The sequence below is a fragment of the Anaerostipes sp. PC18 genome, assembly GCF_039789045.1.
GTDB lineage: Bacteria > Bacillota > Clostridia > Lachnospirales > Lachnospiraceae > Anaerostipes > Anaerostipes hominis.
Genome location: NZ_CP121164.1, coordinates 3,257,925 through 3,315,595, shown reverse-complemented (window position 1 = coordinate 3,315,595; position 57,671 = coordinate 3,257,925). Strand labels below are relative to the sequence as shown.

Annotated in this window: 52 protein-coding genes and 1 other annotated feature (2 of these 53 cut by a window edge); of the genes, 36 read left to right on the top strand and 16 right to left on the bottom strand. The window is 42.6% G+C overall.

Translation table 11 applies throughout. The features are described 5' to 3' along the window. On the top strand, window positions 1-16 hold the 3' end of the coding sequence (gene rfbC, locus P8F77_RS17765; protein WP_148459406.1) for a dTDP-4-dehydrorhamnose 3,5-epimerase. It extends 539 nt beyond the left edge of the window; the window shows 16 of its 555 coding nt (coding positions 540-555); the start codon falls outside the window, past its left edge; it ends in the stop codon at window positions 14-16. Between the two features lie 186 nt (window positions 17-202). Here rfbC and P8F77_RS17760 read toward each other — a convergent pair whose 3' ends face one another. From P8F77_RS17760 to P8F77_RS17750, 3 genes are all read right to left on the bottom strand, one after another. Continuing rightward, on the bottom strand, window positions 203-724 hold the full coding sequence (locus tag P8F77_RS17760; protein WP_095142945.1) for a hypothetical protein: 522 nt from the start codon (window positions 722-724) through the stop codon (window positions 203-205). A 565-nt stretch (window positions 725-1,289) separates the two neighbouring features. Further along, on the bottom strand, window positions 1,290-1,424 hold the full coding sequence (locus P8F77_RS17755; RefSeq protein WP_235824604.1) for an IS110 family transposase: 135 nt from the start codon (window positions 1,422-1,424) through the stop codon (window positions 1,290-1,292). After that, entirely contained in the window at window positions 1,408-1,905 is a 498-nt protein-coding gene (locus P8F77_RS17750) for a transposase (protein ID WP_270431856.1), read from the bottom strand. Before P8F77_RS17750 ends, P8F77_RS17755 begins: the two co-directional genes overlap by 17 nt. A 368-nt stretch (window positions 1,906-2,273) precedes the next feature. Here P8F77_RS17750 and P8F77_RS17745 point away from each other — a divergent pair, with 368 nt between their 5' ends. The 10 genes from P8F77_RS17745 to rpoC all read left to right on the top strand — a co-directional run bounded on the left by P8F77_RS17745 (window position 2,274) and on the right by rpoC (window position 19,463). Next, window positions 2,274-6,734: a hypothetical protein gene (locus tag P8F77_RS17745; protein WP_270431854.1), complete on the top strand. Its 4,461-nt coding sequence runs from the start codon at window positions 2,274-2,276 to the stop codon at window positions 6,732-6,734. Between the two features lie 199 nt (window positions 6,735-6,933). Next, window positions 6,934-7,272, top strand: a complete 339-nt coding sequence (locus P8F77_RS17740) for a hypothetical protein (protein WP_148459403.1) — start codon at window positions 6,934-6,936, stop codon at window positions 7,270-7,272. A gap of 274 nt (window positions 7,273-7,546) precedes the next feature. Beyond that, window positions 7,547-8,206: an amino acid ABC transporter permease gene (locus tag P8F77_RS17735; protein WP_024729143.1), complete on the top strand. Its 660-nt coding sequence runs from the start codon at window positions 7,547-7,549 to the stop codon at window positions 8,204-8,206. Beyond that, complete coding sequence (locus P8F77_RS17730; RefSeq protein WP_148459401.1) at window positions 8,187-8,864, top strand: amino acid ABC transporter permease; 678 nt, start codon at window positions 8,187-8,189, stop codon at window positions 8,862-8,864. Before P8F77_RS17735 ends, P8F77_RS17730 begins: the two co-directional genes overlap by 20 nt. 10 nt (window positions 8,865-8,874) lie before the next feature. Beyond that, window positions 8,875-9,639 (top strand): amino acid ABC transporter ATP-binding protein, encoded by a 765-nt coding sequence (locus P8F77_RS17725; RefSeq protein WP_024729145.1) that lies wholly within the window; start codon window positions 8,875-8,877, stop codon window positions 9,637-9,639. Beyond that, entirely contained in the window at window positions 9,626-10,495 is an 870-nt protein-coding gene (locus P8F77_RS17720) for a cysteine ABC transporter substrate-binding protein (protein ID WP_024729146.1), read from the top strand. Before P8F77_RS17725 ends, P8F77_RS17720 begins: the two co-directional genes overlap by 14 nt. Window positions 10,496-10,692: 197 nt before the next feature. Beyond that, window positions 10,693-10,825: a sequence feature (ribosomal protein L10 leader region), on the top strand. Between the two features lie 50 nt (window positions 10,826-10,875). Continuing rightward, window positions 10,876-11,397: a 50S ribosomal protein L10 gene (gene rplJ / locus P8F77_RS17715; protein ID WP_024729147.1), complete on the top strand. Its 522-nt coding sequence runs from the start codon at window positions 10,876-10,878 to the stop codon at window positions 11,395-11,397. 41 nt (window positions 11,398-11,438) lie between these two features. After that, window positions 11,439-11,807, top strand: coding sequence for a 50S ribosomal protein L7/L12 (gene rplL, locus P8F77_RS17710; RefSeq protein ID WP_024729148.1), 369 nt, complete (start codon window positions 11,439-11,441; stop codon window positions 11,805-11,807). 249 nt (window positions 11,808-12,056) lie between these two features. After that, window positions 12,057-15,857, top strand: a complete 3,801-nt coding sequence (locus P8F77_RS17705) for a DNA-directed RNA polymerase subunit beta (RefSeq protein ID WP_024729149.1) — start codon at window positions 12,057-12,059, stop codon at window positions 15,855-15,857. Between the two features lie 30 nt (window positions 15,858-15,887). After that, entirely contained in the window at window positions 15,888-19,463 is a 3,576-nt protein-coding gene (gene rpoC, locus P8F77_RS17700) for a DNA-directed RNA polymerase subunit beta' (RefSeq protein WP_148459399.1), read from the top strand. A gap of 162 nt (window positions 19,464-19,625) precedes the next feature. Here the strand turns inward: rpoC and P8F77_RS17695 are convergent, their stop codons facing one another. Further along, entirely contained in the window at window positions 19,626-20,330 is a 705-nt protein-coding gene (locus tag P8F77_RS17695) for a PAS domain-containing protein (RefSeq protein WP_024729151.1), read from the bottom strand. A gap of 232 nt (window positions 20,331-20,562) precedes the next feature. On the opposite strand from P8F77_RS17695, the gene P8F77_RS17690 reads away from it, so the two are divergent. The 23 genes from P8F77_RS17690 (at window position 20,563) to P8F77_RS17580 (ending at window position 45,517) form a co-directional block, all read left to right on the top strand. After that, complete coding sequence (locus P8F77_RS17690) at window positions 20,563-20,937, top strand: RidA family protein (RefSeq protein ID WP_024729152.1); 375 nt, start codon at window positions 20,563-20,565, stop codon at window positions 20,935-20,937. Window positions 20,938-21,010: 73 nt separating this feature from the next. Then, entirely contained in the window at window positions 21,011-22,654 is a 1,644-nt protein-coding gene (locus P8F77_RS17685; RefSeq protein ID WP_024729153.1) for a tryptophanase, read from the top strand. A 185-nt stretch (window positions 22,655-22,839) separates the two neighbouring features. Further along, window positions 22,840-24,189: a sodium-dependent transporter gene (locus P8F77_RS17680; RefSeq protein WP_148459398.1), complete on the top strand. Its 1,350-nt coding sequence runs from the start codon at window positions 22,840-22,842 to the stop codon at window positions 24,187-24,189. Window positions 24,190-24,395: 206 nt separating this feature from the next. Continuing rightward, the gene (gene rpsL, locus P8F77_RS17675) at window positions 24,396-24,809 is read left to right on the top strand and encodes a 30S ribosomal protein S12 (RefSeq protein WP_006568221.1); all 414 of its coding nucleotides are present in this window, start codon (window positions 24,396-24,398) and stop codon (window positions 24,807-24,809) included. 254 nt (window positions 24,810-25,063) lie between these two features. Then, entirely contained in the window at window positions 25,064-25,534 is a 471-nt protein-coding gene (rpsG, locus tag P8F77_RS17670; protein ID WP_024729154.1) for a 30S ribosomal protein S7, read from the top strand. 101 nt (window positions 25,535-25,635) lie between these two features. Further along, the gene (gene fusA, locus P8F77_RS17665) at window positions 25,636-27,705 is read left to right on the top strand and encodes an elongation factor G (protein ID WP_034550633.1); all 2,070 of its coding nucleotides are present in this window, start codon (window positions 25,636-25,638) and stop codon (window positions 27,703-27,705) included. Window positions 27,706-27,857: 152 nt separating this feature from the next. Beyond that, window positions 27,858-29,051, top strand: coding sequence for an elongation factor Tu (gene tuf / locus P8F77_RS17660; RefSeq protein WP_006568224.1), 1,194 nt, complete (start codon window positions 27,858-27,860; stop codon window positions 29,049-29,051). Window positions 29,052-29,335: 284 nt separating this feature from the next. Next, window positions 29,336-31,303 (top strand): PTS sugar transporter subunit IIA, encoded by a 1,968-nt coding sequence (locus P8F77_RS17655; RefSeq protein ID WP_148459397.1) that lies wholly within the window; start codon window positions 29,336-29,338, stop codon window positions 31,301-31,303. Window positions 31,304-31,318: 15 nt separating this feature from the next. Beyond that, entirely contained in the window at window positions 31,319-31,765 is a 447-nt protein-coding gene (locus P8F77_RS17650) for a fructose PTS transporter subunit IIA (protein WP_287519338.1), read from the top strand. Window positions 31,766-32,021: 256 nt separating this feature from the next. Then, window positions 32,022-32,333, top strand: coding sequence for a PTS fructose transporter subunit IIB (locus P8F77_RS17645; RefSeq protein WP_024729158.1), 312 nt, complete (start codon window positions 32,022-32,024; stop codon window positions 32,331-32,333). Window positions 32,334-32,351: 18 nt separating this feature from the next. Continuing rightward, a complete protein-coding gene (locus P8F77_RS17640) occupies window positions 32,352-33,440 on the top strand; it encodes a PTS fructose transporter subunit IIC (protein WP_024729159.1) in 1,089 nt (362 codons plus the stop codon). Between the two features lie 28 nt (window positions 33,441-33,468). Next, a complete protein-coding gene (locus P8F77_RS17635) occupies window positions 33,469-34,323 on the top strand; it encodes a class II fructose-bisphosphate aldolase (protein ID WP_148459396.1) in 855 nt (284 codons plus the stop codon). A gap of 22 nt (window positions 34,324-34,345) precedes the next feature. Continuing rightward, window positions 34,346-35,215 carry a ketose-bisphosphate aldolase gene (locus P8F77_RS17630; RefSeq protein ID WP_024729161.1) on the top strand — a complete coding sequence of 290 codons (870 nt, stop codon included), beginning with the start codon at window positions 34,346-34,348 and terminating at the stop codon, window positions 35,213-35,215. A gap of 9 nt (window positions 35,216-35,224) precedes the next feature. After that, window positions 35,225-36,118 carry an ROK family protein gene (locus tag P8F77_RS17625; RefSeq protein WP_024729162.1) on the top strand — a complete coding sequence of 298 codons (894 nt, stop codon included), beginning with the start codon at window positions 35,225-35,227 and terminating at the stop codon, window positions 36,116-36,118. Window positions 36,119-36,465: 347 nt separating this feature from the next. Then, a complete protein-coding gene (locus tag P8F77_RS17620) occupies window positions 36,466-37,053 on the top strand; it encodes a Pr6Pr family membrane protein (RefSeq protein WP_024729163.1) in 588 nt (195 codons plus the stop codon). 450 nt (window positions 37,054-37,503) lie between these two features. Further along, window positions 37,504-37,956 (top strand): DUF1097 domain-containing protein, encoded by a 453-nt coding sequence (locus P8F77_RS17615; protein ID WP_024729164.1) that lies wholly within the window; start codon window positions 37,504-37,506, stop codon window positions 37,954-37,956. Between the two features lie 79 nt (window positions 37,957-38,035). After that, window positions 38,036-39,244: an FAD-dependent oxidoreductase gene (locus tag P8F77_RS17610; RefSeq protein WP_024729165.1), complete on the top strand. Its 1,209-nt coding sequence runs from the start codon at window positions 38,036-38,038 to the stop codon at window positions 39,242-39,244. A gap of 16 nt (window positions 39,245-39,260) precedes the next feature. Then, window positions 39,261-40,517, top strand: coding sequence for an NAD-dependent dihydropyrimidine dehydrogenase subunit PreA (gene preA, locus P8F77_RS17605; RefSeq protein ID WP_024729166.1), 1,257 nt, complete (start codon window positions 39,261-39,263; stop codon window positions 40,515-40,517). A 28-nt stretch (window positions 40,518-40,545) separates the two neighbouring features. Further along, complete coding sequence (hydA, locus tag P8F77_RS17600; RefSeq protein WP_095142957.1) at window positions 40,546-41,928, top strand: dihydropyrimidinase; 1,383 nt, start codon at window positions 40,546-40,548, stop codon at window positions 41,926-41,928. A 15-nt stretch (window positions 41,929-41,943) separates the two neighbouring features. Beyond that, window positions 41,944-42,708: a threonine/serine exporter family protein gene (locus P8F77_RS17595; RefSeq protein WP_024729167.1), complete on the top strand. Its 765-nt coding sequence runs from the start codon at window positions 41,944-41,946 to the stop codon at window positions 42,706-42,708. 101 nt (window positions 42,709-42,809) lie between these two features. After that, a complete protein-coding gene (locus P8F77_RS17590; RefSeq protein WP_148459393.1) occupies window positions 42,810-43,250 on the top strand; it encodes a threonine/serine exporter family protein in 441 nt (146 codons plus the stop codon). Between the two features lie 12 nt (window positions 43,251-43,262). Continuing rightward, complete coding sequence (locus tag P8F77_RS17585) at window positions 43,263-44,522, top strand: Zn-dependent hydrolase (RefSeq protein WP_024729169.1); 1,260 nt, start codon at window positions 43,263-43,265, stop codon at window positions 44,520-44,522. Window positions 44,523-44,638: 116 nt separating this feature from the next. Then, window positions 44,639-45,517: a MerR family transcriptional regulator gene (locus P8F77_RS17580; RefSeq protein WP_024729170.1), complete on the top strand. Its 879-nt coding sequence runs from the start codon at window positions 44,639-44,641 to the stop codon at window positions 45,515-45,517. Between the two features lie 3 nt (window positions 45,518-45,520). Here the strand turns inward: P8F77_RS17580 and P8F77_RS17575 are convergent, their stop codons facing one another. Then, window positions 45,521-46,390 (bottom strand): MerR family transcriptional regulator, encoded by an 870-nt coding sequence (locus tag P8F77_RS17575; protein ID WP_287519344.1) that lies wholly within the window; start codon window positions 46,388-46,390, stop codon window positions 45,521-45,523. Window positions 46,391-46,684: 294 nt separating this feature from the next. Here P8F77_RS17575 and P8F77_RS17570 point away from each other — a divergent pair, with 294 nt between their 5' ends. Continuing rightward, on the top strand, window positions 46,685-46,909 hold the full coding sequence (locus P8F77_RS17570; RefSeq protein ID WP_024729172.1) for a hypothetical protein: 225 nt from the start codon (window positions 46,685-46,687) through the stop codon (window positions 46,907-46,909). Window positions 46,910-47,012: 103 nt separating this feature from the next. On the opposite strand, the gene P8F77_RS17565 is transcribed toward P8F77_RS17570, so the two are convergent. The 4 genes from P8F77_RS17565 to P8F77_RS17550 form a co-directional block, all read right to left on the bottom strand. Further along, entirely contained in the window at window positions 47,013-47,219 is a 207-nt protein-coding gene (locus P8F77_RS17565; protein ID WP_081723922.1) for a bacteriocin-like WGxF protein, read from the bottom strand. Window positions 47,220-47,234: 15 nt separating this feature from the next. Next, window positions 47,235-47,852 (bottom strand): ABC transporter ATP-binding protein, encoded by a 618-nt coding sequence (locus tag P8F77_RS17560; RefSeq protein ID WP_024729173.1) that lies wholly within the window; start codon window positions 47,850-47,852, stop codon window positions 47,235-47,237. Continuing rightward, window positions 47,849-50,032 carry a hypothetical protein gene (locus P8F77_RS17555; protein WP_024729174.1) on the bottom strand — a complete coding sequence of 728 codons (2,184 nt, stop codon included), beginning with the start codon at window positions 50,030-50,032 and terminating at the stop codon, window positions 47,849-47,851. The genes P8F77_RS17560 and P8F77_RS17555 overlap by 4 nt, the downstream gene beginning before the upstream one ends. A gap of 180 nt (window positions 50,033-50,212) precedes the next feature. Then, entirely contained in the window at window positions 50,213-50,644 is a 432-nt protein-coding gene (locus P8F77_RS17550) for a hypothetical protein (protein ID WP_024729175.1), read from the bottom strand. A 541-nt stretch (window positions 50,645-51,185) separates the two neighbouring features. On the opposite strand from P8F77_RS17550, the gene P8F77_RS17545 reads away from it, so the two are divergent. Next, a complete protein-coding gene (locus P8F77_RS17545; protein WP_024729176.1) occupies window positions 51,186-51,410 on the top strand; it encodes a hypothetical protein in 225 nt (74 codons plus the stop codon). A gap of 96 nt (window positions 51,411-51,506) precedes the next feature. On the opposite strand, the gene P8F77_RS17540 is transcribed toward P8F77_RS17545, so the two are convergent. The 7 genes in view from P8F77_RS17540 to P8F77_RS17510 are tightly spaced (at most 45 nt apart) and all read right to left on the bottom strand, a layout consistent with a single transcriptional unit that may run on beyond the window. Beyond that, window positions 51,507-52,646 (bottom strand): acyl-CoA dehydrogenase family protein, encoded by a 1,140-nt coding sequence (locus P8F77_RS17540; protein WP_287519348.1) that lies wholly within the window; start codon window positions 52,644-52,646, stop codon window positions 51,507-51,509. Further along, window positions 52,643-53,680, bottom strand: coding sequence for an electron transfer flavoprotein subunit alpha/FixB family protein (locus P8F77_RS17535; protein WP_024729178.1), 1,038 nt, complete (start codon window positions 53,678-53,680; stop codon window positions 52,643-52,645). The genes P8F77_RS17540 and P8F77_RS17535 overlap by 4 nt, the downstream gene beginning before the upstream one ends. 12 nt (window positions 53,681-53,692) lie before the next feature. Further along, complete coding sequence (locus tag P8F77_RS17530; protein ID WP_024729179.1) at window positions 53,693-54,484, bottom strand: electron transfer flavoprotein subunit beta/FixA family protein; 792 nt, start codon at window positions 54,482-54,484, stop codon at window positions 53,693-53,695. A 13-nt stretch (window positions 54,485-54,497) separates the two neighbouring features. Further along, window positions 54,498-55,652, bottom strand: coding sequence for an acryloyl-CoA reductase (gene acrC / locus P8F77_RS17525; protein WP_287519351.1), 1,155 nt, complete (start codon window positions 55,650-55,652; stop codon window positions 54,498-54,500). A gap of 21 nt (window positions 55,653-55,673) precedes the next feature. Further along, window positions 55,674-56,852: a CoA transferase gene (locus P8F77_RS17520; protein ID WP_148459388.1), complete on the bottom strand. Its 1,179-nt coding sequence runs from the start codon at window positions 56,850-56,852 to the stop codon at window positions 55,674-55,676. 16 nt (window positions 56,853-56,868) lie between these two features. Next, complete coding sequence (locus P8F77_RS17515) at window positions 56,869-57,261, bottom strand: hotdog fold domain-containing protein (RefSeq protein WP_024729182.1); 393 nt, start codon at window positions 57,259-57,261, stop codon at window positions 56,869-56,871. A gap of 45 nt (window positions 57,262-57,306) precedes the next feature. Then, window positions 57,307-57,671 carry the 3' portion of a beta-alanyl-CoA:ammonia lyase gene (locus tag P8F77_RS17510; protein ID WP_148459387.1) on the bottom strand. The gene runs 82 nt beyond the window's last position, so the window shows 365 of its 447 coding nt (coding positions 83-447); its start codon lies beyond the right edge, outside the window — the gene reads right to left on this strand; the stop codon is at window positions 57,307-57,309.

Here is a 57,671-nt window from a genome sequence, read left to right as displayed (position 1 = left end):
CACTTTTAAGTTTTAAAAGATAGCTGTTATTATAGCAGTGTGATAGGAAATATAGACAAAAATATAGAAAAGCCGGCGTACGGGCTGACTGATATGCTCCCCTTATAGTAGTCAGATCAAATAAAAAAACTGTCACGATAAGGAGGAGCATATTTTATGGGACAACATTCCAAATATTCTTTTGAAATGAAACTGTCCGCTGTCACAAAATATCTGGAAGGAAACACTTCGCTAGAAAGCATTGCCCGAAGTTTGGGGACAAAAGTATTGTTTCCATTTTGGTCATGTATTTGTATTTTTCTTTGTTCACAGCATACGGATCGGTAGAGTGCCTTGTGATAACAATATCTTTTGTGATGTCAAAGACTTCACCAGCAGGTAAATTCAACCCGGATAAAATACTGCCATTGTTTTTAGTTGATTTTAACCTGACGACATAGTCGAATAGTTTTTCTTCCACATGAGCAAAAAAATTGTAGTTTTCATAGCCTCTGTCAGCCGTAATGATAACAGGAAACCATTCCGGTAGACGTTCTGTCATAGTAACAACAGCTGCAAGCAGTCTATACCCTTTAAAAAGCTTGACATCTTGTGGAATAGAAGAAAATCTTTTAAAAAGTGTCGAAAAAGCTTCTGGCTTTATCTTTTGGCGTTGCTGAATGAACGCTGAAACAGAAGGAAAGTTGGAATCAAATTGAAAGTATTTGAGAAGTTCCTGTCCCAATGGAGCACTTCCCATAGATAAAATGAGTCTAATTACTGCAGAAAAACCAAGTTTTCGATGGCGTTTAAAATCCTTTTCTGGATTAACCGGTCCCCTCCTTTTGTTATTTTGGCGAAGTTTTGTAAAATTTTGTACCTTTTTGATGTGATTTGTTTCTCACATTGATTTTTCATTTATAGAGTAGTATAATAATAAGAATCATTAGGAATGAACAATCAATAAGTGCAGCGGTGATATGTCAATAGGTAATTGATAAAAAATTTGATTGTTTTTTGTCATAAATCCATAAAAATGGACACACCTACCCAAGCCTTGTCGACCAGTTTTTTTTAAATGAGCAGGGCGGACTCATCAGCAGATAGTAAAACTATTCTGCCGAACGATATAGACGATTGTCTTTGAGCAGTGCAAAGACCAACCGCACAAATTTACGGGCAGTTAATGCGAGTGCACGTTTGTGTTGATACCTGTTCACTTCCTTATATTTGGAGTGATAGAAGTTGCTGTACTCCGTGTCACATCTCACGAGAGACAAGGCGCCTTCACACAGGTAATATTTTAAAAGTCAGTTGCCGGATTGTATCTGTTTTGTGTTTTCAGCTTCAAAGTCACCAGACTGATGCTGTCTCCATGCAAGACCGGCATACTTACCGAGCTGTGATTGGCTCGGAAAACGGTTGATATCACCAATCTCCGCCATGATTCCGGCAGAAATAACGGGACCTATACCCGGAATGGATATCAACACATTTGACAGGAGTTCTGCTTGGGCGGTAATCTCCAAGATAAACCTCTTTGTTGATTCTACCGAAACGCAGGCAGTCAGCAATGATGAAGGAGTCCACATAATGATTCTTGGGCAGGTCATTGTATGCCTCTTTGAACTTTTTGACCTGCTTAGGATTGAGGACATGGATTTTCCGGTTGTAGGGTGTCAGAATGGCATCTTCCCTTAAGAAGTACACGAGATTGTCGCCATAAACAGAGGTGGCTTCGAGGCCGATAGTTACCGTGTCAAGGGAATGGGATGTTACAGCGGAAAAGATCCTTTTTACCATTTGAGCGGATCCGTCCTGCGAGTTAGCCACAGAGAAGTTGCTATGTTTACTGCCGTCAGGAAGCATCAGATAGACGACATTGGATTTGCTGCTCACATCAATACCGACGTAAAGTGGGTTCATGATATCACCTTCTTTCTATGTTGTATTTGAGTGTTCAATCGGCTTGGTAAAACCCATGATCACGGAGCATCGACACCCTCGCGTATAAGAATCCAGTCTGAGATGGATTGACGCGAACCATACTGCCAGATGGCAATCCATAGACTCAGACAAACAGCCAGCAGGTTTGAAGCTAACATCCGTGTCAGGGGAACAGACTCACTATGAAGCAACCATTTCTGGTTCAACAGGAGGTAACAGAACTATTACCTGATTGACACTAAGGAACAATTATACCATGGGCTTTACTAAGCCTATTGAACAAATTTTATTTAGTTATCAAGGTACATTTAATGTATCTAAAAGATATTATACGAGGAGGCATAGTAATGAGGAGAGAGACGCAGAGCAGGAAAAAGCACAAATCTGCTTACAAAAAGATTGGTGTACTTTTTTGTGCTTTTCTTTTGCTTATCATGAATATGTACCCGACCTGGGCATGTGATTTTGTTGCCAGCAATTATAACAGCGCTGACATTGAGTCCGTAGAAAATTCGGGAACGGAAACAGATGAAGAGGCATCTCCGGGTGTTTCGGAATCGGAAGATGAAGCTGTAGACACAGAGACACCGCCGGATGTTTCGGAATCAGAAGATGAGGGAGAACTTCCGGATTCCTCTGATGTAGAAGAAAATACGGGAGCTGATGAAGATGTATCTGAACCCGATGAGGGGGGCTCCGACACTGATGATGCGCTGGCATCTGGGCAGGATGATGAAAAGAGCAAACGTAAAGTTATGAAAGCCAGCGCGGAAGCTCGCGTATCAGCTGCAGAAAGCGGTTATGTTGTGACAGGCGGCGTTGAAGGCACAGACTACGAAGTTACCAATGCAGGTCAGGGTGGCAAGAATGTGCTGTTAATCAAAACGGACAAAAGTCTGACCATTAAAAATGCGAATCCAGCTGCAGCCAATGCCATCGGTATTCAAATTGCGCCGAATATTGAAGCGCATGTAACCCTGGCTGGCGTAAATATTCACAGTTATGCGCCGTTTAATTTGATGACGCCGACAGTATGTTACCTTACTCTGGCAGATGGAACGACAAATACTTTGGATGCGACAGGTTACGCAACTGCAGGGCTGCATTGCGGAGGTGGCTCTACTCTGTATATTGACGATAGTGTGCCAAACTGGGATACATATGGAGATATGGTAACACCGAAGAACGGCATGATCGGCGAGGATGTTACTTTGGCAAACGGCGATCAGTTAAAAGCCGGCGACTCTTTGCGCAGATTAAACAGTACGAATATCGGAAAACTGGTGGCAAGAGGCGGAGCTGCATCTGCCGGAATTGGTACAGGACCTATGGAAAACGGCGGCACCATGGTCTTTAATGGAGGCGACATTGATGCCAGAGGAACTACCGGCAGCGGACTTACTGATGCAGGCGCCGGCATCGGTATGGGAAGCGGAATAAAAAGACCAAGCTCCGGAGGTGACAAGGGCGCAAACGGGGGAACAATGATTTTCAATTCCGCCAAAGTTTATGCAAAGGGCGCTTATCATGCGGCAGGTATTGGAGCCGGATACAGCGCCGGCGCAGAATCACATCCGAAGCAGTGGGGCTCGGACCCGACCGACATAAGGAAAAACGGAACGGGCACCTGCGGTAATATCTTCATCAACGGAGGATATTTACAATCTGTGGGCGGCGCGCACGGAAATGCGTTTGGCGGCGCCTGCGGAACAACAGCTACAGGCAATACCATTAAGGTAACCGGAGGCACATTGCTTCCATATTCAGTAAGCGGCTGGAATGATATCGGCGGCGCCGGCGGAACGGTTATCGTTTCCGGCGGATCCGTAAACGGCGGAAAATTCCAAAGCAGTGACGGGAAAGCCTATGCAGATGATGCAAAGACAACAGAAGTAAAGATGGTTACCATTGACCTTGGTGGTGAAAAGGTTGGCGACCAGCCTCTCGGTGAGCGAGATGATGATATTGAAGAATGGGATTTATCTATCGGCGGCGCAAACTATCCTTACGGCGCGCCAAGTAAAACCGATAAAGGCAAGCTGTATCTATGGTTGCCGGCATCAGCTGCAGGCAAAGAAATCAAGGTTGATTTTGCAATATTCGATGGAACAGACAAGGTTTCATTTGAACCGTTTTATGTACCGGAAGTAGGCGACGGAAATACTGAGCTGAAGCGATATGTAGATTTTACGCTGCCGGAAGATTATGCGAAGAATCTCGTTAAAAAATATGACGGAAAACCTTTCGGAACATTAGATTTGACAAGCTATAATGACGGAAAAGGTATTTATACAGGGAAAAAAGACAATAAGTACTTACTCGATAACACGAAGATGGAGTATTCCTACCTGCAGTATGATAAGGAAATTGGAGCTGCCATTCCGAATACCGGAGGAGACCAGAGCCTGTCAGATGCAGGATATTATCTGTTGACTGTGACTTCTGGCGAATTTACTAAACCAGGCAGCGATTTTGCTAAGAGTTACTGGGGACATCGTGCAACTGGCTTTGCGGAGATTCAAAAAGTAAATTCAAAAACAACGATTAGCGCGACGAGAGCCGTAGTAGGCACAGAGTCGAGCAACACGATCGAGATTGTTGCGGACATTGTCAGCGCTGATGATACTGCTGTAACTTGTGGATATCCAACCGGCGAAGCGCAGTTTTATATTGACGGAAAGCCGTTAGGAAAACCGGTTAAGTTAGATCCTGACAGCAAAGACAATCCGGCTGAGATGACGGTTTCCCAAGAGAAAAAAGAAGACGAACGCAATCACACGGTGATAACCTATCATTATGTACCAAGCGCGGACGACTCCTGGATTCTGGATCCTATCGCAGGCAATAAACATAAAATCGAAATAAAGTATACACCTGACAAGAACTATTATGAAAGCAAAGCGTCAGCATCGCCGGATATTATTATCGTTCCGATTGACAATGCAAACTTTAAGGTAGAAGATGCAACTGATAAAGCGGCGAAAGTACAGATTCAGGATAAAGATACTTTAACCAAGAATTTTGATGATTTACTTGCGCATAAAGACGGCTATTACTACTTCCCGCTGGATATTACAACAGACAGTAAAGCGCCGTTTGAGTTTAGTTTTGTCAAAGGAGACAAGAACCTTGCGGAAATTATAGAAGAAAAGCAGCTGGACGGCAGCAAGCTGTACTATGTGAAAGTAAAGGGCAGCGGTACTGTAGACATTCAAGTGAAACAGCCTGCAACCAGCGCATATAAGGAAAGCAAACTGACTTTCACCTTAAAAGTCCCTCTTTACCATGGAAGCCCTGTGCCGGAAACTACAAAGAAAGCTGTGAATCTGTATTATCCGGACAAACCGGTAAAAGCCGGGGACACCATCAAGTATACGATTTCTACAACTAATAAAAAAATCGGTACAGTCTGGACGAATGTTATCGTATGGGATAAACTTCCGGAAATGCTGGAACTGCAGAAGGGCACCATCAAGTTACATAAGCCTGACGGCACAATCCAGATGATCCCGGACAACTATTTTGATGAAACCACCAGAATCCTAAAAGTACCTGCTGCAGATCAGGTTATGGGCGGTGAAGTTTATCAGGTAACCTTCCTGGCAAAAGTAGCAGACAGCTATACAGACGCGCAGAAAAACGAACTCAAGAATATCGCAACCGCATCCGGTTATGAATACAGTGGTGATCCGGATGATCCGGATGAAGTAAAACCGGGAGATTTTGATCCGGAGGATTATGACAAGCCGACGGGAACACCGGATGGCACGACAGGGATTACACCGGGAGATGATATCGAGGGCAAGCCGGGAAATCCCGCATATCCGGACGACGATGATAAAGACTATCCGGGACAGGGAACGCCAAGCGCGCCGTCACTGCCTGAAGAAATCGTTCCGGAAAGCCCGACCGAAGCAGATCTTACGCTTGTAAAAAATGCTGAAAATACTACAAGAGAGTCAGGAAAAGCAAGACCTGGTGATGTAATCAAGTACACGATTACAATCAGGAATACAATGCTGGGCAGCGTGTGGTATAATGCGGCAATTGTCGATCCGCTTCCGGCAGGGCTGGAACTGGATTCTACACAGCCGATTACTGTCATGAGAGATGGAAAAACAGTAAAAGAACTGCATAATGATACCGGAAAAAGAAATGATGGTTATGACGATAAAGAAAAGACGGTCGGTGTTTATGTAGGTGATCTTTACGGCGCTGAAAGTGCAACGGTAGAGTTTTATGCAATCGTAGGCACGGGAGAAGTGAAGAATATTGCAAAAGCATCCGGATTAACACCGGACGAAAAAGAAAAAACAGATACGCCTAAGGATCCGGGAACTCCAAAGGAGCCGGCAGATCAAGATCATCCAAACGATGGTGAATTAAAGCCTGAATCCAAACCGGTATCGCCGGAGAAACCGACTATACCGATTTTCCCGGAAGATCCAGACAATCCGGATAACCCGGACGATCCTGATAGTCCAGACAACCCTGACAAACCAACGGGACCACAGGGCGGCATCAATATTGACACAGATGGTGACGGCATTCCGGACATTAACATCGACATAGACGGTGACGGCGTTCCGGATATCAACATTGATACAGATGGTCACGGAAAAGCAGATATCAACATTGATACAGACGGTGACGGTATTGCGGACACCAATATTGATACCAATGGCAACTGGATTGCAGACGCCAACATTGTACAGACCTCTGACAGAAATAATTTGTTAGGATATGTATTGTTACTGGTTGGTACAGCTGGCGCTCTGATTGCAGTTTTGAAAAGGCGGAAATGTTAAAAATTGTTTTTATGAGAAAGCGGCCCTACTTTTGGTCAATGTCATTAAGTTAAGGTGGCATTGAGTAAACTGCTCTCAAAAAAACAAAAAACGGATATATCAAAGAAAAGGGTATGTCCGTTTTTTTAATATATTTTCTTCTATTCCACAAGATGTCAAGCTTTTTAAAGGGTATAGACTGCTTGCAGCTGTTGTTACTATGACAGAACGTCTACCGAAATGGTTTCCTGTTATCATTACGGCTGACAGAGACTATGAAAACTACAATTTTTTTGTTCATGTGGAAGAAAAACTATTCGACTATGTCGTCGGTTTAAAATCAACTAAAAACAATGGCAGTATTTTATCCGGGTTGAATTTACCTGCTGGTGAAGTCTTTGACATCACAAAAGATATTGTTATCACAAGGCACTCTACCGATCCGTATGCTGTGAACAAAGAAAAATACAAAAACATGACCAAACAGGCAAGATTTGACTTTATTCCCAGCAGCAAGTACCCTGACTATGAAATGTCTATCCGTTTTTTGTTTTTTTGAGAGCAGTTTGCTAAATGCCACCTTAACTTAATGACATTGCATAGTATACTGCCTCCTTTTTTCTCTGTTTAACAGAGGTAAAGTTTTACATAACGAACTTTCTCTTGAAAAAAGGCATAGACTAAAGGAAAGAAGTGAATACAAAAGTTGACTTTTTCCATAGAAAAATGTACGATTAATTTCGGATGTCTTATATTGACAAGGTTTAAAATGGAGTTTATACTATTTCATATAATACATACCAAAAAAGTATGAAATGTAGAAGGGACATAAAATGGATTGGTTATTTATAGAACGAAACATACCTCTCTATATAGAGGCAACGAAACTGACGTTGGGAATCGGGGCTCTGGGCGTCGTGCTGTCAGTGATGATCGGATTCTTGTGTTCTATGGTCCGTTATTATAGAGTTCCTGTGCTGAACAGGGTTGTAGGAATTTATATAGAGCTTTCCAGAAATACGCCTCTGCTGATCCAGCTGTTTTTTCTGTACTATGGACTGCCCAAGATCGGAATTAAATTAAATGCTTTTGTCATCGCTGTGATCGGGCTGACGTTTCTCGGTGCCAGCTATATGTCAGAGGCGTTCCGCGGAGGACTGGAGGCGGTCAATAAGATCCAGGAAGAATCCGGTTTGAGCATCGGGCTTACAAAGCCTCAGCTGATGCGTTATATTATACTGCCGCAGGCTTTGGCCATCGCCATGCCGTCGGTGGGGGCCAATGTGATCTTTCTTCTGAAGGAGACCTCGGTGTTCAGTGCGATTGCTCTTGCGGACCTTATGTTTGTGGCGAAAGACTTAATTGGCATGTATTATAAAACAAATGAAGCACTGTTTATGCTCGTCGTTGCATATTTAATCATTTTGCTTCCGATATCGGTTATTTTCAGTGTGTTAGAAAGGAAGGCTCGGTATGCTGGCTTCGGGAATTAATATTTTATTTGAAGGACAGAATATGGCACGGCTCATGTCCGGTTTGGCTGTGACCATTAAGATTGCCCTGATCGCAGTCGTGCTTTCATTGATATTCGGGGTGATATTCGGGATCATCATGACCTCAAAGAATTTAATCGTAAAAGCGGTCTGCCGGTTTTATCTTGAGGCTATCCGTATCATTCCGATTCTGGTGTGGCTGTTTTTATTTTACTTCGGACTCACAAGGGCCATGGGAATCCATCTGGAAGGTGAGTTTATCTCCATTGTAGTGTTTACCATGTGGGGAACTGCAGAGATGGGAGATATCGTGCGGGGAGCCGTGACTTCCATGCCGAAGCATCAGACGGAGAGCGGCCTGTCCCTGGGACTTACGAAACTGCAGATCTACCGCTACATTTTAGTTCCGCAGACCGTAAGAAGAGTACTTCCCGGTGCGATAAATCTTGCCACAAGGATGGTGAAAACGACATCACTTGTCGTGATCATCGGCGTGGTGGAGGTGCTGAAAGTCGGACAGCAGATCATTGAAGGAGGTATTTTAAATACGCCTGCGGCACCGCTCTGGGTCTATGGATTTATATTTTTCTTATACTTCATCCTCTGCTATCCGATTTCCATCGTGGCTAAGAGGCTGGAAGCAAAATGGCAAAGTTAGGAGTTAGCAAATGGGAAATGAGTTATTGAAGATCAGTCATCTGAAAAAAGCATTTGGGGAGACAGAGGTATTAAAAGATATCTCTTTTGATATAAATAAGGGAGAGGTAGTCGTTATACTGGGGCCTTCCGGATGCGGAAAGAGCACACTGCTTCGGTGTATCAACGGACTGGAAGAATTTCAGGACGGAGAGATCAGCCTGGACGGGCAGAGCCTTTCGGACGGGAAGGTGCCGTGGCATCTGATCCGCCAGAAGATCGGTATGGTATTTCAAAGTTATGATCTTTTTCCCCACATGACCATTCTGGACAATATCCTTCTCGGTCCTACGAAAGCTCAGAAAAGAGACTCTAAAGAGGTAAAAGAGATGGCAGTTGCCCTGCTCAAAAGAGTCGGACTGGAAGAGAAGAAGGATGCCTACCCGAGACAGCTGTCCGGCGGACAGAAGCAGAGAGTCGCCATCGTCAGATCTCTCTGTATGAATCCGGAGATCATGCTGTTTGACGAAGTGACAGCAGCGTTAGATCCGGAGATGGTCAGGGAGGTCCTTGATGTTATGCTGGAACTGGCAAAGCAGGGAATGACGATGGCGATCGTGACCCACGAGATGCAGTTTGCGAAGGCTGTGGCTGACCGGGTGATCTTCATTGACGAGGGACGCATTGTGGAAGAAAATACTCCGAGAGAGTTTTTTGAACATCCGCAGACAGAACGGGCAAAGAAGTTTTTAAACATGTTTAATTTTGAGGAGATGAAAAAAGATGAAGAAATTTAGCAGGATCTTAGTAGTACTGGCAGTTCTCAGCATGGCTATGGGGCTGATGACGGGCTGCGGAAACAAAAAATCAGAAAAAAGCGACAATCAGTCTTCTGTAGAACAGATTAAGAAGAACGGGAAGATCAAGGTCGGTGTATTCAGTGACAAACCGCCGTTCGGATATGTAGATAAAAATGGAAAGAATCAGGGATACGATGTTGTACTTGCCCACCGTCTCGCAAAAGATTTGCTCGGAGATGAAAACAAGGTGGAATTTGTGCTGGTAGAAGCGGCGAGCCGTGTGGAATTCTTACAGAGCAACAAGGTAGACGTGATCCTCGCAAACTTTACGGTCACTGACGAGAGAAAAGAAGTCGTGGATTATGCACTTCCATATATGAAAGTTTCTCTCGGTGTGGTTTCTCCAAACGGAAAAGTTATTACCGATGTAAAACAGTTAAAAGGAAAGAAGCTGATCGTCAACAAGGGAACCACTGCGGAGACTTATTTCACACAGAAGTATCCGGATATTGAGCTTTTAAAATATGATCAGAATACGGAAGCTTTCAACGCATTAAAGGACGGCAGAGGAGCCGCGCTGGCACATGACAATACACTGGTATATGCATGGGCAAGGGAGAATAAAGGATTTACCACTGGGATCAAATCTCTCGGCGAACATGACTTTATCGCACCGGCTGTCAAAAAGGGAAATGATGATCTGAAGAGCTGGATCGATGATGAGATTACCAAACTTACGAAGGAAGGATTCTTTGAGAAGGACTATAAGAAGACCCTGCTTCCGGTTTACGGAAAGACGGTTGAGGCTGACACAGTTATCATGAACGAAAAAGAATTAAAAGAATATAAGTAAGACAAAGACCGATCAGGAAACTCCGGAGAGTGTCCTGGTCGGTTTCTTTGCTGAGTTCCTGCATGAAATATTTTGGAGTCACAAGTATAGGGAAGAACTATGACCTGACGGAGGTGTTGCCGGAATAAATTACGGAACCTCAGGAAACACAATAAATATAAAAAAACTGGTTGACGTTTTCGGCACCATATGATATATTACTAAAAGTATCACTGCCGAAGACAGCAGGTGCCGTATGGCGTAACGAAGAACGGCCTGCCGAGGATGATAATTAGTATTGGACTAATTGTGTCTTTTGTCTTGCGGACAAAAGACTTTTTTTATATTCAGATCCACGCGGCGGTACACTAAAATAAATCAAGGAGGTGCACCATTTCATCATGGCAAAAGTAGAATTAAAACAACCTATCGTTAACGAAATCAAAGAATTGCTTACAGATGCTCAGTCAGCAGTTTTAGTTTCTTACCGCGGTATCTCTGTAGAAGAAGATACAGCAATGCGTAAGGAATTAAGAGAAGCAGGTGTAGAGTACAAGGTATACAAAAATACAATGATTCGTTTTGCGGTAAAAGATACGGAATTCGAACCGTTGACTGCTGACCTTACCGGACCGACTGCGATGGCTGTTTCCAAAACAGACGCAACTGCACCGGCAAGGATCCTGGCAAAATACGCAAAGAACATTGAAGTATTCAACCTGAAATCTGCAGTTGTAGAAGGAACATTCTACGACAAAGACGGCGTACAGGTTATCGCAAGCATTCCGTCAAGAGACGAATTACTTGCGAAATTCCTCGGAAGCATTCAGTCTCCGATTACCAACTTTGCTCGTGTTATTAAACAGATCGCAGAGAAAGACGGAGAAGCTCCGGCAGAAGAAGCAACAGAAGCTGCTGAATAATCGACGGTTTACATTAAATTAATTATTAGGAGGAAATAAAAATGACAACTCAGGAAATCATTGAAGTTATTAAAGGTTTATCAGTATTAGAATTAAATGAATTAGTAAAAGCATGCGAAGAAGAATTCGGTGTATCTGCAGCAGCAGGTGTTGTAGTAGCAGCAGGCGGAGCAGCAGACGGTGCAGCAGCTGAAGAAAAAGATGAGTTCGACGTAGAGCTTACAGAGATCGGCGGAGCTAAGGTTAAAGTTATCAAAGTCGTTCGTGAAGTAACTGGCTTAGGATTAAAAGAAGCAAAAGAATTAGTTGACGGAGCTCCTAAAGTGATCAAAGAAGCTGCATCTAAAGCAGAAGCAGAAGATATCAAAGCTAAATTAGAGGGCGAAGGGGCAAAAGTAACTTTAAAATAGTTCTTTGTTCAATATCTAATGTAAGAAAACTTCATGAAAGAATCGGACTGGTTTGGCCAGCCGATTCTTTTTGCGTCTATTGAAATTTGTGCTTGACATGGCATAGACACTGTGGTATTATTAAGCGATGCTTTAATATGGGATTGTATGCCCATAGCCAAGCCTTTTTTTCGTTATATAAATTGTGAGAGATTCGCACAATCAGAAGTAGTATATAAACCATGTAGAAATCAAGAGGTGAACACGTCCATGGAAAAAAACAGAATTCAACCAATGAAATCGGGTACGAGCATAAGGATGAGTTATGCGAGACAAGATGACGTCTTGGAAGTACCGAACCTTATTGAAATTCAAAAGGACTCTTACAACTGGTTCTTGGGGGAAGGACTCAAAGAGGTATTTGAGGACATTTCTCCAATTGGGGATTACAGCGATCAGCTTAGCCTGGAATTCATCGATTTTAAGCTGTGCAGGGATGATATCAAGTATTCCATCGAAGAGTGTAAGGAGAGGGATGCCACATATGCCGCTCCGATGAAGGTGAAAGTAAGACTTCATAATAAGGAAACGGATGAAATCAAACAGCACGACATTTTCATGGGCGACTTACCTTTGATGACAGATACAGGTACATTTGTGATCAACGGAGCGGAACGTGTTATTGTCAGTCAGCTGGTGCGTTCTCCGGGTATCTACTATGGAATTGCCCACGATAAGATCGGTAAGAAATTATACTCTGCCACAGTGATTCCAAACCGTGGTGCATGGCTTGAGTACGAGACAGACTCCAATGACATTTTCAATGTGCGTGTGGACCGTACAAGGAAAGTGCCGATCACTGTATTGATCCGTGCCCTCGGAATCGGAACCAATGCAGAGATCAAAGAATTATTCGGAGAAGAGCCGAAGATTCTTGCGAGTATGGAGAAAGATCCGTCTGACAACTATGAGGACGGTTTATTAGAGTTATACAAAAAGATCCGTCCGGGTGAGCCTTTGTCTGTGGACAGTGCAGAGAGCCTGATCAACAGCATGTTCTTTGACCCGAGACGCTATGATCTGGCAAAAGTAGGACGCTACAAGTTCAATAAAAAGCTGGCATTCAGGAACCGCATCACAGGCCATATGTTGGCAGAGGATGTGATCGATACTTCCACAGGGGAGATCCTTGCGGAAGCGGGAACAGAAGTTACGCTGGAACTGGCGGATAAGATCCAGAATGCCGCTGTTCAGAGTGTGCTGATCCAGACCGAATTCGGCAATACAAAAGTATTATCTAATATGACCGTAAACCTGGCCGAATATGTAGACTTTGATCCGGAAGAACTTGGCATCCACGAGAATGTATTTTACCCTGTGCTGGAGAAGATTCTGGCAGAAGGTTTAAGCGGTGACGAATTAAAAGCGGCAGTGAAAAAGAACATTCACGACCTGATTCCGAAACACATTACAAAGGAAGATATTTTAGCTTCTATTAACTATAATATGCATCTGGAATACGGCATCGGAAACCATGATGATATTGACCACTTAGGCAACCGCCGTATCAGAGCGGTGGGAGAACTGCTGCAGAACCAGTACCGAATCGGTCTTTCCAGGCTGGAAAGAGTTGTCCGAGAGAGAATGACGACCCAGGATATCGAGACCATCACACCTCAGTCTCTGATCAATATTAAACCGGTGACCGCGGCAGTGAAGGAGTTCTTCGGAAGCTCCCAGCTTTCTCAGTTCATGGATCACAACAATCCGCTGTCTGAGCTGACACATAAGCGTCGTCTGTCTGCATTGGGTCCTGGAGGATTGTCCAGAGACCGTGCAGGATTCGAGGTGCGTGACGTACACTACTCCCATTATGGAAGAATGTGTCCGATCGAGACCCCGGAAGGTCCGAACATCGGTCTGATCAACTCTCTGGCGACCTATGCAAGGATCAACGAGTATGGATTTATTGAGGCTCCATATCGTGTATTGGATAAGACGGATCCTGAGAATCCGGTCGTTACGGACAATGTTGTATACCTTACCGCGGATGAAGAAGATAATTTTGTTGTAGCTCAGGCGAATGAGCCTCTGGATGAGGACGGACATTTCGTTCACGCCCATGTATCCGGCCGTTTCCGCGAAGATACTTCAGAATTCGATAAAGCAAATCTGGATCTGATGGATGTATCCCCTAAGATGGTATTCTCAGTGGCTACGTCAATGATCCCGTTCCTTGAAAATGACGATGCGAACCGTGCGCTGATGGGGTCCAACATGCAGCGTCAGGCTGTTCCGCTGCTCTCTACAGAGGCACCTGTGGTGGGAACCGGTATGGAGTCCAAGGCTGCCTTTGACTCCGGCGTATGTATCGTGGCCAAGAACGACGGAGTGGTAGAGAAATCCACCAGCACAAAAATCATTGTGCGCAGAGACTCCGACGGCGGCAAAGACATTTACAATGTAATCAAATTTGCAAGGAGCAACCAGGGGAACTGTATGAACCAGCGTCCGATCGTTTTCGAGGGGGACCGTGTGAAAAAGGATGATATCCTGGCAGACGGAGCGTCCACAAAGAGCGGAGAGATGGCTCTTGGCAAAAACCCTCTGATTGGATTTATGACCTGGGAAGGTTATAACTACGAGGATGCCGTCCTGTTAAGCGAGCGCCTGGTACAGGAAGATGTGTATACTTCTGTTCACATCGAAGAGTATGAGGCAGAAGCCCGTGATACGAAACTTGGACAAGAAGAGATCACAAGGGACCTGGCAGGCTTAAGCGAAGACGTATTAAAAGACCTGGATGAAAACGGTATTATCCGTATCGGAGCAGAAGTCCGTGCGGGAGACATCTTAGTCGGAAAAGTAACTCCGAAGGGAGAGACAGAACTGACGGCGGAGGAACGCCTGCTCCGTGCCATCTTCGGTGAGAAGGCAAGGGAAGTCAGAGACACCTCTTTAAGGGTTCCTCACGGAGCTTACGGTGTCGTTATGGATACCAAGATCTTTACAAGAGAAAACGGAGACGAACTGCCTCCTGGAGTAAATAAAACAGTCCGCGTCTATATCGCACAGAAGAGAAAGATTTCTGTGGGAGATAAGATGGCCGGCCGTCACGGTAACAAGGGTGTTATTTCCCGTATCCTTCCGGTGGAGGATATGCCGTACCTTCCGAACGGACGTCCGCTGGATATCGTGCTGAACCCGCTGGGTGTGCCGTCACGTATGAACATCGGGCAGGTGCTGGAGATCCATCTGTCCCTTGCGGCAAAAGTATTAGGATTTAACGTTGCAACTCCGGTATTCAACGGAGCTGACGAGGATGATATTGCTGTCACACTGGAAATGGCCAATGATTTTGCCAACACCAGCTGGGAAGATTTCGAGGCGAAATGGAAAGACCGCGTTGACGATAAAGTGATTGAATATTTAAGAGAAAATCAGGATCACAAAAAGGATTGGGAAGGCGTGCCGTTCGACAGAACCGGAAAAGTAAGGCTGAGAGACGGACGTACCGGTGAAGAGTTTGACAGCCCTGTTACGATCGGATTCATGCACTACCTGAAACTCCACCATTTGGTTGATGATAAGATCCATGCACGATCAACAGGACCGTACTCTCTGGTTACTCAGCAGCCGCTGGGAGGTAAGGCGCAGTTCGGCGGACAGCGCTTCGGAGAGATGGAAGTTTGGGCCCTGGAAGCATATGGGGCATCCTATACACTGCAGGAGATCCTGACAGTGAAATCCGATGATGTCATCGGACGTGTGAAGACATACGAAGCGATCATCAAAGGTGATAACATTCCTGAGCCGGGTATTCCGGAATCCTTCAAGGTATTGCTGAAAGAATTTCAGTCTCTGGCATTAGATGTCAAGGTACTCGATGAAAATGCGGAGGAAGTCGAGATCAAGGAAAATGTAGACCTGGCTGACACCAACCAGGATCTGAAACCGATGATCGAAGGCGACAGCGTATTTAATAATTATGAAGAAAACGAAGATTCCCTGGGAGCTTTAGGATTTAAAGAGGGGAACTTTGAAGATGGCGAAGACACTACTATTTCATAGAAGTGCAGATATAAGGAAGGAGCAACCTTAATGATAGGATCAAGCAACGAATATTCAAATCATAAAATTGCCTTTGATGCAATTAAGATCGGGTTGGCTTCCCCGGAAAAGATCCGAGAGTGGTCCAGGGGAGAAGTAAAAAAACCTGAAACCATCAATTATCGTACCTTGAAGCCTGAGAAAGACGGTCTTTTCTGTGAGAAGATATTCGGGCCGAGCAAAGACTGGGAGTGCCACTGCGGTAAATATAAAAAAATCAGATATAAAGGTGTTGTCTGTGACCGATGCGGCGTTGAGGTGACAAAAGCCAATGTGCGCCGTGAGCGTATGGGACACATCGAACTGGCAGCTCCGGTTTCCCATATCTGGTACTTCAAAGGGATTCCGAGCCGCATGGGGCTGATCTTGGATATTTCTCCGAGAAGTCTCGAAAAAGTATTGTATTTCGCCTGCTATATCGTGTTGGACGCAGGAGAGACGGACCTGGCTTATAAACAAGTATTGACAGAAAAAGAATACAGGGATGCCTATGATAAATACGGCAATTCTTTCCGCGTGGGAATGGGAGCCGAATCCATCAAAGAACTGCTGGAAGCCATAGATCTTTCAGCAGAGGCAAAATCCCTGAAAGACGAATTTAAGACTGCCACAGGACAGAAAAGGGCAAGAATCGTAAAACGCCTGGAAGTCGTAGAAGCATTCTTAAACTCAGAAAACAATCCTGAGTGGATGATCCTGGACGTTGTCCCTGTCATTCCTCCGGATATCCGTCCGATGGTACAGCTGGACGGAGGACGTTTTGCAACATCTGACTTGAATGATCTGTACAGAAGAATCATCAACCGCAACAACCGTCTGAAACGTCTGCTGGAACTCGGAGCTCCGGATATCATTGTGAGAAATGAGAAACGTATGCTTCAAGAAGCGGTAGACGCATTGATCGATAACGGCCGCCGCGGACGTCCGGTCACAGGACCTGGAAACCGTGCGCTGAAATCCCTTTCCGATATGCTGAAAGGTAAACAGGGGCGTTTCCGCCAGAACCTGCTCGGAAAACGTGTTGACTACTCAGGACGTTCTGTTATCGTCGTCGGGCCGGAACTGAAAATTTACCAGTGCGGTCTTCCGAAAGAGATGGCCATCGAGCTGTTTAAACCGTTTGTAATGAAAGAGCTGGTGGAGAGAAAACTTTCCCATAATATAAAATCTGCCAAGAAGATGGTAGAGAAGCTCCAGCCGGAGGTTTGGGATGTGCTGGAAGATGTCATCAAAGAACATCCGGTTATGCTGAACCGTGCACCGACACTGCACAGACTTGGTATCCAGGCGTTTGAGCCGATCTTAGTAGAAGGTAAGGCAATTAAGCTGCATCCGCTGGTATGTACTGCTTACAACGCCGATTTCGACGGTGACCAGATGGCTGTCCATCTGCCTCTGTCCGTGGAAGCACAGGCTGAGTGCCGTTTCCTTCTGCTGTCACCGAACAATCTGCTGAAACCTTCCGACGGAGGTCCGGTAGCCGTTCCTTCACAGGATATGGTTCTCGGTATTTACTATCTGACTCTGGAAAAAGAGGGAGATAAGGGAGAAGGCAAATATTTTAAATCAGAAAATGAGGCATTTCTTGCCTACGAGAATAAAGCTATTACCCTGCACGCAAGGATCAATGTAAGGCGTACAAAGGTTGACAAAGACGGAAATAAGATTTCCAAGGTCGTACAGTGTACACTCGGAAGAATTTTATTTAACGAGATCATCATGCAGGATCTGGGATTTGTAGACAGATCCAATCCGGAAAACGCACTGGATTTAGAGATCGACTTCCATGTAGGAAAGAAACAGTTAAAACAGATCCTCGACAAATGTATCAATATCCACGGCGCTACAAAGACGGCCGAAGTGCTTGACGATATCAAGGCACTGGGATACAAATACTCTACAAGAGGAGCCCTGACCGTTTCTATTTCAGACATGACAGTGCCGGAAGAGAAAAAGGAAATTCTTGCAGGAGCACAGGATCAGGCTGAGTTCATCAACAATCAGTTCAAACGCGGTCTCATGACAGAAGAAGAGCGCTACAAAGCGGTTGTCAAGACATGGTTTGACGCCGATGATGTCCTGACTGACAAACTGATCACAGGATTAGATAAATATAACAATATTTTCATGATGGCCGATTCCGGAGCCCGTGGTTCCAATCAGCAGATCAAACAGCTGGCCGGTATGCGTGGGCTGATGGCCGATACGTCAGGACGTACCATCGAACTGCCGATCAAGTCCAATTTCCGTGAAGGTCTGGACGTACTGGAATACTTTATCTCCGCTCATGGTGCGAGAAAGGGACTTTCCGATACGGCCTTAAGAACTGCCGATTCAGGTTATCTGACAAGACGTCTTGTAGACGTATCGCAGGATCTGATCATCAGGGAAGCAGACTGTGGACTGGATGCGGACGGACAGATTCCGGGCATGTATGTGGAGGCGTTCATGGACGGACAGGAAGTCATCGAAAGTCTTCAGGACCGAATCACAGGGCGTTATGCCGCAGAAGAGATCAAACATCCTGAGACAGGAGAAGTTCTTGTAAAGTCAAATCACATGATCACTCCGAGAAGGGCCAAGACCGTTATCGATGCAGGTCTTACAAAGGTCAAGATCAGGACGATGCTGACCTGTCAGTCACAGGTGGGATGCTGTGCAAAATGCTACGGTTCCAACATGGCTACCGGTCAGGCGGTACAGGTGGGAGAGGCAGTCGGTATCATCGCGGCCCAGTCCATCGGTGAGCCTGGTACACAGCTGACCATGCGTACGTTCCATGCCGGAGGAGTTGCAGGTGATGATATCACACAGGGTCTTCCGCGTATCGAAGAGCTCTTCGAGGCAAGAAAGCCGAAAGGTCTTGCCATCATCTCTGAGTTTGCAGGAAAAGTGCAGATCAAAGATACGAAGAAGAAGCGGGAAGTTGTCATCACCAACAAAGAAACCGGAGATATGAAGGCCTATCTGATTCCTTACGGTTCCAGGCTGAAAGTCATGGAAGGACAGGAAGTGGAAGCCGGAGACGAGCTGACCGAAGGTTCTGTCAATCCGCATGACATCTTAAAGATTAAAGGTATCCGCGCTGTTCAGGATTACATGATCCGTGAAGTGCAGAGAGTATACCGTCTGCAGGGTGTAGATATCAACGACAAGCACGTAGAAGTCATCGTCCGCCAGATGCTGAAGAAAGTCCGCATCGAAGAAGGTGGAGACAGCGACTACCTGCCTGGCGCCATGATTGACGTGCTGGAATTTGAAAAGACAAACAGGGAGCTGGAAGAGAGAAACTTAGAGACTGCGAAGGCAGAACAGATTATCCTCGGTATTACCAAGGCATCTCTTGCCACAGACTCTTTCTTATCCGCAGCGTCATTCCAGGAGACCACGAAAGTCCTCACCGATGCGGCTATCAAAGGAAAGGTCGATCCATTGGTCGGATTGAAGGAAAATGTTATCCTCGGAAAACTGATCCCGGCAGGAACCGGAATGAAACGGTACCGCAATGTAAAAATTAACACAGAGGAAGAAGAACTGACACTCGAAGACGAAATCGATTTCGAATAAGGTCTTAAAAGCTCCCGTCCCTGCACTTTGCAGGGACGGGAGCTTTCTGAATAAAGAATAACTATTTTGTAAAAATAAAAAGCCTTACGGATTTTCAGAGATGCAAACTGAAAATCCGTAAGGCTTTTTTGTATTATTTTCATTTCTTAATTGTTTTTGGATTTACTCGGTCTTGTTTTGGCTTTCCAGCCTGATTTTACTCAAATAGCGATAAATGCTGGCCGGAGAGCAGGATAGTTTTTGTGCAATAATGGGGACTACACCCTTAAGCATAAAAAGGCCTTTCTCATCCAGGAGCTGAAGAATCTTTAATTTTTCTGTCTGAGTCAATCGGTCTGCAGGAACCTGCAAGGTGTTTACAACCGATAATAGCGCATCTTCGGTAGCGGCAGAGATACTGTTATAAAAAGTTTCCTGTTCGCTATCTCCGTTATCCGAGGCTAACGGAGTTGTATTGATGGCGATATTTTGGGTGACGTACTTATTGGGATGGCATAAAGCAAAGACTTGTTCGGAAATATCCCGGAAGCGGCTATCATCAAAGTTAATGCACAGCAATCCTATCAGTTTACCTTGACCGTCTTTGATATACAAGGTAGAACAGCGCAGGATTTTGCCATTAGCAGACTGACCCCTGTAATTCAACTTCCAGTCTTGAGTTGTATAGGATTTTTCTGCAATTGTCTGCATTGCCATATTGGTCAAGGGGGCATCCATATCACGACCGCTGATGTGTTTATTGGCGATAGCTATAATGGCAGGCTGCTTGAGTGTCAAATCATGAAGTACAATTTCATAATCGGGACCCAGAGTATTCCCTAAAAATTTGACCAATGGTATATAGTGGCGAAGGATATCGTTTGTCATTTATTTCACTTCCTAGCGTTCATTAAATTGTAGTCATTATACCATTTCTGCGAAGGAGAGGCAATAAAAAATTCTCAATAATAATAAAGTTAGAACGATGATAGTTGTCCAAACGAGGGGAATTTGCACAAATTTTGTGAAAAAAATAAAGAAAAATATAATAATGTGACAAAAAATGTTGACAATAAAATATTATACTGATAATATTTTATTATAATTAAGGAGGTGACATATGAAACGGGTTATTAGTACAAACAAAGCACCTGCAGCCATTGGACCATATTCGCAGTGCATTGCAGCAGGAGGAATCGTAATTACGTCCGGTCAATTACCGATTGATCCGGATACCGGTACATTTCCTCAAGGCATTGAAGCACAGACCAGACAATCTCTGATGAATTGTAAAAATGTTCTGGAAGCAGCCGGTGTTTCTATGGATCATGTAATTAAGACAACAGTTTTTCTCAGTGATATGAATCATTTTGCAGTTTTCAACACTGTGTATGCAGATTTTTTTGCAAATAGCTGTCCGGCTCGCAGTGCTGTGGAAGTTGCCAGGCTGCCTAAGGATGCATTGGTAGAGATTGAATGTATTGCCATAGGATAAAGACCAAGTTACAGTTGATTGAATAATTTATGTTTATAAAAATGGAGGTAAGAGTACTATGAAGAAATCCACTATGAATGAGTATCCTTTGAACGTTCCTTCTCCAAGTCATTACAGTTTTGCAGTTCGGGATATCCCGAGTGTGACAGTAGAACAGCGGGAACGTGCACTGAAAGCTACCCATTACAACGAGTTTGCATTTCCGGCAGGTATGCTGACGATTGATATGCTGTCCGACTCAGGAACGACAGCAATGACAAATCAGCAGTGGGCATCTTTGTTTCTGGGGGATGAGGCTTATGGGCGTAATACAGGATATTATGTCTTGCTGGATACCTTCCGTGATATTTTTGAGCGCGGGGGTGAAAAGAACTGGAAGAGATCCATTGATTTAGTCCGCACAGATTGCAGGGACGTCGAAAAGATGATGGATGAGTTGTATCTGTGCGAATATGAAGGAGGCCTGTTTAACGGTGGTGCTGCACAGATGGAACGTCCTAATACTTTTATTATTCAGCAGGGCCGTGCAGCAGAATCTGTTCTGATGGAGATCGTAAAAAAGATTTTGGCTCAGCGCTATCCCGGAAAAGTTTTCACTATCCCGTCAAATGGTCACTTTGACACTACTGAAGGAAACATAAAGCAGATGGGTTCAATTCCTCGAAATTTATACAATAAGGAGCTGTTGTATGAGATTCCGGAAGGTGGAAAGTATGATAAGAATCCATTTAAGGGAAATATGGACATCGAGAAGTTGGAGCAGCTGATCCAAATCTGTGGACCTGAAAATGTACCATTAGTTTTTGCCTGCATTACCAACAATCCGATTTGTGGTCAGGCTGTATCTATGGAAAATCTGAAAGAAATCAACCGTGTTGCGCATAAGTATGATATTCCTTTGGTGTTTGACGTCGCTCGCTGGGCTGAGAACTGCTACTTTATTAAAATGAATGAGGAAGGCTATGCTGACAAATCAATCGCAGAGATTGCCACGGAAATGTTTTCTTTATGTGATGCGTTCACTATGTCTGCGAAGAAGGACGGTCATTCTAATATGGGTGGCATGCTGGCATTCCGCGATAGAGGATTGTTTTGGAAGAAATTTTCAGACTTCAATGAAGATGGAACAATCAAGACGGACGTGGGTGTTTTATTAAAGGTAAAGCAGATTTCCTGTTACGGCAACGATTCCTATGGCGGTATGTCAGGGCGTGACATTATGGCTCTTTCCGTAGGTCTGTATGAGAGCTGTGATTTCAACTATATGCATGATCGAGTAGGTCAGTGTAACTATTTGGCTGAGGGCTTCTATAATGCCGGAATTAAAGGCGTGGTACTGCCGGCCGGCGGGCATGCCGTGTACATCAATATGGATGAATTCTTTGATGGAAAACGTGGTCATGATACTTTTGCCGGTCAGGGATTCAGCATTGAACTGATTCGGCGTTATGGGATTCGTACTTCTGAGTTAGGCGATTATTCTATGGAGTATGATCTGAAGACACCTGAACAGCAGGCGGAGCTGGCAAACGTAGTTCGGTTCGCAATCGACCGAAGCCGGTTGACCAAGGAGCATTTAGATTATGTCATTGCTGCTGTGAAGGCATTGTACGAAGATCGTGAGAATATTCCTAATATCAGAATTGTCTGGGGACACAACTTGCCAATGCGTCACTTCCATGCGTTCCTGGAACCTTACCCTAACGAAAATAAATAATGATCTATAATTTGTAATCTTATAAATTTTGCGTCGACTTTTATGCGACCGCAGGCGGTCTTTTTGAAAGGTGGCTTGCGGTCGTATTTTAGGATTGCGGGAAAGGCCTTGATTAATACAAAACTTCAACCGCATCCAAACTGTGAATTTAAAGAAGATCGGTATTATCCGAAGGAGGGATACCAATGAAAAATGTTAATACAATTCAAAAAAACCGTGACGGATTTCAATCAAAATGGGGCTTTATTCTGGCCTGTGTCGGTTCTGCAGTTGGTATGGGTAACATCTGGCGTTTGCCCATTATGGTTTCCAAATACGGTGGTTTGACTTTTTTGATCCCCTTTTTTATTTTTATTGTGTTGATTGGAGCTTCCGGCGTTATTGGCGAATTTGCGCTGGGCCGTTCCGCTGGCGCTGGCCCTGTAGGCGCATTTGGCAAGTGTACAGAACTGCGTACTGGAAGCAAAAAGCTCGGTGAAACTATCGGTGCTATTCCAATCATCGGCTCGCTGGCGCTTGCTATCGGCTACACATGTGTCATGGGCTGGGTATTTAAATATACAATCATGGCAATTTCCGGTTCTATGTTTTCTATGGGGCAGGATATGAATGTTATTGTTGGAACTTTCAATTCTACTGCGAGTAGCTGGGGCGCTAATACCTGGATTCTAATCGCTGTTATTGCCAGTTTTGCCATCATGTCCATGGGTATTTCAGGCGGAATCGAAAAGGCTAATAAAATCATGATGCCTCTTCTGTTCATAATGTTTATGGCTCTCGGAATTTATATTGCTACACTGCCAGGAGCGTCCAACGGGTACAAGTATATTTTTTCCTTAAATCCTGCAGGCTTATTAAATCCTGAAGTGTGGATTTTTGCTTTTGGACAGGCGTTCTTTTCCATGTCTGTTGCGGGAAATGGATCTGTCATTTATGGATCATATCTTGGAAAAAGTGAATCCATTCCAGGGGCAGCCCGTAATGTAGCATTTTTTAATTCTTTGTCTGCGATGCTGGCAGCTTTCGTCATCATTCCTGCCATGGCAGTTGGAAATGCGGAATTGACTGCTGGCGGTCCCGGCTTGATGTTTATTTATTTAGTAAATGTTATGAATGGAATGGTAGGAGGACGGATTGTCGGAGTGATTTTCTTCCTGTGCGTGACTTTTGCCGGTATCAGTTCTATAATCAATCTGTATGAGGCTCCGGTGGCTTTTTTACAGGAAAGATTCGGAATTAAACGGATCTTTGCTACAGGTACGGTTCTGGTACTGGGAGCTGTCGTAGCTTTGTTTATTCAAGCAATAGTCTCTGGATGGATGGATATTGTTTCTATCTATCTTTGTCCTTTGGGGGCTCTATTGGCTGCTGTTATGTTTTTTTGGGTTGCGGGGAAAGAGTATGTTCTCAAGGCAGTAAATGAAGGGGCGAAAAAACCAATTGGTTCGTGGTTTTATCTGCTGGCAAAGTATGTCTACTGCCTTTGTGCGATCGTTGCTTTGATCGCTGGTGCATTTTATGGCGGTATCGGATAAATTATTTTAAAATACATAAAAAATAAAGATTAAAAGCTTGTATTTACGAATTTTATGGAAATACGAGCTTTTTTAATGCAACCCATGGAAATCCCCTTGACAAACGATTTTCTCCCACTTATAATTAGGAAATGCGCGTAGATATCTATGTGCAACAACAGATCATAAGTAACTACAGCAGAAAACATGCATGGAGGTGAAAATTAATGCCAACTTTTAACCAATTAGTTAGAAAAGGGAGAAAGACATCTACAAAGAAGTCTACCGCACCGGCTCTTCAGAAAAGTTTTAACTCTTTAAAGAAGAGATCAGTAAACGCAAGCTCTCCTCAGAAGAGAGGGGTTTGTACAGCTGTTAAGACTGCGACTCCTAAAAAGCCTAACTCTGCTCTTCGTAAGATTGCCAGAGTACGTCTTTCTAACGGTATCGAAGTAACAAGCTATATCCCGGGTGAGGGACATAACTTACAGGAACATAGTGTTGTTCTGATTCGTGGTGGTCGTGTTAAGGACTTACCAGGTACCCGTTACCATATCGTTCGTGGAACACTTGATACAGCAGGTGTTGCAAACAGAATGCAGGCTCGTTCCAAATACGGAGCTAAGAGACCGAAGAAATAATCAAACGAAACTAAATTGGTACAAAGCAGCGTAACATTACGCTACCTTGTATAGTTGTGCCGGAAATGAATGTTTTCCCTGTAGTACAGGAGATAGATATAAATTCTGGCACGATCAGGCATTGAGCGCTTGAAGACCGGCGGAAAGCCGGTAACTGCGCAAGGATGAATGAGTACCGATGAATTAAGGTCGGCGGCATGTCAGAAAAAGGTATAATATTTCTGCCGTTGGCAATTATTAAGGAGGGAAGAAACGTGCCACGTAAAGGACATATTGCGAAAAGAGATGTTTTGGCGGATCCTATTTACAATAACAAAGTTGTGACCAAACTGATCAACAACATCATGTTAGACGGTAAAAAAGGAGTTGCCCAGAAGATCGTATACGGTGCATTCAACCGTATTGAAGAGAAAGCTGGAAAGCCTGCCCTTGAAGTATTCGAAGAGGCAATGAACAATATCATGCCTGTGCTGGAAGTTAAAGCAAGACGTATCGGTGGAGCCACCTATCAGGTACCGATCGATGTACGTCCGGACAGAAGACAGGCCCTTGCACTCCGCTGGTTGACTTTATACTCTCGTAAAAGAGGAGAAAAGACCATGGAAGAAAGGCTTGCAAATGAAATCTTTGATGCATCCAACAACACCGGAGCATCCGTAAAGAAAAAAGAAGACATGCACAAAATGGCAGAAGCAAACAAAGCATTCGCACATTACAGATTTTAATCTGGTGTGCGGGGCCTACCGCTTTATCCGAAAAACAATAGGAGGAAAAGATCTTGGCTGGAAGAGAATATCCATTAGAGAGAACCAGAAATATTGGAATCATGGCTCATATCGATGCTGGGAAAACCACTTTGACAGAGCGTATCCTCTATTATACTGGTGTAAATTATAAGATCGGTGATACTCATGAGGGAACTGCTACCATGGACTGGATGGAGCAGGAACAGGAAAGAGGTATCACGATCACTTCTGCAGCGACCACATGTCACTGGACTCTCCAGGAAAACTGCAAACCGAAGGATGGAGCATTAGAACACCGTATCAACATCATTGATACACCGGGACACGTTGATTTCACAGTAGAAGTAGAACGTTCCCTGCGTGTACTTGACGGTGCGATCGGAGTATTTGATGCAAAGGGTGGAGTAGAGCCACAGTCTGAGAACGTATGGCGTCAGGCAGACACTTACAATGTACCTAGAATGGCATTCATCAATAAGATGGATATTTTAGGTGCTGATTTCTACGGATCTGTGGAACAGATCAAAGACCGTCTCGGTGCCAATGCAGTTGTAATTCAGCTGCCAATCGGCAAAGAAGATGATTTCCAGGGTATCATTGACCTGTTTGAAATGAAAGCCTACATTTACAATGATGATAAGGGAGAAGACATTTCAATCACAGATATCCCTGATGATATGAAAGATGATGCAGAAATGTATCACACTCAGTTAGTAGAGCAGATCTGTGAGTTAGACGACGATCTGATGATGGAATACCTGGAAGGGGAAGAGCCATCTGTGGAAGCATTAAAAGCTGCACTTAGAAAAGGAACATGCGAATGTACAGCAGTTCCGATCTGCTGCGGTACTGCTTACCGCAACAAAGGTGTTCAGAAATTACTGGACGCTGTTCTTGAGTTCATGCCGGCACCGACAGACATCGCTGCCATCAAGGGTGTGGATGAAGACGGAAATGAAATCGAAAGACATTCATCTGATGATGAACCTTTCGCAGCACTTGCATTTAAGATCATGACAGACCCATTCGTTGGAAAGCTTGCTTTCTTCCGTGTGTACTCCGGAACAATGAATTCAGGTTCCTACGTATTAAATGCTACAAAACAGAAAAAAGAGCGTGTTGGACGTATCCTTCAGATGCATGCCAACAAGCGTGAAGAGTTAGACAAAGTTTACGCAGGTGATATTGCAGCTGCCGTAGGTTTCAAGATCACAACAACAGGTGATACGATCTGTGACGAGAAGAGTCCGGTAATCCTGGAATCCATGGAATTCCCAGAGCCGGTTATCGACGTAGCGATCGAGCCTAAGACAAAAGCAGGCCAGGGCAAGATGTCAGAAGCACTTGCAAAACTTGCAGAAGAAGATCCGACCTTCAAAGCTCATACTGATGAAGAGACAGGACAGACAATCATTTCCGGAATGGGTGAGCTTCACCTGGAAATCATCGTAGACCGTCTGCTTCGTGAGTTTAAAGTAGAAGCGAATGTAGGTGCGCCTCAGGTTGCTTACAAAGAGTCCTTCACGAAAGAAGTGGATGTGGACAGCAAGTATGCAAAACAGTCTGGTGGACGCGGTCAGTACGGACACTGTAAAGTACACTTTGAGCCAATGGATGCCAACGGTGAAGAACTGTTCAAGTTTGAATCCACTGTTGTCGGCGGTAACATTCCTAAGGAATATATCCCGGCAGTCGGAGCTGGTATCGAAGAAGCTGCTCAGTGCGGTATCCTTGGAGGATTCCCGGTACTCGGTGTAAAAGCTACAGTATACGACGGATCTTACCACGATGTCGATTCCTCAGAGATGGCGTTTAAGATCGCCGGTTCCATGGCCTTCAAGGAAGCGATGCAGAAAGCCGGGGCTATCATCTTAGAGCCGATCATGAGAGTCGAAGTTACAACTCCTGAAGATTACATGGGAGACGTTATCGGTGATATCAACTCACGCCGCGGACGTATTGAGGGTATGGATGATGTCGGAGGCGGAAAGATCATCAGAGCTTTCGTTCCTCTTGCAGAAATGTTCGGATACTCAACAGACCTTCGTTCCAGAACACAGGGCCGTGGAAACTACTCTATGTTCTTCAACAGCTACGAGCCGGTACCGAAGAGCGTACAGGAAAAAATCATCGCAGACAAAGCAAAATAAGCAGGTTTTTTTGATAAAAAATATGCTTGAATTCTTCAAAGAAATGAAATATAATCAAGGGTAGGACGGCCTTTGGTAAGGTGATTCGTCGACCCGGTAGTAAATAATAATTTATCTATTTGCCCAAAGGGCTAATAAGGAGGACATTTAAAATGGCTAAAGAAAAGTTTGAGAGAACCAAACCTCATTGCAACATTGGTACCATTGGTCACGTCGATCATGGTAAAACTACTTTAACAGCTGCTATCACAAAGACATTAAGTGCCAGAGTAGATGGAAACGCAGCCGTTGATTTCGAAAATATCGATAAAGCTCCGGAAGAAAGAGAACGTGGAATCACTATCTCCACAGCTCATGTAGAATATGAAACAGATAACCGTCACTACGCACACGTTGACTGCCCAGGCCATGCCGATTATGTAAAGAACATGATCACTGGTGCTGCTCAGATGGACGGAGCTATCCTTGTAGTAGCTGCAACTGACGGTGTTATGGCTCAGACAAAAGAGCACATCCTTCTTTCCCGTCAGGTAGGCGTACCTTACATCGTAGTATTCATGAATAAATGTGACATGGTAGACGATGAAGAGTTATTAGAATTAGTAGAAATGGAAATCCGTGAGTTATTAAGCGAGTACGAATTCCCAGGTGATGACACTCCAGTTATCCAGGGATCTGCTTTAAAAGCTCTTGAAGATCCTAACAGCGAGTGGGGAGATAAGATCATGGAACTTATGGCTGCAGTTGACAGCTGGATTCCAGACCCACAGCGTGACACAGACAAACCATTCCTTATGCCAGTAGAGGATGTATTCTCTATCACAGGACGTGGTACTGTTGCAACAGGTAGAGTTGAAAGCGGTGTACTTCACGTATCTGAAGAAGTTGAAATCGTTGGTATCAAAGAAGAGACAAGAAAAGTTGTTGTAACTGGTATCGAAATGTTCCGTAAACTTCTTGACGAAGCTCAGGCTGGTGACAACATCGGTGCTCTTCTCCGTGGTGTTCAGAGAGAAGAAATCGAAAGAGGACAGGTTCTTTGTAAACCAGGTTCTATCACATGCCACACTAAGTTTACAGCTCAGGTATACGTTTTAACAAAAGACGAAGGTGGACGTCATACTCCTTTCTTCAACAAATATCGTCCTCAGTTCTACTTCAGAACAACCGACGTAACAGGTGTTGTTGAATTACCGGAAGGTGTTGAAATGTGCATGCCTGGTGACAACGTAGAAATGACAATCGAACTGATTCACCCAATCGCTATGGCTCAGGGATTATCTTTCGCTATCCGTGAAGGTGGACGTACAGTTGGATCAGGACGTGTTGCTACAATCATCGAATAATATACGCGTTAGCATTAAACCATGCTAAAATGAAAAAATGAAACCGCTGAGTGCTTTGCACTCAAGCGGTTTTTGTTATATACACGGAATTTCTTTTATTTAAAAATTACCACATTTTATCTATTGTTTTTTGGAGGATTTACTGGAAAAATAAAAAAATGTACCATATTAAAACGCCCGTAATTGATAATCTAAGTAAAAGGAACCGTGCTATAATTTAAATCATCATAAGGGAGGAGGTGCAGACAGAACTTACATAATGACTGAGAGGAGACGAAGGAAGAATGAAACGTTCGAAAGAGAAGTTTTATATGAAACAGATTTTAGGTTGTATCATGGACGGCGAAATCATGGCGACCGGGAAAATTGCAAAAGAAGTCGGACTCTCTGAAAAATCCGTAAGAAATAAACTTAATGAACTGGATGATTTTTTAACTCAAAATAATCTTGGAATTATTCAGAGAAAACCAAGAGTAGGTATTTGGCTGGAGATATCAGAAGAAAAAAAAGAAAAATTGGAAGCCTATCTGGATCGGCCGGGAGAACTTCAGTTAGAATCTTATAATCCGAAAGAACGAGTTACGGAAGCTTTAAAGGTTTTATTTAATTTACGACCGTGGCAGACAATTACTACACAGAAGTTATCAGAGAAACTATATTTAAGTGTTCCAACAATGCTGAAGGTAATGAAAGAATGTGAAGAATGGCTTAGTTACTATAACATCAAACTGGTAAACGAAAGAAGTCGCGGATATCGATTGTTAAGCAGAGAAAATGAATATCGGATTGCATTGAGGAATCTGATGATGGAACGAAGTACCTCGGCTACAATTAATCAGAATCTGGATTATTTTTTTCCGAACATTGATGTATCAACAGTGCGAAAATGTATCATACAGGCAGAAAACGAATGGGATTATCGATTTACAGATGAATCATTTTATGAAATTCTTATTTACTGTTGTATAGCATATCAGAGAAAAGAGTTCGACAATCCATTGATGATGGAAAATCATATGGAAGAACTGGAAATTCTTCAAAAATATAATGAGTATGCGTTTACTGTAGCTATCTTTGAAAAATTGGAAGAAGTATTCCATGTACGCTTTTCCCAGGAAGATATTCTTTTTCTTTCCATACAGATTCTATGTTCAAAATTTATAGGAATTTCAGAGATTGAAATTACACTGGAACAAGTAAAAAAATATGACAATCAGCTGGTGAAATTTGTGGATCGGCTGCTGACGGTCATTGGAAACATTATGAATGTAGATTTAGTATCGGACCAGAAAGTAAAAGAAAGCCTTATTGTACATTTGAGACCGACCATTTTCCGACTGCGATACGGAACCCCGCAAAGCAATGATTTAATCGATTTTATTAAAAAAGAGTATAAAAACGTATTTCGGGCAAGCTGGGCAATTAGTATTCTGTTTGAAGAGTGTTACAATGTACAGATTACCGAAGATGAAATCGGATACATCGTTTTGTATATTCAGGCGGCAATTGAGCGGAAGATACATCAGTACAAGGCAATCTTACTGACGAATTTCAATATGGGACATGCGCAGTTGATGAAAGAAAGAATTAAAAAGGTTGTTCCGGAAATTAGAAGTCTGGAAATTGTCAGTACCCATGATTTTAAATTGGATGATTATTATGATATTGATATTATCATCTCATCAAAAGAAACAAAAGTGAAAGACAAACGAATTGTAGTAATTCCTAATATTTTAAGTGAAAATGGTATTCTTGCTTTAAGAAATTATCTGGACACTATTAACTCTAATGTAAGTGAGAATCCTTTTTCTCCAGAATGTTGTCTGCTGTTTTCTCCAGAACTGATTTTCACACACATGAAGGTTCAGTCAAAGGAAGAAATCTTAAAAGTTATGTCAGATGCCATGAGAGAAAAGGGCGTTGTGACAGAAGAATTTTTTGATACGGTAATGGAGAGGGAAAATAAGACAACAACAACGATAGGCAACGGTGTCAGTCTTCCCCATGGTTCACCTGCTGCAGTTAACGAATCCAAGGTTGCAATAGCAATTCTGGATGAGCCAGTGATGTGGGACGATGAGCCAGTGGAAGTAGTATTTCTACTTGGATTCAAGCTAATTACCAAAGATGAAATTAACAGAATTCAGTTATTTTACAAAGAATATGTTTCATTAATTGATACAGATGAAAAAATTCTCATGTTAAAAAGTATGGAAACCAATATTGAAGTTTACAAATATTTAATTCAATGATGAGGAGGAACTATTATGAATGTAAAAGATGTATTAGATGAAAGAGTAATTGACTTGAATATGAAAGCTACAGATAAGAAAGAAGCTATTACAAATCTGGCAGGAAAGCTGAAAAATGCAGGATATATTGCAGATGTAGAATCCTATGTGAAAGATATTTATCTTCGCGAATCTCAAGGGCAGACAGGAATCGGACATTATGTAGCAATTCCTCATGGAAAAAGTGATTCCGTAACACAGGTTGGAATTGCCATTGGAAAAATGGAAAATGAAATCGAGTGGGAGACACTGGATGGAAAGGGTGTAAAACTGATTTTTTTGTTCGCAGTAGGAAATGACAATGAAAATGCGAAGACACACTTAAAGCTGTTGGCAGAAGTAGCAAGAAATCTTGGAAATGATGAAGCTGTTGAACAGCTGCTTTCTGCAAAAACAGTGGAAGATATAAAAGCAGTATTTTAATCTAGGGAAAATTTAAAATTCAATGCTTAAAACATTCATAAAAAGATCATCGGATTCCCGGTGATTTTTCTTTTATGAACTATTTACAGCTTAAAAATTACCGTATTAAAATGCCCGGAAAAACAAAAAAATAAAAAAAACAGAAAAAAAGTGCCACATTAAAAAGCCCTTAATCAATGAACACAGAAAGAATATCCATGCTACTATTTTAGTGTAAGGAATAACAAATAGGAACTATGAAAGGAGATGTTAAATTATGAAAATTGTTGCAGTTGCAGCATGTACATCAGGTATTGCACATACGTACATTGCGAAAGAAAAATTAATTCGTGCTGCTGAAAGTATGGGACACACCATTAAGGTGGAGACACAGGGTACAATTGGTATCGAAGATGAATTAACAGCAGATGAGGTGAAAGAAGCTGACATTGTAATTCTGGCAGTGGATATTGCAATTACTGGAACAGAGCGCTTTGAAGGAAAACCTACAATTAAAGTACCTACAAATGTGTGTGTGAAGGCACCCAAGCAATTAATTCAGAAAATTGAAAATGAATTGAAAAAGTAACAAAGGAGAAGAGAGATTATGAAAAAAATAGGAGCAGAATTAAAACAACATGCGTTGACTGCTATTTCCTACATGCTGCCATTGGTTGTAGCATCAGGATTATTAATTGCAGTTGGTAACTTAATGGGTGGAGAAAATGTAACAGAATTATCAAAAATGACAATTCCAAATGCATTGACTTCTCTTGGTGTTTTAGGAATGGGATTATTACCATCATTTATTGCAGGGTATATTTCTTATTCTATTGCTGATCGCCCTGGTATTGCACCTGGTTTCTTAATGGGACAAATTGCTTCATTCTTGGGAGCTGGATTCTTAGGTGGTATGATCGGTGGTTACCTGGTTGGATATATTGCATTATTTATTAAAAAGAATTTGAAAGTTCCAAAATGGGCAGAAGCTCTTATGCCAATGATGATTATACCAACATTATCTGCAATTATTGCCGGATTGATTATGTTCTTTGTTATTGGAAATCCAATTGTATGGGCAACAAACGCATTAACAAACTTTATTACAGGGTTAGACCAGTCTTCTAAAGGAGTATACGGCTTTGTTATCGGAGCATTAGGGTGTATTGACTTTGGTGGACCAATCAGTAAGGTGCCAAACCTGATTTGTGATGGTTTGCTTCTGGAAGGAATTACAGAACCTGAAGCAATCAAAGTGTTAGCAGCCATGGTTCCTCCTCTGGGAGTTACATTCTCATTAGTATTATCTAAATTTATGAAAAAACCTATTTATTCTTCTCAGGAAGTAGAAAATATCAAAATTGCATTTCCGATGGGATTATGTATGATTTCTGAAGGTGTTATTCCAATTGCGATGAACGATTTAATTCGTACAGTGATTTGTACAGCAACAGGTTGTGGAATTACAGGAGCGATTAGTTTTTCATTGGGTGTAGGAAGTAAAGTACCGTCTGGAGGAGTCTTTGTTATTCCAGCAATGTCAAATCCAATCGCTGCACTGATTGCTTTACTGGCAGGTACTGCAGTAACGGGCGTATTGTTAGTTTTAATTAAGAAGAAAAAAACAGAAGTTGATGAGCCGGTTGCAGATGAAAAAGAAGAGGAAATGGATTTATCAGGAATCAGCATTTCATAAGGTACCAGATTAGAAAGGAAATTGTAAAATGTACGTATCAATGAAGGGGATGCTTGAAAGAGCAAATGAAGGTAATTATGCAGTTATGGCGATTAATTGTTTCAATATTGAAACGGCCAGAGCGGTGATTCAGGCAGCACAGTCATTAAGAGCACCAATTATTGTAAACATTGTGCAGGAACATATGGTAAATCACTGTGATAGTGATTTGATTGCACCGATTGTAAAAAAACTTGCCGAGAGAGCTAGTATAGAGGTGGCGTTGAACTTTGATCATGGAGAAGAAGTTGGATTATTAAAGAAAGCACTTGCAGATGGATATTCCAGTGTTATGGTAGACGCTTCCAGATATGATCTGGAAGGAAATATTAAAATGACCAGAGAAATCGTGGAGTTCGCAAAACAGTTTGATGCCAGTGTCGAAGGGGAAATCGGATGTATGGGTGCAAGTGAAGGGGATAACTATACAGATGATGATATGAAAACAAATCCAGATGAAGCATTGCGCTTTGCACAGGAAACCGGAATTGACGCATTAGCAATTTCTTTTGGAAGTTCCCATGGAAACTATCCAGAAGGTTATGTACCGGAATTTGATTTTGAAAGATTAAAGGAAATCAAAGAAAAGACACAGATGCCTCTGGTACTTCATGGAGGCAGCGGATCTGGGGATGAGAATATCCAAAAATGCGTCGAATACGGCATTAATAAGATTAACGTAGGCTGTGATTTTATGAATGCCAACGTTGACAGTATTAAAAAGCATTTAAAAAAGGAACCAGATATTAACTATTGGGTCATGATGCACCAGGTGGAGATTGACAGCCAGGAACTGGTAAAGAAATACATCAAATTATCAAAATCAGAAGGAAAATCATTATAAGAGATTAAAGGAGATATTTACTATGTTAATGAACATGAAAGAGCTGTTAAAAGTAGCAGACGAAAAAAGATTTGCAGTACCAGCATTTAATATTGGAAGCGATCAGTTATTGAAAGCTGTGATGCAGAAAGTCAAGGAAATGAAAAGTCCTGTTATTTTGGAAATGTCACCGGATGAATTTAACTTTGTAGAAAACAGCTTAATTCAGGCTATGATTTATGAAGCATCCAAAACAGATGTACCAGTCGTTATCCATCTGGATCATGGAGACAAATTTGAAACAGTTGTAAGAGCAATTCAGGCAGGATTTACTTCTGTAATGATTGACGCATCCAAGCTTCCATATGAAGAAAACGTAGCAGTTACACAGAAAGTTTGTGAAGTTGCCCATTTAGCAAATGTATCTGTGGAAAGTGAATTAGGAACCATCGGAACAACAGGAAACTCCATTGAAGGCGGAACAACAGGAATCATTTATACAGATCCGGATCAGGCAAAAGATTTCGTAGAGAAGACTGGAATTGATACATTAGCTGTTGCAATCGGAACTGCACATGGAATTTATCCAAGCGATATGAAACCAGAATTACGTCTGGACATCTTACAGACATTAAAAGATACTTTGGATATCCCATTAGTATTACATGGCGGCTCCAGCAATAAAGATGAGGAAATTGCAAAAGCAGTAAAAATTGGAATTTCTAAAATTAATATTTCCAGTGATATTAAGGTCGCATTTTATGAAAAATGCAGAGAAGTATTGAATGCTCATCCAGAATACAGAGAACCTCTGGAAATCTATCCAGAACCAATCGAAGCTTGTAAAGCAGTCATTGGAGATAAGATTAATTTATTTGACTCTGCAGATAAAGTAAAATATTACTACCAATAGGAAAAGCGTATGAAATATGCAGTTGGAATTGATGTAGGCGGAACAAATACAAGGGTAGCCTTAATTGATGAAAATTATAAAATCATAGAACGCAGACAATTTCCGACCAATGAGGAGGAACCAGAAACAACTCTGAATGACATAAAAACAGTTATTGACGGATTTGGATATCCAGTGGAGGGAATCGGTATTTCCTGTCCGGGACCGTTGGATTTAATCAATGGGGTTGTACTGACTCCTCCGAATCTTCCGGGATGGCATTATTTTGAACTGACCAAATGTCTGGAAGTAAAAACAGGACTGTCTGTGTATTTGGAGAATGATGGAAATTTGGCGTGCTTGGCTGAGGCAGCAATCGGAGCAGGAAAAGGAAAAGGTTATGTGCAGTTTCTGACGATTTCCACAGGAATTGGGGCAGGTTTTTGTGTAAATCAAAATATTTTCCGAGGAGCAAAGGGATTTGCACAGGAAGTTGCCAATTCTATTTTGTGGAAAAACGGTCCATTCCAGGGGAATTTAAAGAAAGGTTCCATCGAATCCATTGCCAGCGGAACAGCTATTACCAAGAGGGCAAATGATGCGGGACTTAGGGCAGCTCATGCTGGAGAGGTTTACCAGATGGCACAGGAAGGTAATCAGACAGCAGCGGATATCATGGAAGATGCCTATGAATATCTGTCTAGTTTCCTTGGAATTCTATATGGTGTTCTGGACCCGGATATTTTTGTGCTGGGTGGCAGCGTAGCATTAAAAGTTCCTAGATTTGTTGAAGAAATTGAGGAACGAGTGAAAGAGAAAGTATACGATGCCTTAAAAGATAATGTCCATGTAGTACCCGCAGTGTTAGGAGAAGACTGTGGATTGATTGGAGCAGCATGCCTTGTATTTCAGTCAAAGAAATAAAACCAATATAACTGTTAGCTATATTATCATGAAAAGACCTGAGAGATTTTGATGGGACTATCCCAAAGTTTGTATAAACCTTCAAACTGATGTAAGATAACACTATTCAGTTTGGAGGTTTTATTTATGGCAAGAGGCCCAGTATTGGGGAAAAGGCGATATAAAGACGATCGATTGCACTGCTGATGACTGATAAGGAAGGGAAGTTTTAAAATCGAAAGAAGGATAGATCAAAACTATTGCCGCAGATTGCTGCCAGAGTTTATTTCCTGGCCCTTTACGGTAATCATCGGGTGCAGGAGCGAATATAGTTTAAGAGCAGAATCAGACTCCAGGGAGGAACAGGTATGAACAGGAGATTCAGGCAGCCAGTGACACTGGGACTGTCCATATTATTTATTTGCACTGCTTTATACTGTTATTGGGGAAGGCTGGGATACATGCATGAACTGACCTTTCTCAGCAACTTTTCCGTTGGTATTTTCTTGTTTGATACTGTTCTCTGCAGACTTTCAGGAAGGAAAGTTCCACAGATCCTGTATCTCGATTGTATGATGTTGTTATTCCTGGTCATGATGGTCTGCACGGCATTCACAAACGAATTTAAATTTAACGGCATGTTTCTTTTTCTGCATATGCTTAACCCTGTTTTCATGATACTTTACTATTTTCTGTTCTGCGACATGAACCGTGTACAAAAAAGCAGTCAGGTCCTAAGCGTCATGATCGTTCCGCTTCTCTATCTCATCTTTGCGGTGGCATATGGAAAAGCTACGGGGGATTATATCTATTTTTTTCTGAATATAAAAGAACACGGTTATGTCTACTGTGTTTCCTTTGTGCTAATCCTTTCTGCCGCCGTGGTGATGATGGGCTGTGCCATGTTTTGTCTGAACAGGATAATATTCAAGAATAGGAAGAAATATTGGTTTTGAGAGTTCGGGGATGCTGACATTTCAGTATCCCGCTGTTTCCCTCTCTGTTATTTAAAAATCGTACAGACAAAATGTTCGACAGTAGTTTTACTGACGGAGAGCGGGTAATCAAAGAAAAACGCAAACTTTCATTTGTACATCTGGGACATACATAATAAATTTAAAAAACCTTCCTGTTGCAGGAAGGTTTTTTTTGTTATTTTATCTATGATATTGGTTGTATTTTTAATATTTTTATGCAATTTTTTTGTTAACGGGTGGCAGTTTGTTAAAAATAAAACTAAAATTTCTTTTTTTTTAAAATACAAACAATTATTTACTGGTAGTTTATAAAAGTTTGCATTAACTAATCTTAAGGAAAACTAAAAAATTATCTCTTTACTCTCCACATCGTGTATCCGATACAATGAACTTAACAAATAACAGAAACGCAATAAGAAAGGAGCAACTATGAGTGTAATAATGGCCAATGCCATCGGTACCGGAATTTTCTGCTGTCTCTGGCAGGGAGTCGGCTCTGCCCTCGGGCTCGCCACTTGGATAGGATTCGTCGGATGCACGTCGTATTTTTCTGCCGGATGCGGGAAGACAGGGTTTATCAAATCGATGTGCAGCAACTACACAGGGCTGCTGTGGGGAATGCTGATCATCCTGTCCGGCGGCATCAACAACACGATCATATTTGGAGCAGTCGTAACGGGATTCTTTTCCTGGCTGATCGTATTCCAGTCCCACATTGATGTTCTGTCTATGGTGCCCAATACGTTTATGGGAGGCTTTTCTGCATTCGCCAGCGGCGGAGATTGGAAGATGCTCTTAATCTGTCTTCTGTTAGGCAATATTCTCGGAGTGTCCTGCGACTATTCCGGAAGATTCCTTTTTAAGAAATTCGGAAAAGAATAGTGCCGGCTGAACGTCTGAACGTCCCAGTCTCAGATGGAAAACCATGAAATTGATCATATAAAAGGAGTGTGAAACAACCATGAGTAAAATTACAAAAAAAGAGTATGGAGAAGAAATGGAAAAGGGCTTTAACTTGAGAACTGCAATGGAAGAAGCATCCAGATGTCTTCTCTGCCATGATTCACCTTGCAGCAAAGGATGCCCGGCAGGAACAGATCCCGGAAAGTTCATTCGTTCTCTCCGTTTCCGCAATATTAAAGGAGCAGCAGAGACGGTCCGCGAGAATAACCCGCTGGCAGGATGCTGCGCCCAGGTCTGTCCATACGGAAAAATGTGTGAACAGGCGTGCAGCCGGACCGGTATTGATAAGCCGATCGAGATTGGAAAGATCCAGCGTTTCCTCGTAGAAGAAGAGAAAAAACAGAATATGGAATTTTTAAAAGCGGCAGAGCCAAAGAAAGAAAAGATCGCCTGTGTAGGTGCGGGACCGGCCTCTCTTTCCTGTGCAAGACAGCTGGCTCTGGAAGGATATTCTGTGACTGTCTATGAGGCTCAGGATAAAGCAGGCGGTGTCCTTACATATGGTATTATTCCAACCAGACTTCCTCAGGAAGTAGTTGATTTTGATATTCAGACTATTGAAAAACTTGGGGTAGAATTTAAATTTAATGAATCCATAGATGCGGCAAAGCTTGAGGCACTCAAAAGTGATTACGATGCAGTATTCGTAGGAGCAGGTCTCTGGAAATCAAAGATGGTGGATATACCAGGCAAAGATCTGGAAGGTGTGGTAACTGCCATTGACTTTTTGAGGGAAGCTAAGACAAATACAGATCAGCTGTTACTTGGAGAAAATGTAATCGTCATCGGAGGCGGTGATGTGGCTATGGACTGTGTCACAACTGCAAAACAGCTGGGAGCGAAAGCGACTATCGTTTACCGCAGAACCATTGAAGAAGCTCCGGCAGATATGGATGAAGTCAGCTTCGTACAAAGTATGGGTATCCCGATCATTCAGGAATTTGCACCTGCAGAGATCGTCGGAGAAAACGGACATGTCACCGCAATGAGATTTGAAGGACGTGACGGGGAATCCGGACTGACCATGAAAACCGATCAGGTTGTGCTGGCGATCGGACAGGTGGTCGGAGATGATGTAGCAGGCATTGCAGACGGCGATAACGTCTTCACAGGCGGAGACATGGTAAACGGCGGAAAAACCGTAGTAGAAGCTGTCGCTGAAGGCAAAGAGGCCGCAGAAAAGATTGCAGACTATTTTAACAAATAGAAAGGAGGCATTGAATATGTCCGTAAAGAAAGATTTATCAATCGATTTTTTAGGAGTCAAATGCGAAAACCCATTTTTCCTCTCATCCTCTCCGGTGGGAAGCAACTATGAAATGTGTGCCAAAGCGCTGGAGGCAGGATGGGCAGGAGTTTACTATAAGACCATCGGTATTTTTATACCAAATGAGTGTTCTCCGCGTTTTGATATTACCTCAAAGGAAGGAACACCGTGGACCGGATTTAAAAACATGGAAATGATTTCAGATAAACCTCTGGAAGACAATCTGGAATACATGAGAAGGCTGAAACAGGATTACCCGACAAAAGTCATTGTTGCCAGCATTATGGGAAGCAATGAAGAAGAATGGGAGATCCTTGCAAAGAAAGTAACAGAGGCCGGAGTCGATATGATTGAGTGTAACTTTTCCTGCCCTCAGATGACTTCCTCTGCCATGGGGTCCGATGTAGGACAGAATCCGGATCTTGTGCGCAGATACTGTGAGGTTGTTTCCGGTGCTACCCATCTTCCGGTAATTGCAAAGATGACTCCGAATATCGGAAACATGGAGATTCCTGCGATTGCTGCCATGGAGGGCGGAGCTAAGGGAATCGCTGCCATCAACACAGTAAAAGCCATCACAAATATTGATGTTGAAAATATGACTGCAATGCCGGTAGTCAACGGTAAATCATCCATCTCCGGCTATTCAGGAGCGGCAGTAAAACCGATCGCGCTGCGTTTTATCACACAGATGAAACAGCATCCGGAATTAAAAGATGTCCCGATCACAGGAATCGGAGGTATTGAGACATGGAAGGACGCATTGGATTTCATTCTTGTGGGATCTTCCAATCTCCAGGTGACAACGGCCGTTATGCAGTATGGATACCGTATTGTAGAAGACATGATCAGCGGTCTGTCCCATTTCATGGAAGACCATGGAATTGATAAATTGTCTGATCTGGTAGGCGTGGCTCTGCCGAACATCGTACCTGCTGATGACATCGACCGTACTTTCATCCTCTATCCGGATTTCAATAAGGATAAGTGTGTGGGATGCGGAAGATGCTATGTATCCTGCTTTGACGGCGGACATCAGGCCATTACATGGGATGAAAAAGAGAGGAAGCCGGTTCTCAATGAAGATAAGTGCGTCGGATGCCATTTATGCCTGAATGTCTGTCCGGTTATGGACTGCATTACCCCTGGAAAGGTTGAGATGAAGCCGGGAGTTAAAGACCATGAAGTGAAAATAAAAACCATGTATGAGTAAAGCATAAGTCAGATTGGGGGACAATCATATGAAAAAATTCGACTTAGTGATCAAGAATGGTACTGTTGTGACAGCTTCTGATATGTTTTCTGCGGATTTAGGTGTGAAGGACGGAAAGATCGCAGCCATTGCAGAAAATATAGAAGCAGATGCAGATGAAGTGTTTGATGCTGCAGGAAAGCTGGTACTTCCGGGAGCACTGGACGTACACACTCACCTGGCAATGCCGTTCGGCGGTACGATTTCTTCAGACAGCTATCTTTCAGGAACCAGGGCCGCTGCCTGCGGAGGAGTCACAACGGTCTTTGATTATCCGGTTCAGCATACCGGAGAAACAATCCGCGGAGTCATTGCAGAGAAAAAAGCTGTTCTGGAGAAAGAAGCATGTGTGGACTTTGCTTCCCACTGCTGTATCACTGATCTTTCTGACGGAGCGATCATTGAGGAGATGGAAGAGGCCGTAAAAGAGGGAATCACAAGCTTTAAATGCTTCCTGGTGTATAAAAAAGAGGGATGGATGGTAAGCGACGGAACTCTTGCAAAGCTGATGCTGCGCGCGAAGGAACTGGGAGCCATGATCAATGTGCATGCTGAGAATCCGGATCTGATTGATATGTATACAGAGCAGTTCTTAAAAGAAGGCAAGACGAGTGCCTGGTATCATTACATGAGCCGGCCGGAATTTGTGGAGGCTGAGGCAGACAAAAGAGCTGTGCACTGGTCAAGGCATTTGGATGCGCCGCTGTATCTGGTGCATATGGCGGATAAGGAAGGCCTTGAAGCCTGTATTCAGGCAAAAGAAGAAGGGGCACCGGTATTCGTGGAGACTTGTCCGCAGTACCTGGAATTCACCTGTGACGTTTATAAGAGAGAGGACGGACGCAACTTTGTATGCTCCCCTCCGATCAAAGGCCAGGAAAGCCAGGATGCACTGTGGAAAGCGATAAAGAACGGTTCCATTGATACGGTGGCAACGGATCACTGCCCGTTCCAGAGCTATGAGAAAGACTGGGGCAGGGATGATTTCACCAAAATCCCGAACGGATGCTCAGGAATCGAGAACTTATATCCATATATGCTGGATGCGGCAAACTCCGGAAAAATATCTTTTTCAAGGGCAGTAGAGCTTTGCTCCACGAACCCTGCGAAGATTTTCGGATGTGACCAGAAAGGTTCAATTGCAGTCGGTAAGGACGCAGATATTGTTATTTACGACAAGGATAAAGATTTCACGATCAGTGTTGATACAATGCATTCAGATTGTGACCACACGATCTGGGAAGGTAAGAAACTTCACGGATATCCGGTTCGCACATTCCTCCGCGGAAATGTAGTGTATGCAGACGGAGAGTTTAAGGGAACTCCCGGAATGGGCAGGTTTGTGAAACGGAGCCCCAGAAAACTGAAATAAAAAAGAGAGGGTACCATGGGCAAGGCAGTGACTAGAAAAGAAGCGGAACAGATGCTTGAAAATGCATTGGAGATCGGCGCACGTATGCTGATCTCCGGTGCAGAGATCAGCCGCGTGGAAGATTCCATCCTTAGAATCTGCACGGCTTATGGATCTGAACGGACTGAGGTGTTTTCTATTACGTATACAATTGTTGCCACTATTTCCTCCAAGAATTTCGGTATCATAACCCAGTCCAGGAGAATCCATGGTTCAGCATTTAACCTTCAGGAGCTGAAATATCTGAACAACCTGTCCCGGAATGTGTGTGAGAACCTTCCGGACATGGATGAGGTCAGAAGGGATCTGAAACAAATCCATGAACTGCCCAGGTATACCAACCGGCAGGGCATGCTCATTTATGCATTGATATCATCTGCTTTTACCCTGTTTTTCGGAGGGACACTGCTGGATGCTGTGATTTCTGCGGCCATAGGAGTCATGATCAAGGCTGTGGAAATCCCTTTGAAAAACATGAAGATGAACCGGTTTCTGGTCTCATGTCTGTGTTCGCTGGCAGCAGCGGCGCTGGCAGTCATGGCGGCGCGTACAGGCATTGGCTGTTCCTCTGATAAGATCAGTATCGGCAATGTGATGATCCTGATTCCGGGGCTTATGTTCACGAACTGTATCCGGGAGATGATATCCGATAATTTTTTATCCGGCCTGACCCGTTTTGGAGAAGCGGTCCTGCTAAGCCTTTCGATTGCCCTGGGCTTTGCAGCGGTCAGCTGGCTGTGAATTTTTCAGCACTATCTCCGTCCTGCTTTAAAATGCACTCCTCCGATAGTGCTGAAAAACTTTCGCAGGATGCTGCAAGATGAAGTTGAGAGGAGTTTGAGATGAGTGAATTAAATCAGATCGCCGCAGCATTTTTTGGAGCCCTTGGCTTTGCATTTTTATTTAATCTGCATGGGAAAGAGATATTTTATACTTCATTAGGAGGATGTCTTGCGTGGTGTGTATATCTTGCGGCAGGATTTATAGTCCCACAGTACGGAAAACAATATTTTGCAGCGGCATTATTTTTAGGAATTTATGCAGAATTTTTGGCAGTCAGGACAAAGGTACCCGCGACATTATATCTTGCAGTCGGCATGATCCCTCTCATTCCGGGGGCAGCATTGTTTATGATGATGCAGAATGCATTTAAAGCCGACTGGGAACAGTTTGCACAGTACCGGCTCGAAGCGTTTATCACGGGCGCTTCTATAGCCTTTGGAACGATCGTGGCAGCTGTGTGCTGGAACATTTTTAAAAACTATTGGTTCAACAAAAAATAAGGAGGTTCATTTATGTATACATGTGATTTAGGCCGGATGGCGGATAAGATTACAACAATGAGTAAATTTGGAGATGCCGGACACGGAGGCATCACAAGATACTCTCTTTCACCGGAAGCTTTACAGGCAAGAGGAGAATTCGTAAAACGAATGGAAGCCATCGGAGCAGAGATCAAAACAGATGATATGGCAAATGTCTATGCAACTCTCAAAGGTTCTGAGCCTGATCTTCCGAACATCGTTATGGCTTCCCATTGTGATTCAGTAAAGAACGGCGGAAACTATGACGGCATTTTGGGAGTCATGGGAGCGATGGAAGTTCTCGAGACGATTGCGGATCAGGAGATCCCTCATAAACACAACATCACGGCAATGATCTGGACGAACGAGGAAGGTTCTTTATATCCGCCGGCTATGATGTCTTCCGGGGTTATCTGCAACGATTATCTCCCGGATGATATTAAGAAAAATTTCCTCCATGAAAATATGCTGGCGTCTAAATCAGTTCTCGAACCGGAAAAAACATTCGGCGAGGCGTTAGAGGCATCCGGTTATAAAGGAGCAAGAGAAAACCGCCTGAACAACAAGGATTATATGGCAATGTTTGAGCTGCATATTGAACAGGGCCCGATCTTAGAGGCAGCTAATAAAGACATTGGTGTCGTTACCTGTGTTCTCGGAATGATCAACTACAAGATCAAGGTTTACGGACAGTCAGACCATGCCGGAACCACACCGATGCAATACCGCCAGGATGCGTTATATGGGGCGGCAAAGGTTCTCCAGTATCTCCATGATGAATTGGATAAGCTGGATCCTGAATTAGTTTATACAACCGGAGAAATCTACTGTCATCCGAATGTACATACTGTTATTCCTGATTATGTAGAATTCTCTATCGATGCAAGACATGAGAAACCAGAAGTGATTGAACAGGTTGTCAATGTCATCAAGTCTATGCCGAAGGAAGTAGTAAAATGTAAAGTAGACTACGAAGTAGCATGGACAAGAGACACGGTTTACTATGACAAAGAACTGGTTGGTTATGTACAGGAAGCAGTCGATGAACTTGGCTACTCCAACCAGAAAATCAATTCCGGAGCAGGACATGATGCACAGTTTGCGGCATATATGATGCCCACCACTATGGTATTTGTTCCGTCAAAGGACGGACATTCTCACTGTGAACCGGAATATACATCCCCGGAACAGTGTACTCAGGGAGCATCTGTACTCCTGAATGCAGTTCTCAAATGTGATGCCGGCAAGTAGGTAACATCGTTTTCCTTTACGTTAAAATAAGCAAAAAGAACGCTGTGGATTTCAGCGTTCTTTTTGCCGCTATATTCTGGTATAATAGCATTGGCATTTAAAATGTACTGAGGGAGGTGTTTCTTATTTTTATCGACAAGCCTTATTACAGCATAGGGGAACTTTCGGCGATCTGCGATATTCCGCAGAAGACATTGAGATATTATGACGAGATCGGCCTGTTTACTCCGGACCGCAGAAACGAGGAAACCCATTACCGCCTTTATTCAAAGGGGCAGATCATTACCGTCGTCATCATTAAGAATTTGAAACAAATGGGGTTTTCACTGAAGGAGATCAAAGAGATCGTCTCTGAAAATGAAGCCAAGGCGTTAGAAAAGAATATGCTGAAAAAGCTGCAGTCTATGAAGCAGGAGATCGAAGACAGTATCAACCGTTATACGGAATACTGCTATTTTCTTAAAAAAATACAGAGTGGAATTGATATATTGGAAGAACTGTCTGACAGCTGTTCTGACGAGATGAAGATTTCCGTAGAATTTATCCCGGAGATCAATCTCTTATATGATCGCCGTATCATGAAAGATTATGATTATTCTGAGATTTCCCTTGAACGGTGGCTTGGAATCACGGATAAAGCAAAGACAATGAACTGTAAAATCACAGGGCCAGTATATGTCACTTTTTATGACAGTAATATACTGAATAAATTTCTGTCCCAGGACTCTGAGATCGAATTTGCCGTCCAGGTAGAGGAATCAAAGCCCGCTGAACATATACGGCCTTTTGGAGGGATGCTGGCTGCCACAGTCATTCATATCGGAAACTATGAAGAAATTTCAAGCACCTACATACATCTCATCAAGTGGATCAAAAAACATAACTATAAAACGGTTGGGCCGGCTACCGAAGAGTTCATCCTTTCACCTCTGGATGTGAATGATGAAACCAGAAGGGTTACCAAGATCATCATACCCGTAGAAAAGGATTCCTGAAAATTACTTTGTGACAGGGATGATGATTTTAGTAACATGTTCATTTTCATTTCGCAGGTCCACAGGGGAAATGATAAATTCTTCTGAAACCGGACCTGCAACCTTGTAATGATTTTGATTGATCCACTGAATGATTTTGATGTGGGATTTGATAACATCGCTGTACGGTCCAACATGAAAAGCGGTAGCTGCAAGAAAGCCGCCGAACTTTCGGACATGTTTGGAACCGCTTTCTTCTACCTGAATGCCGAACTCAATATCACAGTCTTTAGAGAGAAACTGGTCCAGCAGATCCGTGTAATAGGTAACCGTGATCGGGCCGCATACCTTAAGCCCGTGTCTTGAGACTTCATCGTTGATCTCTACCCACCGCTCAAGGGAGACCTCGTCATTGTGATAAGACTGCATGATTCTGCGGGAATGATAAAGATTCACTTCAGGTACTTTTTTGACCGTGATTGCATCCATCTCACCTGCCTGGATCTTTTTCAGATCATCATCGTAAAGATGGAGGATCTGGGCTCCTTCTTTTAATCTCTGTAAAAACTGATCCCCCTCAAAGTATTTTTGATTCAGAGTTTCAATTTCCTTTTTTATACATACCAGTTTGTCTTCAATTTTCTGTTCCAGGTTCCGGACCTGGTTTGCAGAAACAATTTCTTTAATTTCCTTAATCGAAAAACCGAGCATGCGCAGTTTCCGGATGATAGAGATGGTTACCATCTGATCTTTGCTGTAATAGCGGTATTTGCTCTCCTCTTTCCGGACCTCCGGAACTACCAGCTTGATCTCGTCATAGTAACGAAGCGTCTTAATCGAAGTATTGCAGGTGGCTGCCACTTCCCCGATAGAATAGTAATGATTCCTGTCCAAAATTTTGTCCCTCCACAAATTTCAACCTTTAAAAATATTATACCTTATTGCGCAAGGCACGTCTATTTGAACGGTTTAAAATTTAGTTTTCAAGAAAACAATTCTCAATTTGTCCACAATGCCCATGTGCCATAAAGTAGAATATAGGTATCAAGATAATATTTATTAAAAAATAACCGATTTAGCTAGTATAATCTTTATAAGATATAGATAAACAATAAATAACATGGTATTATTTGTATAACTAAGACATTTATCGCAGCACAAAATGATAATGAAATTGAAATTGTAGATATGAAGCTTGAGAAAGAAGCGGATTTGTTTGCGGTACGTTCCTTAATATCAGAAGATGATTATAATGAATTTATAAGTGAGTCCAATTTTACCAGGCAAAGTATACTGGACTTTGCTGGTCAAATGGGGATTCATCCTGGTATTGTAGTGGGGCGATTACAGCATGACAGATTTGTGGATTTTAGATCACTGAATGATTTAAGAGTAAGATATCAGATTCAATAGACTGATGGTACAAAGAGTAAAGTATACGTTGTCTCCCACATTGTCTTGCTCCCAATGCCGGCAGACAGCAAGGCCTTGGGAGCATTTCAAAATTTGAATTCTTTTAATGCTTACGATATGACTCTGTCGTTTTCATAAAGGCAATGTAGTTAACAATCAGATTCAAGAAAAAGAAGATAAGAATAAAGCTTCCCCAATATATGAAAAGGCTGTCATAGCTCAAATTAAAACTTCGGTAAATAACCTTATGGATACCCACTGTTAATAATATTAAAATGCAATTAATAAAGGACAATGTAACTTTTTTCATTTTCAAATTCCTTTCTCACAAGTGAAGAATTCTGTCAGCGCTTTTTGCCATTTCCATATCATGTGTAACACACACGATAGTCTTGCCCATTTCTTTCATCTGCAAAAACAGTTCAATGATTTTTTTCTTATTATCCTCATCCAGATTCCCCGTAGGTTCGTCAGCTAATATAATCTCACAGGGTTTTAACATTACCCGTGCAAGTGCGATTCGCTGCTGTTCTCCACCGCTCAATTCAAACACTTTTTGATTTTTGCACTCTGTATTCAGACCAACCTTTTGCAAAATTTTATCTGCCGTTTTTTTTGAAAAATCTTTGCTGTAGGGCTTTGACAGGAGCAGATTTTCCATCACAGTCTCATTTTCTATGAGGGCATAATTTTGGAATACATATCCGAGAATGTATCTGCGGAAATATTGAAGATCCTTACCCGATATTCTGCTTTTTTCTTTGATCTGAACCGTTCCTGTATCAGGAGTATCCAATAGTCCGATTAAATTTAAGATTGTAGTTTTTCCTGATCCGCTTGGTCCCATAATGGAGACAAATTCATGCTCCTTTATGTCCATGGAAAAATCTTTGAGTACTTGATGATTTCCAAATGCCTTATCAATATGTTGAAGCGATATCATAGCTGCTCTCCTTTCAAAGTCATTAAGACTCCTTTTTTATTTAAATATTTATATTCTATTCTCAGTACGATTCCCTGCAAAAATATTGAGGCGGCAGGATACAGGAGAATGACATAGCTCCGATTAATAAGAAATATGATTAGTCCCGCCAGAATATCAATCATGAGGAATGAGACAGCAAGTTCTTTCACACTTTGCCAGAAGGAATATCCAAACAGAAATTCCAGGCTCATCCGGTACAACTTTGAATTAAAATAGCACCATATCGCACTGGTTAGAAAAATAAGACCACAAATTCCAGCCGTGATCAGCGTGATTACCTGCTGAAACAATGCATTGTGGATTCTCACAAGTGCTGAACTTGCCTCCCCATAGACATTCTTAACACTATCTACCCCTGTTGATTTCAGATGTTTGACAATAGGAGCAATTTTTTGATATGCATCTCCTTTTGAATGATCTTCCATAAACAAATAAGTATTATACATTGATGCAATATTAGAGGAATCTATCACATTTGTATATACGATGGCAATAGGGTCGGTCACCTGATTCTTTTCGTTTCCTGTGCCGGCACAATAAGTAAAATATGTTTGGTTCGGCTTTGTATAGATAATGTGAACAGATAACTGTTTTTTGGGAGTCTTATTAAGAGTCTTTTTCATTGCCTTTCGATAAATATTGTCTACATCTACTTTTTGAAAATAAAAATAATCTTTATATTCTTTTAAAATATCTTTCTCGTATTTCTTATAGTTTAAAGGTACCAACACGTTTAACGTATTTTTATTGTAAATCATTTGATCTTGAATGGAAATTCCATTTGTGGTCCTGATCGGATTTCGTTTTAAGTAATTTAAATCAACAGTAATGCGTTTTCCATAGGGAGAGCAGACAGCCTCCTTTTCAGACATTCCATCTTCGTAAGCGTAAACTTTTTTTCCACCGCTTTTGGCTGATACTGCAAAATTATCTGATTCGATCATAAAAACTCCGGCCTGATTTTTGGCTGTCTCATAAAATCTCGACAGTTTATCATTTGTCTTTCTCTCAGGAACCAGATCATGCCAAACCGCAGGATTATACTCTGAGTACTCAATCTTAAATATGCTTTTTGACTGATTCCAGAATTCCAGCCCCTGTTTCTTTTCCTCTAGTCTTTGGTAATTTAGTGATGTCAGATTTACCATATAAAAGATGCCCAGCATAGCAGCCGCAAGCAGAGACAATGAAATCCATTTGGCATTTCCAAAAATTCTTTTTCCTTTCACTTGCGACGCAGACAATTCCAAGCATGTTACAACATAAAAAGCAGCCAGATTGATAAGGCTTATGGCAGCAAATATGAAAATGTTAATGGTTAATGCAGCCAAAAAATATTTTATAAAATTGGAGGGACCTTCGGTTCTGTAACATGCCCCGATCCATAAAAATATTTGGGTGGCCCAGATTCCAGCCAGCAGTTTCATAAACTGTATCTGCAATTGACAGAACATCTGTTTTTTAGAATATCCCCAAAGCCTCATGAGGGCAAACTTTTTTGTATTGGAAATCATAAACACAAGAATGCCGGCAATATAAAGCACAAACGCTAAAACTACGATAGATAACATAGAAAAATTCAACAGTTTCAGACTGTCTGCATAGGAAGGATGTATGTCGATTTTTCCATAAACCGAAAACTCTTTCAAAAAAGTTTTTCTTGATTTCTCAGTCATGTTATGAAAATAAAAGGTATCCCCCAAGCCCACGTTTTTAACATCTTGAAACCGATAGACATGAATGTTCCACTTTGTAAAAGGAAACCAGAATGTTCCGGATACTTTGTTTTTATTCCCCTTTTTGTTAGACAAGAATTGTCCCGTCATGGGAAAACTCCCGGTTTTCAACTTTTTTTGTGTGTGAAACATTTCATCAGTGGCATAAACATTCAAATCTGTTTCACTCATGAATTCATACTGCATAACGCCTGTATGAGTATGTTGGGAAAAATCAATCATAGCCTGACGCATATCTTTTGTGTCCGCAGCAGTCCGGTCCGATGTATGATAGTATTCAAAAACTGCTGTCTTTTTATGAAAAAGCTCCTCGGCAAAGCGATAATTATTAAATAGATGAAATCCAAAAATATTTGTGATAGTGATGGTCAGTGCAAGCAGTAAATACATAATCTTTTTCATAATTTAGATTCCTTACAAGAGATATTAATAGAGCCACATACTAAGGCATTCTCCACATGATTTCCGTTCGGCTCTTAGAATGCCTCTCTCCAATCATGCAGAAAATGCCTTTTTAATATTTCAGACAGATAATTATGAGCAGATAATTGCTAAATATATTTTATCCTAGTCTCTAATTAATTATCTTGTACTCCATTTTGCTTTGTTGCCTGTTAAGGTTGAGTAAATCCATTTATGCGCTCTTTTTCCTTTTACAGTCCAAGAACTGGAATAGTATTTACTTGAATTGGAATTTTTTAAGGATACTCGATGTTGATAATAATTATTGTCAAAATAGCCATGTAATTTTTCTGGCTCCCACTCTACCCAGAAATATCCTTTTCTGGCGTTTGGTTTTTTTGGTCTTGATCTGAGCATACTTTGTTTATCGGAAGCATCTTTTTTCACACCATAGATTATCTGAGATGTACTTGGCTTTGAACCTTGCATATATTCGTCCAAATTAATTTCCTGTTCTGTATCGTTATTAAATGTATTAGCAAAAACACCAATTCCCGTGACACAGAAGCAAGTACATAAAATAAGTGCAGTAATAAATAATTTTTTTTTCATAGTTGGCTCTCCTTGATTAAAGTTAAAATTATTCATATTATATAATATTATTGCCTGTAAAAAAATTCTAGAATTGTAGAGTATAATACACATTTTTTTAAATCGTGTCAATATTGAATATATAAAAATATGGTAAATATTTTAGAAGCGTAAATAGAATATTTAAATTCCATCCCTGTAACATCCCCTATGGAAGTTATCCTTGCAATTTTTAGTATATTCTTATCTTGTGATGCTGGTATTGATTGGAGATTCTCATTATGAACAAATATAAACACTTAACCCTGCAAGAACGTTCTACTATTAAACTTTTGTTGGATGCGTTCTCTTCCTTTAAAGTGGAACGTTCCTTTTTTATTTCAACATTAAATTACTTTTTGAATAATAAATATTGCGATAGGAGAAAAATACAATTAAAATGAGAATACATAGAGTAATTAGAGATGAACGAGCATTATGATAAAAAAGTTCTACCTAAAAGGTTATTTTATTTTTACTGGTTTGTTGTGGTACTATAAAATAAAAAAGAAGGTATTTGAAAATGATTCAATTATATAGAAATAACAAAATAAATTTAGATTTTCCTATGCCGACCGTGCTGAAAAAACTAATCAAGGAAGCAGATGCATATTATGAAAAAGATGACTGGTTCTGGTATGATATTCGGGTATCAGAGATAGAGTCTACAACCAAACAATATTTGTTATGCGGGCTCATCACACAAGGGATGTTTCAAAAGATATGGAAGCGATATGGAATCAGCTAGACAAATTTCTTAAACCATTGTCTAGGCAAATACATAAGACAGTAAAATCTAAATGACCCGGCAGACAGCCGGGCCTTTGACTCTTATTTCTCTGATTCAGCGGAACAAACTGCCGCTGATCACAAGCTTCTGAATTTCATTGGTGCCTTCATAGATCTGTGTGATCTTGGCATCTCTCATCATGCGCTCTACATGGTATTCTTTCATGTAACCGTTGCCTCCGAGCATCTGTACGGCTTCCTGTGAAACCTGCATAGCCGCATCGGTACATACCATTTTTGCTTTAGCCGCAGAGATAGAGTAACTGCGTCCTTCCTGTTTATCCATAGCAGCTTTATAAAGCATATACTGTGCCTGTTCAATCTGTACAGAGAGTTCCGCCATTTTAAACGTTAAATACTGATTTTTAAACAGTGGTTTTCCAAACTGCTGGCGGTCTTTCAGGTACTGGAGAGCGATGTCATAAGCGCCCTTTGCAATTCCAAGACCCTGGGCAGCAACACCGATTCTTCCGCCGTCCAAGTCTTTCATGGCAACAGCAAATCCCCTGCCTTCCTCACCTACCATATTTTCTTTTGGAACTCTTACATTTTCAAAGATAATCTCTGAAACCTGAGCACTTCTGATCCCACATTTGTTTTCGATCGTGCCGACAGAAACTCCCGGCATAGCTTTTTCTACGACAAAAGCAGATAATCCTTTTGTTTTCTTTTCCGGATCTGTCAGGGCAAATACAAGGAAGTAGTCAGCCAGAGGTCCGTTTGTGATAAAACATTTCAGACCGTTCAGAACATAAGCTTCGCCGTCCCAGAGAGCGGTTGTCTTACATCCGGCAGCGTCAGAACCTGCTTCCGGCTCAGTAAGACAGAAAGCACCCATCTTTTTACCGGACAGGACATCCGGAAGATATTTCTTTTTGAGCTCTTCGCTGGCAGAGTTGATCAGACCGCCGGAGAAGAGGGAAGTACATACAGAATAAGCAATTCCTACGGAAGAGTTTACTTTGGAGATTTCTTCTACAGCTAATACATAAGAGAGATAGTCGGCTCCCTGTCCGCCGTATTCTTTTGGAAATGGAAGACCGATCAGGCCCATCTGTCCCATTTTTGCATAGGCTTTTTCAGGGAATTTCCCTTCTTCATCATCTTTTAATACAGTTGGAAGCAATTCAGTCTGAGCCAGTTGTCTTGTAATATTCTGAATGGATAACTGCTGCTCGGTTAATTGAAAATTCATATTGAAACCTCTTTCTGTGTGAGCTTGGCAATCATTGCCGGAATCACATCATTTAAATCTCCTACAATCCCATAATCACAGATGCCGAAGATCGGCGCTTCTGGGTCTTTATTAATTGCAACAATATATTTTGATTCATTCATTCCTGCCAGATGCTGGATTGCGCCTGAGATACCACAGGCGATATAAATATCCGGACGTACCGTGGTTCCTGTCTGTCCTACCTGATGGGAAGCATCGATCCATCCAGCCTCTACACAAGCTCTGGAAGATCCAACTTCCGCACCGAGGACATCAGCTAACTCTTGAATCAAATGGAATCCCTCTGCGGATTTCAATCCCCGGCCTCCGGATACGATGATCCGCGCGTCTGTCAGATTGACCTGTTTCTTCTCTTTTTTAATAATTTCTACAAGCTTTGCTCTGATATCATTTTCTGAGAGATCCGGAATAAAAGTTTCCATTGTTCCGGCAGCCGTTTCCTGATGGATGGCTTTCTCCATGACGCCGGGTCTTACCGTAGACATCTGCGGCCGGTTCTTTGGGCAGACAATGGTGGCCATAAGGTTCCCTCCGAATGCAGGCCTTGTCTGAAGAATTTTTCCGTCTTCTGCGTCAATCTCAAGTTTTGTACAGTCTGCGGTAAGCCCTGTTCCAAGCCGGGCAGCAATCCTTGGTCCGATATCGCGGCCGATCGAGGTTGCACCTACCAGAACAATCTCGGGTTTCTTTTCCTGGATCAGCTGTACAAAAGCGGAAGTATAGCCGTCTGTTGAAAAGCTTGCAAGGAGCGGATGTGACATATAGTAAACGACATCAGCGCCATAGTGAAGAAGCTTTTCAACTTCTGATTCAATTTTGTAACCTGGTATTACAACAGCAAGTTTTTTCTTAAGCTGATCGGCCAGCTTGCGGCCTTCTCCCATCAGTTCGATCGTAACGGGCTGTATGTTCCCTTCCCGTTGTTCTCCAAGGACCCAGACATCTTCATATGCACTCAGGTCGATTCCCTGGTTTACTTTTGCTCGTTCCATTTTCTGTCCTCCTTAAATCAAATTTGCCTGCAGAAGCTTCTCAATGAGGGTTTCCGCTTTGTCTGAATCCGTTCTTCCTTCGATGATCTCACTTTGTTTCGATTTAACAGGGACAAAGGAACGGTAAACATTGGTGGGAGAACCTTTTAGTCCGATCTGAGTCTGATCTACATCCAGATCAGAAAGACCTAACATCTTGATTTCTACATCTCCGTCATAAGCTCTGAAAATTCCCTGTACGGTCGGGAATCTTGGCTCGTTCAGTTCCTTGATGGCAGTCAGGAGTACCGGCAGTTTAGTGCGGATCTTATAGTCTCCTGTTTCCGTAAATCTTGTTACATTCAGAGCGTCTCCATCGCACTCGATATGTTTTGCGTAGGTGATCTGTGGAATGCCAAGAAATTCAGCGATTTCAGGTCCTACCTGTGCGGTATCACCGTCAATGGCCTGTCTTCCGCATAGGATTAGGTCATAATCTCCGATTTTTTCAATGGCTGCCGCAAGGATTGTGGCAGTAGCCCATGTGTCAGATCCTCCGAATGCCCGGTCGCTCACCAGATATGCATGGTCTGCTCCCATTGCAATCGCTTCTTTTAATGCATCTGCAGCCTGAGGAGGTCCCATACTTACGACGGAAACTTCGGCTCCTGTTTCTTCTTTCAGGACAAAGGCAGCCTCCAATGCATTTTTATCATCCGGATTGATAATGCTTGGGACTCCTTCCCGGATCAGTGTCCCGGTCTCCTGGTTGATCCGGACTTCGTTGGTATCCGGAACCTGCTTTACGCATACAATGATCTTCATGCTTTCCCTCCCATTACTTTCCGTTAGAATTTAAAACGGCTCTTGAGATCACGACCTTGTGGATCTCAGAAGTACCTTCATAGATTTCAGTGATTTTGGCGTCTCTGTACATGCGTTCTAAAGGATAGTCTTTCATATAGCCATAGCCGCCATGGATCTGAAGGGCAAGATTCGTAACAAATCTTGCATTTTCAGAAGCGTTTAATTTTGCGATGGCAGCTTCTTTTGTGTGTGGCTGGCCAGTGCTTTTTAAATAAGCGGCATAGTAGATCATCCATTTTGCACACTCGGTTTTTGTGGCCATATCTGCAATATACCACTGAAGACCCTGAAGAGCTTTGATCGGGTTTCCGAACTGAACCCTCTCGTTCATATACTTGACACTCTCATCAAGCGCACCTTCTGCGATTCCCAGCGCCTGTGCTGCAACACCGATTCTGGCGCCGTCCAGAGCATTCATGGCCATCTTGAATCCGGCACCTTCTTTGCCTACAAGATTTTCTTTTGGAACACGGCACTGGTCAAAGATTAATTCTGCGGTTTCTGAACCGTGGATTCCCATTTTGTTCTCAATCTTACCGACAGAGAATCCTGGTGTTCCCTTTTCTACTAAAATACAAGATAATCCTTTGACTCCTTTGGATGGGTCGGTCAGAGCAAAAATAAGAAGATATTTTGCCTGGCCTCCGCCGGAAATAAAGCATTTTGTACCATTTAAGACATATTCTCCAGTTTCCTCATCAAGAACAGCCGTTGTCCTTACCGCAGCGGCATCGGAGCCGGCATTGGGTTCTGTCAGCGCAAAAGCTGCAAGGTGTCCGCCGGATGTCACTTCCGGTAAATATTTTTTCTTTTGTTCCTCACTGCCGAACTTTAAAAGTACAGAAGCAAAGATGGTGTGAATAGACAGAATACCTGCCGTGGCTGCACATTTTTTTGCAAGTTCTGTGACTGTGATCACCTTATCAATGTCATTGCCTCCGCTTCCGCCGTATTCTTCCGGAGTCCCGATTCCAGTAAGACCGAGCTTTGCCATCTGCTCAAATGTATCTCTCGGAAAGATCCCGGTCTGATCCACATCTTCGGCCCGGGGACCTACCACTTTTTCAGCAAATTCACGGACTGTCTTTTTCAGCATTTCCTGTCCGTCTGTCAGTTTAAAATCCATTTTTACCTCCCGCTCTCCTAATTACATTACACCTTCCGCTTTTAGTGATTCCAGCTCCTCATCCGTGAGACCAAACACTTCTTTGTTATGCTGTCCCAACAGAGGAGCAGGAGTGTCTACACTGCCTGGAGTCTCAGTCAATTTGATCGGACAACCCTGGAAATACATTTCTCCGATGGTCGGATGATCCATGTGAACCATCATCTCTCTCGCCTGGAAATGCGGATGGTCGATGGCTTCCTGCATATCCAGTACAGGACCGCATGGGATACCGGCTTTGTCAAACAGAGCTTCGATCTCTTTTTTTCCTTTGGAGGAAGCCCATTCACTTATGAGCTGCTGCAGACCATCTTTGTAGTTTTTGCATCTCAGATCATTTGTCTTATAACGCGGATCATCGAGCAGGTCTTCCCGGCCGATGGTCTCACAGAAAGTTTTAAACAGGCGGTCGTTGCCCACACCAATCGCAATATATCCATCTTTGGCTTCATAGATATCAAATGGAGCGATCGAAGGGTCGATATTTCCCTGACGCTGAGGGATCACACCATCCATAGTCGTCGTAACAATGGCGTTTTCCAGCAGACTGAAAATGGTGTCTGCCATAGCAACATCTACTTGCTGTCCCTGTCCGGTGCGTTCTCTGTTAAACAGTGCCATCAGGACGCCTACACACAGATAGATTCCGGTCACATTGTCAGCGATAGAAGGCCCTACCTTGGTAGGAGGAGAGTCCGGGAATCCCGTCATGTTTACCATTCCTCCCATAGACTGGGCAACAATATCGTAACAAGGACGGTTAGACAGCGGACCGTACTGTCCGAAGCCGGAACCGGAAGCATATACGATGCTTGGATTGATCTTTTTTAATGTTTCATAATCTACTTTTAATTTTTTTGATACACCGGCCCGGAAATTTTCAACGACCACATCGGCATCTTTTACTAAATCATAAAAGATTTGTCTCGCCTTGTCGTTTTTAAGATTCAGGGTGACCCCTTTTTTATTACGATTTAAGAATGCATAAAACCCGCTTTCACCACTTTTTTCATCGATCGGTCCCCAGCTTCTGCACTGGTCTCCCTGGATAGGCTCAAATTTTATGACATCGGCTCCGTTGTCTGCCAGCAGGGTCGTGCAGAACGGTCCGTTATATGCATGTGTCAGATCCAGAACTTTAACGCCTTCTAATGCTTTCATGTACTCCTCCTTTTATCTAAGCTTTCATTTTATGTTCCGGAATTTCATAAACAAAGAATGCCTCGGTTGAGATCTCCGGATCGCTGAGCATATCAATAGAACTTTCAAATTCAGGTTCTTCAGGAATTTGGGCCACTTTAAAAGAACGGCACTGAATGTAGACTTTATTTCCTTCAGTTTTTGTGACTCTTGCGATGAATTCCATATAATCCCCGGCAAAGACAGGGTTATATAAACGGATCTTTTCCACAAGGCAGCATCTTCCTGTATTGCCGCATACTTTTGCCATTAAGCGGTCTGCGGTATCACCCATATAAGTAATGGAGCGTGCGCCGTTTACTACACCTCCGCCATAAAATTCATCTCTGCTTGACATTCTGTATCTCATTGTTACTGTCTGTTCGCTCATATCAAAACCTCCTTGATTTGTTTATATCTATCCTAATATGTAATATTAATCGATTGCCTTCCATGGATCTTTGACCGTTCCATCCGGCTGTACTCCCCGCTGAAGTTGTTTTTTAACTACGAGGATAACGTTTCCTTCTGTGATCAGCTTAGGTTCATCAAAATAGTACATATCTCCATCCTTAGCGCCTTCGATTCCGAGTCTCTTTGCAGGAGTAGCCACTTTAAAAGTCTGGATCAGGCAGGTCCTTGATGTGTTTCCTACTTTGACCATAGTTGCCTTAAAGTCCAGCTGGTCTCCCACGTAAGCATCTTCCATGAATTTCACATCGTTATAACCGAGGCAGAGGGATTCGTCCCCATCATTTAAAATCATCAGTTCTGTCTCTACATCGCCGATGAAATCAAACT

Bases quoted from the DNA above. Each gene is read 5' to 3' on its own strand.
- P8F77_RS17755 (WP_235824604.1), bottom strand. From the start codon at position 1,424: ATGGCGGAGATTGGTGATATCAACCGTTTTCCGAGCCAATCACAGCTC.
- P8F77_RS17750 (WP_270431856.1), bottom strand. From the start codon at position 1,905: ATGAACCCACTTTACGTCGGTATTGATGTGAGCAGCAAATCCAATGTC.
- P8F77_RS17745 (WP_270431854.1), top strand. From the start codon at position 2,274: ATGAGGAGAGAGACGCAGAGCAGGAAAAAGCACAAATCTGCTTACAAA.
- P8F77_RS17740 (WP_148459403.1), top strand. From the start codon at position 6,934: ATGACAGAACGTCTACCGAAATGGTTTCCTGTTATCATTACGGCTGAC.
- P8F77_RS17735 (WP_024729143.1), top strand. From the start codon at position 7,547: ATGGATTGGTTATTTATAGAACGAAACATACCTCTCTATATAGAGGCA.
- P8F77_RS17730 (WP_148459401.1), top strand. From the start codon at position 8,187: ATGCTGGCTTCGGGAATTAATATTTTATTTGAAGGACAGAATATGGCA.
- P8F77_RS17725 (WP_024729145.1), top strand. From the start codon at position 8,875: ATGGGAAATGAGTTATTGAAGATCAGTCATCTGAAAAAAGCATTTGGG.
- P8F77_RS17720 (WP_024729146.1), top strand. From the start codon at position 9,626: ATGAAGAAATTTAGCAGGATCTTAGTAGTACTGGCAGTTCTCAGCATG.
- rplJ (WP_024729147.1), top strand. From the start codon at position 10,876: ATGGCAAAAGTAGAATTAAAACAACCTATCGTTAACGAAATCAAAGAA.
- rplL (WP_024729148.1), top strand. From the start codon at position 11,439: ATGACAACTCAGGAAATCATTGAAGTTATTAAAGGTTTATCAGTATTA.
- P8F77_RS17705 (WP_024729149.1), top strand. From the start codon at position 12,057: ATGGAAAAAAACAGAATTCAACCAATGAAATCGGGTACGAGCATAAGG.
- rpoC (WP_148459399.1), top strand. From the start codon at position 15,888: ATGATAGGATCAAGCAACGAATATTCAAATCATAAAATTGCCTTTGAT.
- P8F77_RS17695 (WP_024729151.1), bottom strand. From the start codon at position 20,330: ATGACAAACGATATCCTTCGCCACTATATACCATTGGTCAAATTTTTA.
- P8F77_RS17690 (WP_024729152.1), top strand. From the start codon at position 20,563: ATGAAACGGGTTATTAGTACAAACAAAGCACCTGCAGCCATTGGACCA.
- P8F77_RS17685 (WP_024729153.1), top strand. From the start codon at position 21,011: ATGAATGAGTATCCTTTGAACGTTCCTTCTCCAAGTCATTACAGTTTT.
- P8F77_RS17680 (WP_148459398.1), top strand. From the start codon at position 22,840: ATGAAAAATGTTAATACAATTCAAAAAAACCGTGACGGATTTCAATCA.
- rpsL (WP_006568221.1), top strand. From the start codon at position 24,396: ATGCCAACTTTTAACCAATTAGTTAGAAAAGGGAGAAAGACATCTACA.
- fusA (WP_034550633.1), top strand. From the start codon at position 25,636: ATGGCTCATATCGATGCTGGGAAAACCACTTTGACAGAGCGTATCCTC.
- tuf (WP_006568224.1), top strand. From the start codon at position 27,858: ATGGCTAAAGAAAAGTTTGAGAGAACCAAACCTCATTGCAACATTGGT.
- P8F77_RS17655 (WP_148459397.1), top strand. From the start codon at position 29,336: ATGAAACGTTCGAAAGAGAAGTTTTATATGAAACAGATTTTAGGTTGT.
- P8F77_RS17650 (WP_287519338.1), top strand. From the start codon at position 31,319: ATGAATGTAAAAGATGTATTAGATGAAAGAGTAATTGACTTGAATATG.
- P8F77_RS17645 (WP_024729158.1), top strand. From the start codon at position 32,022: ATGAAAATTGTTGCAGTTGCAGCATGTACATCAGGTATTGCACATACG.
- P8F77_RS17640 (WP_024729159.1), top strand. From the start codon at position 32,352: ATGAAAAAAATAGGAGCAGAATTAAAACAACATGCGTTGACTGCTATT.
- P8F77_RS17635 (WP_148459396.1), top strand. From the start codon at position 33,469: ATGTACGTATCAATGAAGGGGATGCTTGAAAGAGCAAATGAAGGTAAT.
- P8F77_RS17630 (WP_024729161.1), top strand. From the start codon at position 34,346: ATGTTAATGAACATGAAAGAGCTGTTAAAAGTAGCAGACGAAAAAAGA.
- P8F77_RS17625 (WP_024729162.1), top strand. From the start codon at position 35,225: ATGAAATATGCAGTTGGAATTGATGTAGGCGGAACAAATACAAGGGTA.
- P8F77_RS17620 (WP_024729163.1), top strand. From the start codon at position 36,466: ATGAACAGGAGATTCAGGCAGCCAGTGACACTGGGACTGTCCATATTA.
- P8F77_RS17615 (WP_024729164.1), top strand. From the start codon at position 37,504: ATGAGTGTAATAATGGCCAATGCCATCGGTACCGGAATTTTCTGCTGT.
- P8F77_RS17610 (WP_024729165.1), top strand. From the start codon at position 38,036: ATGAGTAAAATTACAAAAAAAGAGTATGGAGAAGAAATGGAAAAGGGC.
- preA (WP_024729166.1), top strand. From the start codon at position 39,261: ATGTCCGTAAAGAAAGATTTATCAATCGATTTTTTAGGAGTCAAATGC.
- hydA (WP_095142957.1), top strand. From the start codon at position 40,546: ATGAAAAAATTCGACTTAGTGATCAAGAATGGTACTGTTGTGACAGCT.
- P8F77_RS17595 (WP_024729167.1), top strand. From the start codon at position 41,944: ATGGGCAAGGCAGTGACTAGAAAAGAAGCGGAACAGATGCTTGAAAAT.
- P8F77_RS17590 (WP_148459393.1), top strand. From the start codon at position 42,810: ATGAGTGAATTAAATCAGATCGCCGCAGCATTTTTTGGAGCCCTTGGC.
- P8F77_RS17585 (WP_024729169.1), top strand. From the start codon at position 43,263: ATGTATACATGTGATTTAGGCCGGATGGCGGATAAGATTACAACAATG.
- P8F77_RS17570 (WP_024729172.1), top strand. From the start codon at position 46,685: ATGAAGCTTGAGAAAGAAGCGGATTTGTTTGCGGTACGTTCCTTAATA.
- P8F77_RS17565 (WP_081723922.1), bottom strand. From the start codon at position 47,219: ATGAAAAAAGTTACATTGTCCTTTATTAATTGCATTTTAATATTATTA.
- P8F77_RS17560 (WP_024729173.1), bottom strand. From the start codon at position 47,852: ATGATATCGCTTCAACATATTGATAAGGCATTTGGAAATCATCAAGTA.
- P8F77_RS17555 (WP_024729174.1), bottom strand. From the start codon at position 50,032: ATGAAAAAGATTATGTATTTACTGCTTGCACTGACCATCACTATCACA.
- P8F77_RS17550 (WP_024729175.1), bottom strand. From the start codon at position 50,644: ATGAAAAAAAAATTATTTATTACTGCACTTATTTTATGTACTTGCTTC.
- P8F77_RS17545 (WP_024729176.1), top strand. From the start codon at position 51,186: ATGATTCAATTATATAGAAATAACAAAATAAATTTAGATTTTCCTATG.
- P8F77_RS17540 (WP_287519348.1), bottom strand. From the start codon at position 52,646: ATGAATTTTCAATTAACCGAGCAGCAGTTATCCATTCAGAATATTACA.
- P8F77_RS17535 (WP_024729178.1), bottom strand. From the start codon at position 53,680: ATGGAACGAGCAAAAGTAAACCAGGGAATCGACCTGAGTGCATATGAA.
- P8F77_RS17530 (WP_024729179.1), bottom strand. From the start codon at position 54,484: ATGAAGATCATTGTATGCGTAAAGCAGGTTCCGGATACCAACGAAGTC.
- acrC (WP_287519351.1), bottom strand. From the start codon at position 55,652: ATGGATTTTAAACTGACAGACGGACAGGAAATGCTGAAAAAGACAGTC.
- P8F77_RS17520 (WP_148459388.1), bottom strand. From the start codon at position 56,852: ATGAAAGCATTAGAAGGCGTTAAAGTTCTGGATCTGACACATGCATAT.
- P8F77_RS17515 (WP_024729182.1), bottom strand. From the start codon at position 57,261: ATGAGCGAACAGACAGTAACAATGAGATACAGAATGTCAAGCAGAGAT.